Origin of the sequence: Pseudomonas sp. NY15181 (genome assembly GCF_048068055.1) — a bacterium.
Classification (GTDB): Bacteria; Pseudomonadota; Gammaproteobacteria; order Pseudomonadales; family Pseudomonadaceae; genus Pseudomonas.
The window spans coordinates 1-42,314 of record NZ_JBLUPT010000019.1 but is presented as its reverse complement, the minus strand read 5'-3'; the positions used below and the strand labels follow the sequence as shown (position 1 = coordinate 42,314).

The window sequence follows — 42,314 nt, the reverse complement described above, 5'->3', positions numbered from 1 at the left end:
TTCACCTGCCGGACCACCACTCTCAACTTCGAACATCTGTAAGTGCCTGATTTTCAAGCTCTTTCAGCGCTTCGTCGCTGGGAGTGGTGCGCATTATAGGGACTTAAAAAGGCCCGTCAACGGCTTCTTTTAAACTTTCTGCAAAAAACTGTCCGACTGATCAATTTACCGCCACGCCCCGCCCTACCAGGCGGCGCTCCTGGCGCAGCAGATAGGCCCCCACCAGCAAGCCGACCACGCACAGCGCCACGACATAGTAGGCCGGGCCCAGCGGGTCTTCCTTCATAAGGAGCGCAACCACCATGGGCGTCAGGCCGCCGAAGATGGCGTAGGCCAGGTTGTAGGAGAAGGACAGGCCGGTGAAGCGCACGACCGGCGGGAAGGCGTTCACCATGACATAGGGCACCGCGCCGATGACGCCGACGCACAGGCCCGTCACCGCGTACAAGGGGAACAGCCAGTCCGGGTGCGCCTTGAGGCTGGTGTAGAAGATCCAGGAGAAGACGCCGAGCAGTACGCTGCCATATATAAAGGTACGACCGGCGCCCATGCGATCCGCGAGGCACCCGGACAGGATGCAGCCGACGCTGAGGAAGACGATGGCCAGGCTGTTGGCCTTCAAGGCGGTAGCCGCGTCGAAACCGTACACGCTCTGCAGCACCGACGGGGTCATCAGGATCACCACCACGATGCCGGCCGACAGCACCCAGGTCAGCAGCATGGACAGCACCACCGCCGGACGATGTTCGCGTACAACCACACTCAGCGGCACTTCCTCGGCCAGTTGCTTGCGCAGTTGCAGCTCGGCGAATACCGGGGTCTCGTGCAGCCAGCGGCGCAGGTAGACGGAGAACAGTCCGAAGATGCCACCGAGCAGGAACGGAATCCGCCAGGCATAGCCCTGGACCTCTGCGGCGCTGAAGATGCTGTTGATCAGTGTCGCCACCAGCGAACCGATGAGGATGCCGGCGGTCAGACCCGAAGTGAGCGTGCCGCAGGCATAGCCCACGTGACGATGCGGAACGTGCTCGGCGACGAAGACCCAGGCCCCCGGCACTTCACCACCAATGGCGGCGCCCTGGATGACGCGCAGCAACAACAGGGCCAGCGGGGCCCAGATGCCGATCTGCTCGTAGGTGGGCAGCAGGCCCATGATCAGCGTGGGAACCGCCATCAGGAAGATGCTCAGGGTGAACATCTTCTTGCGCCCCAGCAGGTCGCCGAAGTGGGCCATGACCACCCCGCCCAGCGGACGGGCCAGGTAGCCGGCGGCGAACAGGCCGAAGGTCTGCAGTTGGCGCAGCCACTCGGGCATGTCAGCGGGGAAGAACAGCTTGCCGACCACGGTGGCGAAGAAGACGAAGATGATGAAGTCGTAGAACTCCAGGGCGCCGCCCAGGGCAGACAGGGACAGGGTCTTGTAGTCGCTGCGGGTCAACGGACGTGACGCGGGCGCGGCAGGAGCGTTCACAGAAGGCATTGTGATTATTCTCGGCAGGCAAGGCAGATGACGGCGACGTTGAGCCACCGGTGCCGAACCATAGCAAATTGCGCTATGACGACACAGGCATGCGCGAACGAGGCAAAGTCGAATCCCTACGGTCGTCGCAGCGGGCCTTGCTCTATATAATGCAGGCAGGCCGATCAAAAGCTGTCCCAAGGCCTTGCACCGGCAGGTGTCTTGGGAGAGTTTTTCCACAACCTCACCATGAGTACGCCGGGGGCAAGAGGCCCTGAACTATGATCGAGCTCGAACAAGAAGACCCCATTCCGCAGGGTGACTTGGCCCTGCAGATAACCGCCCTGCCGCGCGAGACCAACGGCTTCGGCGACATCTTCGGTGGCTGGCTGGTGGCGCAGATGGATCTCGCCGGTACCGCCATGGCCAGTCGCATCGCCGGTGGCCGCGTCGCCACCGTAGCCATCGACCGCATGGCCTTCCTGGTCCCGGTCGCCGTTGGCGCGCAGCTCTCCTTCTATACGCAATCGCTGGAAGTCGGCCGCAGCTCGATCCGCATGCTGGTCGAGGTGTGGAGTGACGACCCGCTGTCCAGCGAATGGCGCAAGGTCACCGAAGCGGTGTTCGTCTTCGTCGCCATCGATGGCAGCGGTCGTACCCGCCCAGTTCCTCCCCGTCGTGGCTGAAAACTGAAAACGCCGGCTGTGATGCCGGCGTTTTCGTTTCTGCTTTTCGGAATCAGCGCATCGGCTTTCCGCGCACCGGAGCACCGTTGGCCTTGTAGTAGTCGGCGGTGCTGCGGGGCAGCGCTTCACGGCCACGGATCTTATCGGCGATCTTCTCGGCCATCATGATGGTGGTGGCATTGAGGTTGCCGGTGATGATCAGCGGCATGATCGAGGCGTCGACCACGCGCAGCCCCTGCATACCGTGCACGCGGCCCTGGCCGTCGACCACCGCCATGTCGTCCTCGCCCATCTTGCAGGAGCAGGAGGGGTGGAAGGCGGTTTCCGCGTGCTCGCGCACGAACGCATCCAGTTCGGCATCGCTCTGCTTGTCCAGCCCCGGACTGAGCTCGCGGCCACGGAACGGGTCGAGCGCCGGCTGGTTCATGATCTCGCGGGTGACGCGGATGCCGTCGCGGAACTCCTGCCAGTCCTGTTCGGTGGACATGTAGTTGAACAGGATGCTCGGGTGCTTGCGCGGGTCGCGGGAGACCACATTGATGCGGCCGCGGCTGGGGGAGCGCATGGAGCCGACGTGGGCCTGGAAGCCATGTTCCTTCACCGCGTTGCTGCCGTTGTAGTTAATCGCCACCGGCAGGAAGTGGTACTGGATGTTCGGCCACTCGAATTCCGGGCGGGTGCGGATGAAGCCGCCGGCTTCGAACTGGTTGCTCGCGCCCAGGCCGGTGCCGAGGAACATCCATTCCGCGCCGATCTGTGGCTGGTTCCACCATTGCAGCGCCGGGTACAGCGAGACCGGCTGCTTGCAGGCGTACTGCAGGTACATCTCCAGGTGGTCCTGGAGGTTCTGGCCGACGCCGGGCAGGTCGTGCACCACGTCGATGCCCAGGTCGCGCAACAGTGCCGACGGGCCGACACCGGAGCGCTGCAGCAGCTGCGGCGAGGCAATGGCGCCGGAGCACACCAGCACTTCACGGCGAGCGCGGACTTCCTTCAGGGCGTTGTCGTTGCCATGCAGATAGGTCGCACCGATGGCGCGCTTGCCGCTGAACAGGATGCGGTCGGTCAACGCATGGGTGACGATGGTCAGGTTCGGACGCTCACGGGCCTGGTCCAGGTAGCCGCGCGCGGTGCTGGAGCGGCGGCCCTGCGGGGTCACGGTACGGTCCATCGGACCGAAGCCTTCCTGCTGGTAGCCGTTGAGGTCTTCGGTACGCGGGTAGCCCGCCTGCACGCCGGCCTCGACCATGGCGTGGAACAGCGGGTTGTTGCCGGCCTTGGGCGTGGTCACGCTCACCGGGCCGTTGCCGCCGTGGAAGTCGTTCGGCCCGATGTCGCGGGTCTCGGCCTTGCGGAAGTACGGCAGGCAGTCGAGGTAGGTCCAGTCTTCCAGGCCCTTGTCCTTGGCCCAGCCGTCGAAGTCCATGGCGTTGCCGCGGATGTAGCACATGCCGTTGATCAGCGAGGAGCCGCCCAGGCCCTTGCCGCGGCCGCACTCCATGCGGCGGTTGTTCATGTGCGGCTCGGGATCGGTGACATAGGCCCAGTTGTAGCGACGGCCCTGCAGCGGATAGGCCAGCGCGGCCGGCATCTGGGTACGGAAGTCGGCGCGGTAGTCCGGGCCGCCGGCCTCGAGCAAGAGAACGCTGACGTCGGCGTCTTCGGTCAGACGAGTCGCCAGTACGTTACCGGCGGAACCGGCACCGATGATGATGTAGTCGAATTCCTGGGACATGCAGGCCTTCCTCTTTTTCAGGCACGACACCGCCCGCGACGCATGCGCGTCGGTGTCTGCGTATTCGGGATGGCCGGTGGTCAGGGAGTGGGGCCTGCGACCGGCCGTTCAGGGCTCGCTCGCGGCGGTCAGAACACCGAGGCGTAGTCGCCCAGTTCTACCTGCACGGATTTGATGCGAGTGTAGTGAGCCAGGGTGGTCAGACCGTTCTCACGACCGACACCCGATTGCTTGTACCCGCCAACCGGCATCTCGGCCGGCGACTCGCCCCAGGTGTTGATCCAGCAGATGCCGGCTTCCAGGCGGTGGATCGCACGGTGCGCGCGGGCCAGGTCCTGGGTGACGACGCCGGCGGCCAGGCCGTACTCGGTGTCGTTGGCGCGGCGGATGGCCTCGTCTTCGGTGTCGTAGACGAGGATGCTCATGACCGGCCCGAAGATTTCCTCACGGACGATGGTCATGTCGTCGCGGCAGTCGGTGAACACGGTCGGCGCGACGTACGCACCCTTGGCGAACTCGCCCTGGGTGACGCGCTCGCCACCGCACAGCAGGCGGGCCTTCTGTTCCTTGCCGGACTCGATGTAGGAGAGCACGCTCTCCATGTGCGCAAAGCTGGTCAGCGGGCCGAAGTTGGTGTTTTCGTCCTGCGGGCTGCCCAGGCGGATGCGCTTCACGCGCTCGACGACCTTTTCCTCGAAGCGCGCCTGCAGGTTGCGCGGGATGAACACGCGGGTGCCGTTGGTGCACACCTGGCCGGAGCTGAAGAAGTTGGCCATGACGGCGATGTCGGCGGCGCGGTCGAGGTTGGCGTCTTCGAAGATGATCAGCGGCGACTTGCCACCCAGCTCCATGGTGACTTCCTTCAGCGAGGAGCTCGAGGCACTGGCCATGACCTTCTTGCCGGTGGAGGTGCCGCCGGTGAAGGAGATCTTCTCAATCAGCGGGTGCTCGGTCAGCCACTGGCCGACTTCGCGGCCGCTGCCAGTGAGGACGTTGAATACGCCATCGGGCAGGCCGGCCTCGGTGTAGATTTCAGCGAGCTTCAGCGCGGTCAGCGGGGTGACTTCGCTGGGCTTGAAGATCATCGCGTTGCCGGCGGCCAGGGCCGGGGCGGATTTCCACAGGGCGATCTGCACCGGGTAGTTCCAGGCGCCGATACCGGCGACCACGCCCAGCGGCTCGCGGCGGGTGTAGACGAAGCTGGTCTCGCGCAGCGGGATCTGCTCGCCTTCGATGGCCGGAACCAGGCCGGCGTAGTACTCGAGCACGTCGGCGCCGGTAACGATGTCGACGTTGCGGGTCTCGGCCAGCGGCTTGCCGGTGTCGAGGGTTTCCAGTTCGGCCAGTTCATCGTTGCGCTGGCGGAGGATTTCCACGGCGCGGCGCAGGATGCGCGAGCGCTGCATGGCGGTCATCGCCGCCCAGACCTTCTGCCCTGCCACCGCGCTCTGCACGGCGCGCTCGACGTCGTCCTTGGAGGCGCGCTGAACCTGGGCGAGCACTTCACCATTGGCCGGATTGATGGTTTCGAAGGTGGCGCCGCTGGTGGCTTCCACGTAGCGACCGCCGATGTAGAGCTTCTGTACTTCGAATCGAGCCATGGTGTTGGTGTCCTCTCTTATAGGTGTCAGTGCGCAAGGCCGGCGCGGCGGGCTATCCCGTCTGTTTCGCCAGTTGTTGATCGAGGTAGTCGTACGCGATGGACAGTGCCTGCTCGGTGTCGAAGGCATCGCCCGAGAGCGCGCCGCGCAACCACAGTCCATCGATCAGCGCCGCCAGCCCACGGGCCGCCGCACGCGCTTCGGCGATCGGCAACACCCGGCGGAACTCGCAGCACAGGTTTGAATACAACCGGTGGTCGTTGACCCGCTGCAGGCGGCGCAACGACGGCTGGTGCATGCTGGTTGCCCAGAACGCCAGCCAGGTTTTCATCGCCGGCCCGTTGACCTGGCTCGCATCGAAGTTGCCTTCGATGATGGCGCGCAGGTGCGAGCGCGGCTCGTCATCCTTCAGGACCCGGCGGCGTTCGCCGACGGCCTTGTTCAGCGCCAGCATCAGGTGGCGCATGGTTGCTTCCAGGAGTCCGTTCTTGTCCTGGAAGTAGTGGCTGATGATGCCGTTGGAGACCCCCGCCAGGCGGGCGATCAGGGCGATGCTGGCGTCACCCATGCCCACCTGGTCCACCGCCTCGAGGGTGGCGTGGATCAACTGGGAACGGCGAATCGGCTGCATACCGACCTTGGGCATTTCGTCTCTCCTCTTCGCCTGGACGTACCTATGCCGTCCGGCGACTTGTTGGCCAGTCTATTTTGTTTTTATTGAACGTTCAATCAACTAAGAATAAGCTGCGCTCCGTGAATCGCTCCGAGCCTTGCGTGCAAGCGGGCCCGAGCCGTTCATCGCCGCATCTCTGTCCAACCTTCAAGGATCGCAGAATCCAGGCTGGAAGTGTCGTGCGGTGATGCTGTGTCTGTGGTTTGCGGCCCGTCGCCGTGCCTTAGTCGCACTTGTCGCCGGCCGCCATGCGTTCACTGTCATGGGGTCATCCTCCAAATGAGTACTGCTTCGCCAATAAAAACAAACGAGCAGGTACGTCTGAATCCGATCGTGTTCTACGGTTCCACCGTGCTGATCCTGGTTCTGACCGCCGCCCTGATTCTCTTTCCCGACAGCGCCGGTGCGGTCCTGAACCGTACTCAAGCGTGGCTTTCACACAGTTTCGGCTGGTACTACATGCTGGCCATCGGAAGCTATCTGTTCTTCGTCCTCTGGGTCGCGTTCTCACGCTATGGCCAGCTGAAACTCGGCGCCGATCACGAGAAGCCGGACTTCAGCTATGGCGCCTGGGCGGGCATGCTGTTCTCCTCCGGCATCGGCATCTCGCTGCTGTACTTCGCCGCCTCCGAGCCCATCGACCACCTCTACCATCCGCCGGAAGGCGTGGCGGGCACCCCGCAGGCGGCACGCCAGGCGCTGCAGCTGACCTTCCTGCACTGGGGCGTACACGGCTGGGCGATCTACGCGCTGGTCGGCCTGGCCGTCGGCTACTTCGCCTACCGTCACCGCCAGCCGCTGGCCCTGCGTTCGGCGCTGCTGCCGATCCTCGGCGAGCGCTGGGTGAAAGGCGGCGCCGGTCACGCGGTGGACTGCTTCGGCATATTCGTCACCCTGCTGGGCCTGGTGACCAACCTGGGGATTGGCGCGCTGCAGGTGTCCTCGGGCATCGAGTACCTGACCGGGATGGAGCACTCCAAGACCACCCTGCTGATCGTGCTGCTGGTGATGAGCCTGGTGGCCACGCTGGCCGCGGTCTCGGGTATCGAGAAAGGCATCCGCCGGCTGTCCAACCTGAACATCGTGCTGTTCAGCTCGCTGCTGCTGTTCGTGCTGGTCTGCGGCTCCTCCCTGGAGCTGCTCAACGGCTTCGTGCAGAACCTGGGCGACTACCTCAACGGCCTGGTGCTCAAGACCTTCGACCTCTACGTCTACACCGGCGGCGGCGCCGGCAAGAACGAAGAGTGGCTGGGCCTGTGGACCCTGTTCTACTGGGCCTGGTGGATTTCCTGGGCGCCCTTCGTCGGCATGTTCATCGCCCGTATCTCCCGTGGCCGCACCGTGCGTGAACTGGTCATGGGCGTGCTGCTGATCCCGCTGGGCTTCACCCTCGCCTGGCTCTCGGTATTCGGCAACAGCGCGGTGGACCTGGTGATGAACCACGGCGCCGCCGACCTGGGCAAGGCCGCGCTGGAGCAACCGTCGATGTCGATCTACCTGCTGCTGGAGCACTACCCCTTCGCCAAGATCGTGATCGGCATGTCGATCTTCGTCGGCTTCGTGCTGTTCCTTACCCCGGCCGACTCCGGCTCGGTGATGCTGGCCAACCTGTCGCGCCAGGGCGGCGACCTCGACGAAGACGCCCCGCACTGGCTGCGCATCCTCTGGTCGGTGGTGATCACCCTGGTGACCATCGGCCTGCTGTTCGCCGGCAACTTCACGGCCATGCAGACCGTAGTAGTGCTGGCCGGCCTGCCGTTCTCGGCGGTGCTGATCCTGTTCATGTTCGGCCTCTACAAAGCCATGAAGGCGGATTACGAAGCGTTGCACGGCCACGCCACGTCACCCGCCCTGGCACCCGCGGCCTGATCTCCCCGGCGGTGTCGCCCGACGCCGCCAGCCTGCCAAGGCAGGCCCTTTCGCCCGGCCCCGCGCCGGGCTTTTCTTTTCCGGCAATTGATCTGGGACGCTCAAGCACGCCTGCTGGCGAGCGACTATGGTGTCTGCGAAACCTTTCGTGGAGACAGTCATGAGCGACAACCCCCTCTGGCAGGCCCTCGGCCAACACTGGAAATGGATTGCCCTGCGCGGTGTGGCCGCAGTGATATTCGGCGTACTGGCGATCGCCTGGCCGGCCATCGCCCTGGCCGTGCTGGTCCTGGTCTGGGGCGCCTACGCCTTCGTCGACGGGGTGTTCACCCTGCTCGCCGCCGCGCGCATGCGCGAATCGGGCCGGCCGATCTGGCCACTGGTGCTGGTCGGCCTGCTGGGCGTCGGTGCAGGGCTGGTGGCGTTCTTCTGGCCGGCGCTGACGGCGCTCGGCCTGCTGATGCTGATCGCCGTCTGGGCGCTGATCACCGGCGCGCTGCAGATCATCGCGGCGATCCGCCTGCGCAAGGCACTGGCCAACGAATGGTGGCTGGGGCTCTCCGGGGCGCTGTCGGTGCTGTTCGGGGTGATGATGATCGCCAACCCCGGTGCCGGCGCGGTCGCGGTGGCCTGGGTGATCGGCGCCTACGCGGTGTTCTTCGGCGTGATGCTGGTGCTGCTCGCCCTGCGCCTGCGCAAGACCTCGACCTTCAATGCCTGAGCGGGACTGGTGCCTGCTGCGCCTGGACGACAACGGCAACCGCTTCGTCATGCGCCGCCAACTGACCCGCGCCGAGGCCGAGGCCCTGGCGCGGGACTACCAGGCGCGTGGGCACAAGCAGACTTATTGGGCTGAGCGGGAGGGTCCGGCTGATGCCAGGCTTCCGCGTTCGCGGGAGTGACGCAGGTTCGCGAGCAAGCTCGCTCCTACAGGAGCCTTGTGTAGGGCGTATAACCGTTCGCGGTTATACGCCGATTGACCTTCGCCGCCATGCACTCCAGACCTGGTCCTGCCCCCCAAGCCCAACTCCGGAGCAAGAGACGAATCTCTGCGTGACGGCGTACAACCGCGAACGGTTGTACGCCCTACTGCCACACCTTGCGCAACGCCTTCAGCGCCTCGGCAATCCGCGCCTCGGGCACCGCCGCGAAGCCCAGCACCAGGCCGGCGCGCCGGTCCTCCGATTCGACGGATTCCGGCAGCCAGTAGTCGCTCAGCGCATTCACCTCCACACCCACGGCCGCCGCGCGTTGCACCAGCTCGCGTTCGCGCTCGCGGCTGTCGACCCGCACGCACAGGTGCAAACCTGCCTCCACCGTCGGCAGCGGCGCGCAGCCGGAGACCTCCGGCCAGCCGCGCAGTAACGCATCGCGCCGGCTGCGCGCGGCCCGGCGCATGCGGCGGACGTGACGCTGGAAATGCCCTTCGGCGATGAAGTCGGCCATCACCCGCTGGGTACCGACCTCCGAATGCCGCACATCCAGCGCGCGGCGACGGGCGAATGCCTGCGCCAGCGCCGGGGGGACCACGAGGTAGCCCAGGCGCAGCGCCGGGAAAGCGATCTTGCAGAAGGTGCCGACGTAGAGCACCCGGTCATGGCGATCCAGCGCCGCCAGCGGCATCAGCGGCGTACCGCTGTAGCGGTACTCGCCGTCGTAGTCGTCCTCGACTATCCAGCCGCCGACGCGCTCGGCCCATTCCAGCAGCTCCAGGCGCCGCGCCAGGGACAGGGTCACCCCGGTCGGGTACTGGTGAGAGGGCGTGACGTAAACCAGCCGGCAGTCCGGCAATGGCTCCAGTTGCGCCGTGCACAGGCCGTCGGCGTCCACCGGCACGCCATGCAGGCGCGCGCCCGCCGTGGCGAAGGCGTGACCGGCGGCACGGTAGCCCGGGTTCTCGATGGCCGCACCATCCCCCTCAGCCAGCAGCACCTGGGCGCACAGCGCGATGCCCTGCTGGGCGCCGCTGGTGATGATGATTTGCTGGGCGTCGCAATGCAGGCCGCGGGTGCTGCGCAGGTAGGCGGCGACCAGTTCGCGCAGGCGCTGCTCGCCCGCCGGGTCGCCGTAGCCCAGGCAGTCCAGCGGCGGATCGCGCCAGAAGCGCGCCTGCAGCCGCGCCCAGGTATCGAAGGGAAACAGGTCGAAGGCCGGCACGCCGACGCGGAAGGCGCGCGGCGCGCCGGACGGCGGCAGCGGCAGATGGTGCTTCGCGAGGCGCTCCAGCGACGGAGCATCCGGACTGCGCGATTCGCCGCGCGCGGCATCCACCGATGGCTGAACCCGCTCGGCCACATAAGTGCCGTCCCCCGTACGCCCCTCGATATAGCCCTCGGCATAGAGCTGCTCGTAGGCGCGCACCACGGTATTGCGCGAAACGCCCAGCGACGCCGCCAGGTCGCGGCTCGCCGGCAATCGCGAACGCGCCGCCAGGCGGCCGTCGAGGATGCGCTCGCGCAGCGCCTGGAACAGCTGCACACCGAGCGGGCGCGCGGGGTCGAGACGGATGCCGGAAGGATTGAAAGGCAACGGGACACTCATGCGGGGCGGGTTCCGAAGGGTCGACAATGGTTCCTTTGATTTCACCATGAATGGCTCTTTAGCAGAACCAATTCCCGGCCTAGGCTGGAACCACTCCAATCCACACAAGGCCGTCACCATGTCTTCCGCCGTCGAGATCCGTCCGATCACCGCTGATGATCACGCCGCCTGGCTGCCGCTCTGGCAGGGCTATCAGCGCTTCTACAAGACCACCATCGATGAGGCCACCAGCGCCCTGACCTGGCAGCGCTTCCTCGACCCGGCCGAGCCGATGCATGCGGCCCTCGCCTGGCGTGACGGCGAGGCCATCGGCATGGTGCACTTCATCTACCACCGCTCCTGCTGGACCCAGGGCGACTACGTTTACCTGCAGGACCTGTTCGTCGCCGAAGGCCAGCGTGGCGGCGGCATCGGCGCGGCGCTGATCGAGCACGTCTACGCCGACGCTCGCGCCAACGGCGCCTCGCGGGTGCACTGGCTGACCCACGAGACCAATACCGACGCCATGTTCCTCTACGACCGGATCGCCGACCGCTCCGGTTTCGTCCAGTACCGCAAGATCATCTGACTCGGAGCGCCCCATGAACGACCAGCCCCTGCTGAACTGGCGCCCCGCCGCCAGCCCCGAAAAACGCTCCCTGCCCGGCCGCTACGTCAACCTGGTGCCACTGGATGTCGCCGCCCATGGCGACGATCTGTGGGAAGCCCTGCAAGGTCCGGATTCCGACTCGCGGCTCTGGGACTACCTGCCCTACGGCCCCTTCCCCGAGCGCGCGCCGTTCGACGCCTGGCTCGCCGGCAACGCCGCCAGCGCCGATCCGATGTTCTTCTCCGTGATCGACCGCATCAGCGGTCGCGCGGTTGGCCTGCTCAGCTTCCTGCGGATCTTCCCCAAGGATGGCAGCATCGAGATAGGCCACATAGCCTACGGCCAGGTGATGCAGCGTTCCCCCGCCTCCACCGAAGCCGTCTACCTGCTGGCCAAGCTGGCCTTCGAACTGGGCTACCGGCGCCTGGAATGGAAGTGCAATGCGCTCAATGCCCGCTCCATGCGCGCCGCGCAACGCCTGGGTTTCGTCTACGAAGGCACCTTCCGGCAAGCGACGGTGGTGAAGGACCGCAACCGCGACACCGCCTGGTTCTCCATCATCGACAGCGAGTGGCCACGCTGCCAGCAGGCCTTCGAGGCCTGGCTGGGTGCATCCAACTTCGACGACGAAGGACAGCAGCGGACGCACCTGGCGGAACTGCGCCTGCGCTGATCTTTTCATTCTCCGGGAACTGCCCGACGCGCGGAGGATCGGTGATACTGACTCTTTCCCATCGCAGCCCCGGAGACCACCATGAGCAGCGATATCCAGACGCCCCGCGTCGAGCAGGTGCAGGTCGACGAACTGCCCTGCTGGCGCATCCACACCGCCCATGGTGAAGCCCTGATCGCCCAGCAGGGCGCACAGCTGCTGAGTTACCAGCCCCACGAGCAACCGCCGCTGGTGTGGTTGAGCGAAACCGCCGAGTTCCACCACGGCCAGTCCCTGCGCGGCGGCGTTCCGGTGTGCTGGCCCTGGTTCGGCAACCTGGAGCGCAACCCGGTGGGTGTCCGGACCGCGTTCACCGGCGACAGCGCCCCGGCCCACGGCCTGGTGCGCGCCGTGGACTGGCAGCTGGACGACATTGCCGACGAGCTGGGCGAACTGGCCGTGCACTTCAGCATTGACGCCCGCCACGGCCTGCCCGGCTGGCCGCACTCGGCGCGCCTGGAACTGGTGATGCGCTTCGGCGAACGCCTGGCCCTGGAAATGACCACCCACAACCTCGGCGACAAGCCGCTGCCGGTCAGCCAGGCGCTGCACACCTACTTCGCGGTGAGCAACAGCCGCGAGATCAGCATCGACGGCCTGCAGGGCTGCCGCTACATCGAGACCCTGGAGAACTGGGAAGAGCGCCAGCAGCATGGCCTGGTGCGCATCGCCGGGGAAACCGACCGCATCTACCTGGACGTGGAGAAGCCCCTGGTTATCCGCGATCCGCTCTGGGAGCGCGGCATCCACATCCAGGCCAGCGGCTCGCGCTCGGCAGTGGTGTGGAACCCCTGGATCGACAAGGCCGCACGCCTGTCGCAGTTCCCCGACGACGCCTGGCAGAACATGCTGTGCATCGAGACCGCGCGGGTCTGGGACGACGTGATGAGCGTGGCGCCGGGGCGCAGCGAGACGATGAAGGTGGAAATCTGGAGCGAGCCGCTGAAGGGCTAGGCCTGCTCTGCGTAGGAGCGGACTCTGTCCGCGATCCGCCGGCAAGGCCGGCGCCAGATCAGGTTCGCGAGCAAGCTCGCTCCTACGAAAAGCGCACCGGCACAAACCTGTAGGAGCGAGCTTGCTCGCGAACCGCGCCGGCACCCTTCCAATCGCGGACAGAGTCCGCTCCTACAAGAGCCGTGCTGTGCGGCGCTTACAGATCGCTCTCCTCCACCGGCCGCACCTTGGCGTCGTCGATGGCGTAGGCTGCGTCGGCCATTTCGTTGCTGACCTTCTCGATCTTCAGCGTGCCGCTGACCCAGATGGGGCTGTAGATATCGTCGAGCTTGATGCCCTTGGGGTAGCGCACCAGCACGATCTGGTTCGGCGGCGGCGGCGGCACGTGGATGCAGGCGCCCGGATAGGGCACCAGGAAGAATTCGGTGACCCGGCCCTTGGCGTCGTTCTCCAGCGGCACCGGGTAGCCGCCCAGGCGCAGCGCCTTGCCGTTCAGCGCGGCGACGGTCTTGGTCGAATACATCACCTGCGGCAGCTTCTTGTCGGCCTGTTTCAGGCCACCCTTGTTGGTGAAGGTGCCGTTGGCCTCGGGGCCGTTGTGGGTGATTTCCGGCATGTCTTCCAGCGCCTTGCGGTCGCTCGGCGGCATCAGGGACAGCCAGTCGGTTTCGGGAAGTTCGGCGGCACAGGCCAGGGAAGTCAGCAGCACCAGGCTGCAGGCGAGCAATGTACGGCGCATCGTGGACTCGAAAGGCCCGGTCGGGCAAAGGCGGGAATTCTCCCAGCACCCTCCCCCTAGCGGGAGAGCGCTGGAAATCACCGTCAATTCTTCTTGATCAGGCCGTAAATGACCAGCAGTACGATGGCGCCGATCACCGCGCCGATGAAGCCCGCCGCCTGGCCGGCCGCATAGATGCCCAGTGCCTGGCCGCCGTAGGTGGCCAGCAGCGAGCCGCCGATGCCGATCAGGATGGTCATGATCCAGCCCATGCTGTCATCGCCCGGCTTCAGAAAGCGTGCGATGAGTCCGACGATCAGGCCGATGACGATGGTTCCGATTAATCCCATGACAGTCCCTCCTTGTGGGTTGAGCGCACCCGTGTGCGCCTGTCATCGGACAGTGTAGGAAAGGCTGGCGTTCCGTGTTCGAGCCCTGGCCCAGAGCGACCGGCCGTGTTTCGCGGGCCTTACAGCAATACAGAGAACAGGCAGAAAAAAGCCGCGTCAGTGATTGACGCGGCTTCTTTCGACCCCTGATCGGCAGGCCATCAGGCCCTGGCGATCAACGCCTCGACCTCGGCGATGCGCGCCTTGAGGGTCGGGAGGTCGGCGCTGCGCAGGGTGGCGTGGCCGACCTTGCGCCCGGCCTTGAAGGCCTTGCCGTAATGGTGCAGGTGGCAGTCGGCGATGTTCAGCACCTCGGCCACCGGCGGCACTTCGCCGATGAAGTTGAGCATGGCGCTCTCGCCCACCTTGGCGGTGGAGCCCAGCGGCAGGCCGGCAACGGCGCGCAGGTGATTCTCGAACTGGCTGCACTCGGCGCCTTCGATGGTCCAGTGCCCGGAGTTGTGCACGCGCGGGGCGATCTCGTTGGCCTTCAGGCCGCCGTCGACCTCGAAGAACTCGAAGGCCATCACGCCTACGTACTGCAGCTTGTCCAGAACGCGGCCGACGTAGTCCTCGGCCAGCTTCTGCAGCGGATGGTTGGTGCTGGCCACGGAGAGGCGCAGGATGCCGTTCTCGTGGGTGTTGTGCACCAGCGGGTAGAAGCGGGTCTCGCCGTCACGGGCGCGTACCACCACCAGCGAAACTTCGCCGGTGAAGGGCACGAAGCCTTCGAGGATGCAGGGCACGCTGCCCAGTTCGGCGAAGGCACCGGCGACGTCCTCGGGCTTGCGCAGGACCTTCTGGCCCTTGCCGTCGTAGCCCAGGGTGCGGGTCTTCATCACCGCCGGCAGGCCGATGCTGGCCACGGCGGCGTCGAGGTCGGCCTGGGACTGCACGTCGGCGAAGGCCGGAGTGGGAATCCCCAGGTCCTTGAACATGGACTTCTCGAACCAGCGGTCGCGGGCGATGCGCAGCGACTCGGCGTTCGGATAGACCGGCACGAACTGCGAGAGGAAAGCCACGGTCTCGGCCGGCACGCTCTCGAACTCGAAGGTCACCAGGTCGACTTCATCGGCCAGCTGGCGCAGGTGCTCCTGGTCGCTGTAATCGGCGCGGATGTGCTCGCCGAGCGCTTGCGCGCAGGCGTCCGGCGCCGGATCGAGGAAGGCGAAGTTCATGCCCAGCGGAGTACCCGCCAGGGACAACATGCGGCCGAGCTGACCGCCACCGATGACACCGATTTTCATGGTTCGAGCCTGTGCTTGCTGACACTGTTCGGGGGCGCCGCGCGGGCGCCCATTGCTCACGCGTCGCGCGGGTCCGGATTGTCCAGGACCGATTCGGTCTGGAGGGTGCGGAACTGCTTCAGCGCTTCGTGGTACTTCGGGTACTTGCCACCCAGGATGCTGGCGGCCAGCAGTGCTGCGTTGGTCGCGCCGGCCTTGCCGATGGCCAGGGTGGCGACCGGAACGCCCGCCGGCATCTGCACGATGGACAGCAGAGAATCGACGCCCGAGAGCATGGAGGACTGCACCGGCACGCCGAGCACCGGCAGGTGGGTCTTGGCGGCGCACATGCCCGGCAGGTGGGCGGCACCGCCGGCACCGGCGATGATCACTTCGATGCCGCGGCCGTCGGCCTCTTCGGCGTACTGGAACAGCAGGTCCGGGGTGCGGTGGGCGGAAACCACCTTCACTTCGTACGGAATGCCGAGTTTGTCCAGCATGTCCGCGGTGTGGCTCAGGGTGCTCCAGTCGGATTTGGAACCCATGATCACGCCAACCAGTGCGCTCATCGTCGTGCCTCTCTCAAGTGCGCTCTTGTGCGCGTCAGAAACCAACAAGCCACGCTCGTGAAAGGCGTGGCTTGTACGTGGCCAAACCGGCGGGCAGTGCCGGCTTGAAGGCGGCGCAGTATACCGCAAAGGTCACGCCGGAGTGCACCCGGCGTGACCGTCTGTCCCGATTTCGTCGTTTCCCAGTGCTACAGCACCTGACGACTTCGGAAAAGCTTGCCTCAGCTCAAGGCGGCTTCGGCCCACAGGTTCAGACTCGTCTCACATCTCCCTGCCCGGATGGGGCAGCCCCCTCACCCTTCAAGGAGCGAGTGCAATGTCCATGACCCTGCCCACGACCATGAAAGCCGCCGTCGTCCACGCGTTTGGCGAGCCACTGCGGATCGAGGAAGTCAAAGTCCCGCTGCCCGGCCCCGGGCAGATCCTGGTGAAGATCGAGGCGTCCGGCGTCTGCCACACCGACCTGCACGCCGCCGAGGGCGACTGGCCGGTGAAGCCGGCCCTGCCCTTCATCCCCGGCCATGAGGGCGTCGGTTTTGTCGCCGCGGTCGGCGCCGGCGTCACCCGTGTGAAGGAAGGCGACCGCGTCGGCGTGCCCTGGCTGTACACCGCCTGCGGCTGCTGCGAGCACTGCCTGACCGGCTGGGAAACCCTTTGCGAGCACCAGCAGAACACCGGCTATTCGGTGAACGGCGGCTACGCCGAATACGTGCTGGCCGACCCGAACTATGTCGGCATCCTGCCGAAAAACGTCGGCTTCACCGAGATCGCGCCGATCCTCTGCGCGGGCGTCACCGTCTACAAGGGCCTGAAGGAAACCCAGGCGCGCCCCGGCCAGTGGGTGGCGATCTCCGGCATCGGCGGCCTCGGCCACGTCGCCGTGCAGTACGCCAGGGCCATGGGTCTGCACGTGGTGGCGGTGGACGTGGACGACGCCAAGCTGGAACTGGCCAGGCGCCTGGGCGCCAGCCTGACCATCAACGCGAAGAAGGAAGATCCGGTACAGGTGGTGCAGCGCGATATCGGCGGCGCCCACGGCGTGCTGGTCACGGCCGTTTCCAACAGCGCCTTCGGCCAGGGCATCGGCATGGCCCGCCGGGGCGGCACCGTCTCGCTGGTCGGCCTGCCACCGGGCGACTTCCCCACGCCGATCTTCGACGTGGTGCTCAAGGGCCTGCATATCACCGGCTCCATCGTCGGCACCCGCGCGGACCTGCAGGAAGCCCTCGACTTCGCCGGCGAAGGTCTGGTGAAGGCCACCGTCAGCGCCGGCAAGCTGGATGACATCAACGCCATCCTCGACAGGATGCGCGCCGGGCAGATCGAAGGGCGGATCGTGGTGGAGATGTAAGCCCCTGCGCGGGGCGGCTCCCGTCCCGCGCCTCAGCGCTCCGACCTTGTCCGCGATCCGATCGCGAAGACCGTCCCGGCTTCGCCGGGATTTCGCGGAGAAGCTCCGCTCCTACAAGATCAAAGCCCCCTCACCCTAACCCTCTCCCGCAAGAGGGGGAGGGGACCGTTCGGTGCAGGATGAAACCACGACGTCAATCGGCACAATCTGCCCCCTCTCCCTCCGGGAGAGGGTTGGGGTGAGGGCATGCGTTGGCACGGACATCCAAGAAGGCAGTTGCTCCTACGAAAGCATCGAGTGCCGAGGTCAGGAGCGTAGTGCCTCAGAGGTTCTCGTCGGTTCCCAGACCACCTTCCAGCTTGCGCCACAGCAGGCGGATCTGCGCCTTGCGCACCAGGGCGCAGCGGTACAGGCGGATTTCCTGCGGCACGATCCAGTGCGGGCCGCCGCACACCGCCAGCTCGCCGCGCGCCAGCTCCGCTTCCATGCTCAGGCGCGGCACCCAGGCCACGCCCATGCCCTGCAACGCCATGCTCTTGAGGCTGTCGGCCATCGCCGTTTCATAGACGGTGGTGTAGCGCAGGTTGCGCTGGCGCAGCAGCAGGTTCACCCCGCGACCGAGGAAGGCACCGGCGCTGTACGCCAGCAGCGGCACACTCTGGCCGCTGTCCAGGTCGTAGAGCGGTACGCCAGCGGAATTCACCGCGCACACCGGGAGCATCTCGGTGCGCCCCAGGTGCAGCGAGGGGAAGACTTCCGGGTCCATCTGCAACGCGGCATCCGGGTCATAAAAGGCCAGCATCAGGTCGCAGCCGCCTTCACGCAGCAGGTGCACCGCCTCGCCGACGTTGGTCGCCACCAGGCGGCTGGCGATGTTCAGACCCTCCGAGCGCAGGCGGGAAATCCACGCCGGGAAAAAGCCCAGCGCCAGCGAGTGGGCGGCGGCGAACTGCAGCACCTCGCCCTGCCCGCCTTCCAGGTGGTGCAGGTGGCGCACCACCTGGCCGAGCTGCTCGACCACCGCGCGCGCGGTGACCAGGAACAATTGCCCGGCCTCGGTGAGCTCGATGGGCGTGCGCTGGCGGTTCACCAGGGTCAGCCCGAGGGCGTCCTCCAGGCTGCGGATGCGCCGGCTGAACGCCGGCTGGGTAACGAAACGTTTCTCCGCCGCCTGAGAAAAGCTGCGGGTGGCGGCCAGGGTGCTGAAGTCTTCCAGCCATTTGGTTTCGAGGTTCACGTCTTCTCCAGCGCGGCGCCGCGCTTGATCGATTGGTCAGGAGCCGGGCGCGCGTAACACAGCCACACGCTCGCCGTCATCCATTCGTCACAGGGTACATTATGCCGTTTGTGCATGAGGCAGCTTTTAACAGCATTGGCCGACAATCGGCGAAATGCCTAGTCTACCGGGCATCGCGGCACTGGCCGTGTTTCTCTGAGACAATCCCCGTCATGTCCCCTGTTGCATCGTTCCGCATCGAGAAAGACCTCCTCGGCACCCTCGAAGTACCTTCTGAGGCCTACTACGGCATTCAGACCCTGCGTGCTGTGAACAACTTCCGCCTCTCGGGCGTGCCGCTGTCGCACTACCCGAAACTGGTCGTCGGCCTGGCGATGGTCAAGCAGGCGGCAGCCGATGCCAACCACCAGCTCGGCCACCTGTCGACCGAGAAACACGCCGCCATCAGCGAAGCCTGTGCTCGCCTGATCCGTGGCGACTTCCACGACCAGTTCGTGGTGGACATGATCCAGGGTGGCGCCGGCACCTCGACCAACATGAACGCGAACGAAGTCATCGCGAACATCGCGCTCGAAGCCATGGGCCACGCCAAGGGTGAGTACAAGTACCTGCACCCGAACAACGACGTGAACATGGCGCAGTCGACCAACGACGCCTACCCGACCGCCATCCGCCTGGGCCTGCTGCTCGGCCACGACACCCTGCTGGCCAGCCTCGACAGCCTGATCCAGGCCTTCGCCGCCAAGGGCGTCGAGTTCGCCGGCGTACTGAAGATGGGCCGTACCCAGCTGCAGGACGCTGTGCCGATGACCCTCGGCCAGGAATTCAAGGCCTTCGCCACCACCCTGGGCGAAGACCTCGACCGCCTGCGTCGCCTGGCGCCGGAACTGCTGACCGAAGTGAACCTCGGCGGCACCGCCATCGGCACCGGCATCAACGCCGACCCCGGCTACCAGAAGCTGGCCGTCGAGCGCCTGGCAGCCATCAGCGGCCAGCCGGTCGTCCCGGCCGCCGACCTGATCGAAGCCACCTCCGACATGGGCGCCTTCGTGCTGTTCTCCGGCATGCTCAAGCGTACCGCGGTCAAGCTGTCGAAGATCTGCAACGACCTGCGCCTGCTCTCCAGCGGTCCGCGCACCGGCATCAACGAGATCAACCTGCCGGCTCGCCAGCCGGGCAGCTCGATCATGCCGGGCAAGGTCAACCCGGTGATTCCGGAGGCCGTGAACATGTGCGCCTTCGAAATCATGGGCAACGACCTGGCGCTGACCATCGCTGCCGAAGGCGGCCAGCTGCAGCTGAACGTGATGGAGCCGCTGATCGCCTACAAGGTCCTCGACTCGATCCGCCTGCTCCAGCGCGCCATGGACATGCTGCGCGAGCACTGCATCACCGGCATCACCGCCAACGTCGAGCGTTGCCACCAACTGGTGGAGCACAGCATCGGCCTGGTGACCGCGCTGAACCCGTACATCGGCTACGAGAACGCCACCCGCATCGCCAAGATCGCGCTGGAAACCGGCCGCGGCGTCCTGGAACTGGTGCGTGAGGAGAAGCTCCTGGACGAGGCCACCCTGGCCGACATCCTGAAGCCGGAAAACATGATCGCCCCGCGCCTGATTCCGCTGCGCGCCTGATCACCCGCCCGGCGCGAGCCGGGCACGTCTCACCGGTTGAGGGGGAGTACTCCTTCCTCACCTTTCAGGGACTGGTTACCCCCACTCCCTTCTTTTATACCCGGCGCTGCGGGCTCTCTACCCGCCGCGCCACGTCTCACCGGTTGAGGGGCCTCTTGGCCCACTCTCCTTTCGAAGGGACACCGCTTACCCGGTGTCCCTTTTTTTTTGCCTGTGATCTGGCACGCCAACATGCATCGCGGACGGAAAGCTCTGCGCTCGGGTCGGCCCTCACCCTAACCCTCTCCCAGAGGGAGAGGGGACCATTCGCTGCAGGATGAAATCATGGCGTCAGCCGGCACGGCCTGCCCGCTCTCCCTGAGGGAGACGACTGCAGGGATGCAGGAGGCAGGAGGCAGGAGGCAGGGCGACGCAGGATGCCAAAGCCGAGGGCTGGGGTGAGGGGGAAGGCCCAGGCACGAACTTGGCCGGGACAAGATTCTGCGTTTATGCAAAGTGCAGATATCGCAGAAGAAGGCTCCGTTCGCGATCGGAATAGATCGCGGCAGGAGACCCGCCGAGATCAATCCTGCCGCTGCAGGTGATCGAGAATCCGGCGGTTGAGGGCGGCGATACGCTCCACGGCGTCCACCTCGTCGTACTCACGAACCTCGTCGCCGAGCTGGCGGGCGCAGAGGTTGAGCGCGGAGAGCACCATCAGTTCATTGCTGGTGACGTAGGGGAATTTCTTTTTGCTGGCGGCGATTTCCGCCTGCAACAGCGCGGCCGCGTCCTGCAGCCGGCGCTCTTCACCGGCCGGCGCACGGACGCTGTATTCGCGTCCGAGGATGCGCAGGACGCGGACACCATCACCACTCATGCGTGGGCGCGGCTGTCGCTGACGCGGCGGATCAGCGCCTGCAGGCGGGTGGCGGTGGCGTTGTGCTTCTCTTCCTGCTCCATGAGGGACAGTTGCAGGCTGTCGTTTTCCTCACGGGCCTTGAGCAGCTCTTCACGCACGGCGGCGTTGTCCTGGACCAGCACTTCGTTCTGCTGCAGCAGTTCGGCGACCAGCTGTTCAAGTTGTTCGAGGGTGGAATCGAGCATGGGAGCCTCCGCAAAGCCTTTCAAAGGGTGCGGAGGATAAAGAAAGGGGCGCCGCGGGGCCAGCGAAAACGGCAATCTTCGGATAAGCCGTATACTGTCAATTCAATGGCTTACGAGATAATTCTAGTGTAGTTTCAACACGTTGTTACGCCATCGCCCGTTTTGACCGGAAATACCCGAACAAGGTTCGCGCGCGGAGCAACAGGAAACGTAGGGCGTATAACGTTCGACGTTATACGCCGTTTGACCTTGGCCCCAGACCGTTGCGGGGCTGGCTACGGAGCCGCGGCTTCAGGACGCTACGGGCTCAACCATGGCGCCACCGATGAGCGCGGTGTATCGGCGTACAACCGCGAACGGTTGTACGCCCTACGTCGCCGCGAAAGTCAGACGCGAATGACGCCTTCCTCGCGCAGCAGCTTGAAGATCGCCTCGGCACCCGCCTCGGGCGACAGGTCCTTGAGCACCTGGCCGGTGCCGCCGGACGCCTTGGCGGTGGCGGCCTTCATCCGTTCGGCGCCGGTCTTGGCCTTGATCACCTTCAGGCGCTTGGGACGCGGGCGAGCCGGTTGCAGGTTGCCCTCGGCGAGCAGCGGATCGTCCACCACCTCCACTTCGGAAGCTTCCAGGTAACCGCGTCGGGCCGGGCCGAAGGCGCTTTGCCGGGCCACCGGGGCGGCGTTGTCGACGCTGGCGACGAAGGGCAGGCGCACCTTCAGCCGGCGGCGCTGCCCGCGAGGCAGGGCCTGCAGCACCTGGGCGCTGCCGTTCTCCACCTTCTCCACTTCCGCCAGCCCGACCACCAGCGGCCAGCCGAGGCGCTCGGCGAGCAGGAAGGGCAGCATGCCGGAGCCTTCGCCGGTTTCCGCCTGGGTACCGGTGAGCACCAGTTGGGCGTCGCTGTCCGCCAGGTAGGCCGCCAACGGCGGCAAGGCGTCGGCACCTGCGGGCTGCTCCAGTACCGCCAGCTCGTCCAGGCCCATGCCCAGGTAGCTGCGCAGCGCTTCTTCCTCGGCGTTGCCGGCGTGCACCACGCGCAGGCGCTTGCCGGCCAGGCGCAGGCCGAGCTCCACCGCGCGGGCATCCTGTTCGGCGCGGCGCGCGCGGCCGGACGCCGGGTGGGCGCCGATGGAGACCAGGGTGACGATGTTCAGGTCGTTCATAACGCAACCTCGAAGAGCGAGTGGCGCAGCGCGTCACTCACGGGAAGATGGTCCAGGGCGAGAGTCCCCTCACCCCGCCCCTCTCCCATGGGGAGAGGGGGAAGCCCGGTCGACCGCTGGGCATGAATGCCCAGCAGATTCAGGCCGGCACACCAGAAGCCTTTAAGCCGCATCACGCGCCGCTCCGTTGCGATGGGCCTCGGCCAGCGCGATCAGCGCCTTGAGGATCGCCGTGGAATCGCCGATCACCGAGAGATCGGCGCGTTTGATCATGTCGCAGCCCGGGTCCATGTTGATCGCCACCACCTTGTCGCAGGAGCCGATACCCTGCAGGTGCTGGATCGCCCCGGAAATGCCCACGGCGAGATAGACCCGCGCAGTGACCCAGGTACCGGTGGCGCCGACCTGGCGGGCACGCGGCATATGGCCGTCGTCCACCGCCACGCGGGAGGCGCCTTCGGTGGCGCCGAGGGCGACGGCGGCGCGGTGGAACAGGTCCCAGTCCTTGATGCCGTTGCCGCCGGAGAGGATGAACTCCGCCTCGGCCATGGGAATCTGCGCCGGGTCCACGGCCACCGGGCCGAGGTCCTCGATGCGCGGGAGGTTGCGAGCAACATTGCTGTCCAGTTCGACGGCCCGCGCTTCGTGGCGGGTCTCGCTGACCGGCTCGGCGCACTCGGCGGCGGCCAGGATCAGGCGCGGCAGGTCGCGGTGCAGGTCCTGCTGGCCGGCACCGGCGCGACCGACGCAGCGCTCGCCCTCGGCCTGCCAGACGCGGGTCGCCGGGCGCTCGCCCAGGCTTGCGGCCAAACGCCGGCCCAGCTCGCCGCCACCGCTGCGGCTGTCGGGCAGCAGCCAGTGGCGCGGGGCAAACTGGCTGTTGGCCGAGCGCAGCGCCAGCACCCGTTGTTCCGGGGCGTAGCCGTCGTATTCGCTGCCTTCGATCTGCAGCAGGCGGTCGACGCCGGCGGTGTCGAAAGCGGATTCCTTGTGCTCGCCGAAGACCACGGCCAGCACCGCGCCGTCGCTGCCGGCGAGCTTGCGGGCCAGGCCCAGCAGGTCGCGGTCGTGGCTCGAGAGGCGGCCGCCGACCATGTCCGGCACCACGGCGATCAGGAAGGCCGGTTGCTCGATCGTCACCAGCGGCAGTTGCACCACTTCCGGCGCGCTGCTGCGCTTGCCGCCGGTGCCCTGCTGGCCACCGGAGCGGTCGATGCGCTTGATGCCGTTGGGCCCGATGAAACCGACCGCGTGGGGGTTCTTGCGGATCACGCCATTGGGGCCCATCCAGCGGCTTTCGCCTCCCTGAGCGGACTGCATGGCCGCGTGCAGCGGATGCAGGCGGTTGCGGGCGATCCACTCGGCGCGGGGATCGCGGCGGATGATGTCGCTCATGACAGGGCCTCCAGCGTGAGGGGGCTTTTCGTGGGAGCGAGCTTGCTCGCGAACGGGTCAGCACCGAATTTTGGGCGGTTCGCGAGCAAGCTCGCTCCTACAGGTTCGATTCCGCAGGGGCGGGTATTCATCAATGCACCTCCGCCATTTCGTCACGCTTGGCCAGCGACGGCTTTTTTGCCGCCACCTCGGTGGCCTCGATGAGGACCTCGGCAACCAGCTCGGCGATGTCCTTGATCTCTGGGCGCGGGGCGACCACGCCTTCGAGCATCGCGGTGCACTGTGGGCAGCCCACGGCCACCAGTTCCGCGCCGGTTTCCTTGATGTCGACCATGCGCATGTCGGGAATCCGCTGCTTGCCGGGGATGTCGGTGATCGGCGCGCCGCCGCCACCGCCGCAGCAGCGCGAGCGGAAGCCGGAGCGTTCCATTTCCTTGACCTGGATGCCGATGGCCTTGAGCACGTTGCGCGGGGCTTCGTACTCGCCGTTGTAGCGGCCGAGGTAGCACGGGTCGTGGTAGGTCACGCTGTCGGCCTTGCTCTGGCCGAGGTTCAGCGAACCCTTCTGCACCAGCTCGTCGATGAAGGTGGTGTGGTGCAGCACCTGGTAGTTGCCGCCCAGCGCGCCGTACTCGTTCTTCAGCACGTGGAAGCTGTGCGGGTCGCAGCTGACGATGCGCTTGAAGCGGTACTTGGCCAGGGTGGCGATGTTGCGCTTGGCCAGGGTCTGGAAGGTCGCTTCGTCACCCAGGCGACGGGCCACGTCGCCACTGTCGCGCTCTTCCAGGCCGAGCACGGCGAAGTCGACGTTGGCAGCTTTCAGGATCTTCACGAAGGCGCGCAGGGTGCGCTGGTTGCGCATGTCGAAGGCGCCGTCGCCCACCCAGAACAGCACGTCGGCCTGTTGCTTGTCGCTCATCAGCGGCAGGTTCAGGTCCGCCGCCCAGTTCAGCCGGCCGCCGGGAGCGAAGCCGCCGGGGTTGTCGGTGGCGATGAGGTTTTCCAGCACCTCGGCGCCCTTGTTCGGGGTCGCGCCCTTTTCCAGGGTGAGGTGGCGGCGCATGTCGACGATGGCGTCGACGTGCTCGATCATCATCGGGCACTCCTCGACGCAGGCGCGGCAGGTGGTGCAGGACCAGAGGGTCTCGGCATCCACCAGGGCCTTGCCGTCCAGCGCGACGATCGGCTGGTGCGGGCCGCCGCTGTGTTCGCCCAGCGGTTTGCCCGGATAAGGCGAGCCGGCGAAGTTGGCGTCGTTGCCACCGGCCAGGCCGATGACCATGTCCTGGATGAGTTTCTTCGGGTTCAACGGTTGGCCGGCGGCGAAGGCCGGGCACATGGCCTCGCACTTGCCGCACTGCACGCAGGCGTCGAAGCCCAGCAGTTGGTTCCAGGTGAAGTCGGTGGGCTTTTCCACGCCCAGCGGTGCCATGGGGTCGGCCAGGTCCAGCGGCTTCAGGCCGGTGGAGCGGCCGCCGCCGAAGCGCTCGGAACGGCGGTGCCAGGCCAGGTGCAGGGCACCGGCGAAGGCGTGCTTCATCGGGCCGCCCCAGGTCATGCCGAAGAAAAGCTCGGACACGCCCCAGGCCACACCGACCGCGAGGATCGCCGCGAGGAACCAGCCGCCGAAACCTTCGGGCAGGATGCCGGCCACCGGCAGGGTGGCGATGAAGAAGCTCGCCGAGAACATCAGCAGGCTTTTCGGCAGGCGCATCCACGGGCCTTTCGACAGCCGCGACGGCGGGTCGAGGCGGCGCTTGGCGACGAACAACGCACCGCAGAACATCAGTGCGGTGGCCGCCAGCAGGGCGAAGCCGAGGATACGGCTGTGCAGGCCGAAGCCGTGCACGAGGATGGCCAGCAGCGCGGCGAGCACGAAGCCGCCGGCGGTGGCCACGTGGGTCTTGGACATGTACTTGTCGCGCTCGACCACGTGGTGCAGGTCCACCAGGTAGCGGCGCGGCATCTTCAGCAGGCCGCCGATCCAGTCGACCTGGGCGGGCCGGCCACGGCGCCACATCGCGAAGCGCTTCACGGCGCCCAGCACGGCGAGGCCGAGGGCGGCGAAGAGCAGGATGGGGAGGATGATGTTGAGCATTTCTGGTCTCCCTACGGGACCTCAGGCGGCAGCGGGCGAGCCCCCTCGTGGAGAGGGTGAGGGTGTCACCGGTCGCGCCGCGGCGCTGCCTGCTCCACCCTCACCCCCCCCCTCTCCCGCCAGCGGGAAAGGGGGTCGTCCGTACCAGCCGGACATCACGAGGCGTGTCTTAGAAGTCCTTGCACAGACGCAGTGCGTCATAGATCGCGGCGTGGGTGTTGCGCTGGGCCACGCAGTCACCGATGCGGAACAGCAGGTAGCCTTCGCCCGGCTCGGAGAGGCACGGCTGCGGCTTGATCGCGAACAGCGCCTCGACGTCGATCTGGCCCTTGTTGCGCGAGCCCTGCTTGAGCGCGTAGTACAGACTCTCGTCCGGACGCACGCCGTTCTCCACGACGATCTGGTCGACCACCCGCTCTTCTTTCGCGCCGGTGTATTCGTTCTCCAGCACCGCCACCAGCTTGTCGCCCTCGCGGTAGACCTTCTCCAGCATCAGGTCCCCGGTCATGATCACTTCCTTGGGGTACATGCTGCGGTAGTAGGTCGGGAAGGTGGTGCCGCCGATGGCCACGCCCGGCTTGATGTCGTCGGTGACGATCTCGACCTGGGCGCCCTTGTCGGCGAGGAAGTCCGCCACCGACATGCCGCTGAATTCGCAGATGGTGTCGTAGACCAGCACGTTCTTGCCCGGCGCGACCTTGCCGTCGAGGATGTCCCAGCTGCTGACCACCAGCCCTTCCGCGGCGCCCCAGTGTTCGTTCTGCTCGAGGAACGGATGGCCGCCGTTGGCCAGCACCACCACGTCGGGGCGCAGGTCCAGGATGGTGTCGGCGTCCGCGCCGGTGCCCAGGCGCAGGTCGACATTCAGCCGCGCCAGCTCCAGCTGGTACCAGCGAGTGATGCCGGCGATCTGGTCGCGCTGCGGGGCTTTCGAGGCGGTGGTGATCTGCCCACCCAGTTGATCCTTCTTCTCGAACAGGGTCACGTCGTGGCCACGTTCGGCGGCGACGCGCGCCGCTTCCATGCCGGCCGGGCCACCACCGACGACCACGACCTTGCGCTTCACGCCGGTGGTCTTCTCGATGATGTGCGGCACGCCCATGTACTCACGACTGGTGGCGGCGTTCTGGATGCACAGCACGTCCAGCCCTTGGTACTGGCGGTCGATGCAGTAGTTGGCGCCGACGCACTGCTTGATCTGGTCGACCTGGCCCATCTTGATCTTGGCGATCAGGTGCGGGTCGGCGATGTGCGCGCGGGTCATGCCGACCATGTCCACGTAGCCGCCTTCGAGGATGCGCGTGGCCTGGTTCGGGTCCTTGATGTTCTGCGCGTGCAGCACCGGCACGTTGACCACTTCCTTGATACCGGCGGCCAGGTGCAGGAAGGGCTCCGGCGGGTAGGTCATGTTCGGGATGACGTTGGCCAGGGTGTTGTGGGTGTCGCAACCCGAGCCGACCACGCCGATGAAGTCGATCATGCCGGTGTCGCTGTAGTACTTGGCAATCTGCTTCATGTCGTCATGGGTGAGGCCGTCCGGGTGGAACTCGTCACCGCAGATGCGCATGCCGACGCAGAAATCGTCGCCGACTTCCTTGCGCACGGCCTTGAGCACTTCCAGGCCGAACTTCATGCGGCCTTCGAAGGTGCCGCCCCACTCGTCGGTACGCTTGTTGACGCGCGGGCTCCAGAACTGGTCGATCATGTGCTGGTGCACGGCGGACAGCTCGACGCCGTCCAGGCCGCCGGCTTTCGCGCGACGGGCTGCTTGTGCGTAGTTGCCGATCACGCGCCAGATCTCTTCCGGCTCGATGGTCTTGCAGGTGGCGCGGTGCACGGGCTCGCGGATGCCCGACGGCGACATCAGAGTCGGCCAGTTGAAGCCGTCCCAGCGCGAGCGGCGACCCATGTGGGTAATCTGGATCATGATCTTGGCCCCATGCTTGTGCATGGCGTCGGCCAGATTCTGGAAGTGCGGGATGATGCGGTCGGTGGAGAGGTTCACCGAACTCCACCACTCCTGCGGGCTGTCGATGGCGACCACGGAGGAACCGCCGCAGATGGCCAGGCCGATGCCGCCCTTGGCCTTCTCCTCGTAGTACTTCACGTAGCGCTCGGTGGTCATGCCGCCGTCGGTGGCGTACACCTCGGCGTGAGCGGTGGAGAGCACGCGGTTGCGGATGGTCAGTTTGCCGATCTGGATCGGCTGGAACATTGCCTCGAAAGCCATTGCGGCATCCTCACGGGATCAGAGGTTCTTGTTGTGGTGGCGGCCCGCTCGGGCCGCTCTTGCCGGTTCTTGTCAGCGGGCGGGATCAGAGCGGTTTGACGACGAACAGCCCGTCGTCATGGCCTTCCTCGGCGCCGCTGTAGACCTGCTCGGCGACGGTGCGGATCTTGCTGCCGCGCGCCTGGAGGATCTGGTCCATGGCACCGGCGAACCAGCCGGTGAACATGTAGTCGACCTTGCGGTTGACCTTGCCGTACACGTACACGAAGGCGGAGTGCTTCAGGCGGACCTCGGCGGTGCCCTTGTCCAGATCGATCTGCTCGATCTGGAACAGGCCCCAGCCGCGCTGGGACAGGCGCTTCATGTAGTGCTCGAAGACCGCGACGCCTTCGATGCCGTGGCACTCGGCTTCCTTCTCGCACCAGTGCCAGGCGGACTTGTAGCCGGCCTTGTAGAGGATTTGCGCATAGCGCTCGGCGCCCAGCTCTTCCTCGATGCCCATGTGGTTGTTGACGAAGAAGTGCCGCGGCACGTAGAGCATCGGCAGGGCGTCGGTGGTCCAGACGCCGGTTTCGCTGTCGACTTCGATGGGCAGTTCGGGGGCGTGTTTGGCCATGGTGGTAAAGCTCCGATTCTTTTGGCTCCCTCTCCCTTGGGGAGAGGGTTGGGGTGAGGGGTATGACGGGTGAGCGCCGCAGCCCTCACCCCGGCCTCTCCCAGAGGGAGAGGCGGAAAAACGGCTTATTCGCCCCAGACGTCGGCGAGGATCCTTACCCAGTTCTCGCCCATGACCTTGCGCACCACGCGCTCGGGCATGCCGCGCTTGAGCAGGGTCTCGGTGAGGTTGGGGAACTCACCCACGGTGCGGATGCCCAGCGGGTTGACGATCTTGCCGAAGTTGGTCAGGCGGCGGGCGTAACCCTTGTCGTGGGTCAGCCACTCGAAGAAGTCCTGGCCGTGGCCCTGGGTGAAGTCGGTGCCGATGCCGATGGCGTCTTCGCCAACGATGTTCATCACGTACTCGATGGCTTCGGCGTAGTCGTCGATGGTCGAGTCGATGCCCTTGGCGAGGAAGGGCGCGAACATGGTCACGCCGACGAAGCCGCCGTGGTCGGCGATGAACTTCAGCTCCTCGTCGGACTTGTTGCGCGGGTGCTCTTTCAGGCCCGACGGCAGGCAGTGGGAGTAGCAGACCGGCTTCCTGGATTCGAGGATGACTTCCTCGGAGGTCTTGGAACCGACGTGGGACAGGTCGCACATGACGCCGACGCGGTTCATCTCCGCGACGATCTCGCGACCGAAGCCGGAGAGGCCGCCGTCGCGCTCATAGCAGCCGGTGCCGACCAGGTTCTGGGTGTTGTAGCACATCTGCACGATGCCCACGCCCAGCTGCTTGAACACCTCGACGTAGCCGATCTGGTCCTCGAACGCATGGGCGTTCTGGAAGCCGTAGAGGATGCCGGTCTTGCCCAGTTCCTTGGCCTTGCGGATGTCGGCGGTGCTGCGCACCGGGATCACCAGGTCGCTGTTGTCGCGGATCAGCTTGTTGCTGGCGGTGATGTTGTTCACCGTGGCCTGGAAGCCTTCCCACACCGAGACGGTGCAGTTGGCGGCGGTCAGGCCACCCTTGCGCATGTCTTCGAACAGCTCGCGGTTCCACTTGGCGATGATCAGGCCATCGATGACGATGCTGTCGGCGTGAATTTCGGCTGGGCTCATCTTGGTGTCTCTCTAGTCAGGCAAGGCTTGTCAGGCTTGGTACGCCGGGACTTGTGCCGACGCTTTGAGGCAGGATATCCCTGGCACCGGAGGGGACCCGCTTCGAAAACGACCAGGGTCGTACCGAAAGCGTCAACCTCACGACATGGGCGACAGCGTTTGCGTCGCAGCGGGAAAAGCCGGGGGTGAAAGTGTCATTGCGGGGGCGCCGAAAAGCGTGCCAAACCCTGTAGGAGCGAGCTTGCTCGCGAACACGCTTCGGTACGGACTACGACGGGGAAATCGGGGGCACCCTCGCCCTCAAAGGGAGGAATAGGGCGATACGGCGGAACCAAACCCTGAGCAGCGGATGGTTCGCGAGCAAGGACTGGGCGCCCCCCTCGCTCCTACGAAGAGCGAAAAGCGACTTACGCGCTGAAGGTCAGCGCTTGCGCCAGCAGGCAAAGATATTCCACGCCACCAGGCCGGTGACGAAGGCGGAGCTGCTATAGAAGAGCATCGCGTCCACGTGGAATCCTCCGGAATGACGGCGCCCCGCAAGGGGGCGCCGGATGGAACCGTTACTCGCCCGCGACCAGGCGGGCGTGAGCGGACTGCTCGCCCAGGTTGTTGAGCATGCGCTCGCTGTACCAGTCGAGGAAGTTGATCACACCGAACTCGTAGGTCTTGGAGTACGGCCCCGGCTGGTAGGCGGTGGAGTTGATCCCGCGCTGGTTCTCTTCGGCCAGGCGACGGTCCTGGTCGTTGGTGGCATCCCAGACTTCACGCAGGCGAGCCACGTCGTAGTCCTGGCCTTCCACCGCATCCTTGTGCACCAGCCACTTGGTGGTGACCACGGATTCCTGCGCGCTGATCGGCCACACGGTGAAGACGATCATGTGGTCGCCCATGCAGTGGTTCCAGGCATGCGGCAGGTGCAGGATGCGCATGGAGCCCAGGTCCGGGTTCTTGATCCGGCCCATCAGCTTCTTGCAGCCCTGCTTGCCGTCCATGGTCATGGACACGGTGCCATCGAGCAGCGGCATGCGCACGATGCGGTTGCGCAGGCCGAAGCTTTCGTGGGCGTAGGGAATCTTCTCCTCGTCCCAGGCCTTGGTGCAGGCGGCGACCTGGTCCTTGAACGCCTGGCTGGCGCGCGGGTCGGTGACGTCGTCCCACTCCAGCAGGGTCTTCAGCAGCTCAGGGTGCGAACCGTTGCAGTGGTAGCACTCGCGGTTGTTCTCGATCACCAGCTTCCAGTTGGCCGCTTCGCGGATCGTGGTCTGCACCGCGACCTTGGTGTTCTCCATGTCGTACGGCTCCATGTAGTGCTCGAGCGTACGCAGGAAGTCGTCGATGGCCGGCGGGTTCTCGGCCAGGGAGATGAAGATGTAGCCGCCGGCGGTCTTCACGTTCACCGGTTTGAGGCTGTAGTCCTTCATGTCGAAGTCGGCGCCCATCTCGGTGCCGGCGAACAGCAGGCGGCCGTCCAGCTCGTAGGTCCACTGGTGGTAGGGGCAGACCAGCTTGGCGACCTTGCCCTTGTCGCTGACGCACAGGCGCGAGCCACGGTGGCGGCAGACGTTATGGAAGGCGTGGATCTTACCTTCGGCGCCGCGGAGCACGATGATCGGGTTGTCGCCGATCTGCAGGGTCAGGAAGTTGCCCTTGGCCGGGATCTCGCAGGTCATGCCGGCGATCAGCCACTCCTTGTGGAAGATCTCCTGCATGTCGATCTGGAACAGGCGCTCGTCGCTGTAGAAGGGCTGCGGCAGCGAGAAGCTGTGGTCGCGGCTCTGCAGCATCTCGGCGGTGGCCTTGCGGGCCGGTTCCAGCGGATCGCCCAGACTCAGGGTAGTGGTGACGTCCATCGGTAGGTCCTCATGCCGCAGCCTTGGGCTGCCGGCGGAAATTAAGTGGCTGATACGGTGTGCCACGCAGGGCGGTGGCGACAGGTGCCAGGCGCGCCGAGAGCGCCTTTGCCCGTCGTCCTCATACAACCGTGATGGGTTGCTCGGCTGAGGCTGAGTGTGGGGCCGCGCCCCGGAATGACCCTTATCCATGGGCGACACGACCGCATCCGTTTCCGACGCGCAGGCCCGCACGCCAGGCGGCAGGTCGCGATAAGCATGCAAATGTCGCTGGCAGGTAAATGGGCGCGACGGCCCATGTACACAATCGGCTCCATCAGGCATGCCGAAAGGCCCGTGCTTCAGCCGTCGCCCACTGGCGACGCGCACCGGCCCCGGCGCTGCCCCTACAAGGCCGACGACGGCCCGCGTGCGCGGAGAGACAGCATGTCGACGAACAACTTCCTCAATCCGGTGAACACCCAGACCTGGACCAACGGCCGCCACCTGGTGCGCTGCGTCAAGGCCATCCAGGAAACCTGGGACGTGCGCACCTTCTGCTTCGCGGCCGACCAGCCGCTGATGTTCTTCTTCAAGCCCGGCCAGTTCGTCACCCTGGAGCTGGAGATCGACGGTGTGCCGATCATGCGCTCCTACACCATCTCCAGCTCGCCCTCGGTGCCCTACAGCTTCTCCATCACCATCAAGCGCGTGCCGGGCGGCAAGGTCTCCAACTGGCTGCACGACAACCTCAAGGAAGGCGACGTGCTGCCGGTGCACGGCCCGGTGGGCAACTTCAACGCCATCGATTTCCAGGCCGACAAGACGCTCTACCTTTCCGGCGGCGTCGGCATCACTCCGGTGATGTCCATGGCGCGCTGGTTCTTCGACACCAACGGCAACGTCGACATGATCTTCGTGCACAGCGCGCGCACGCCCAAGGACATCATCTACCACCGCGAGCTCGACCACATGGCTTCGCGGATCAACAACTTCAAGCTGCACCTGATCTGCGAGAAGTACGAGATCGGCGAGACCTGGGCCGGCTACCGTGGCTACCTGAACAAGGCGATGCTGCACCTGATCGCCCCGGACTTCCTCGAACGCGAGATCTTCTGCTGCGGCCCCACGCCCTACATGCACGCGGTCAAGCGCCTGCTCGAAGCCGAGGGCTTCGACATGTCGCGCTACCACGAGGAAGCCTTCGGTCCGACCCCGCCGGAAGTCCGCGAGGAAGTGAAGGGGCTCGCCGCCGAAGCCGCCGAGGCGCCGGAAGTCCCGGCCGCCGACCTGCACCAGGTGGACTTCTGCGAAACCGGCAAGAGCATCCGCGTGGCGCCGGGCGAGACCGTCCACGCCGCCGCCGCCAAGCTCGGCCTGCACATTCCCAAGGCCTGCGGCATGGGCATCTGCGGCACTTGCAAGGTAATGAAGCGCTCCGGCGAAGTGGACATGGAGCACAACGGCGGCATCACCGACGAAGACGTGGCCGAAGGCTACATCCTGTCCTGCTGCAGCGTGCCCAAGGGCGACGTGGTGATCGAATACTGAGGGCGCGGCGCAAACGCCAGGCGCTCCCAGTAGTCCCGCCGCGGCAACTCTTCCGCCGGCAACCAGCGTCCGCCGCATGCCTGCAAAGGCTCGGCGGGCGCCTTCAGCAGTGCATCCAGCGCAAGCACGTAGCGCCCCGCCCTACTGGTTCCCACCGGACCTTCGCCACCGCTGCGGAACTGCAGGTCGGCATCGAAGGCCTCGAAGCGCGGCCACTCACCCAGGTCATCGCGATAACGGCGCAGCGTGTGCTCCCGCACATCGAGCAGCAGCAGGCGCCATTGGTCCGCGTCCAGGCCACTCTCCTCGAAACGCCCGACATGCCGGGTCAGCGCCAGGTAGCGGCCGTCGGACGACCAGATCATCGGCGCCGCCAGGTTGGCTACCCCGATACCCGAGGCGGTCAGCAGGTAGCCATTGCGGCTGAAGCCGGCTTTCACGTCCTCGTCCCGGTGAACGCTGTCGTAGTCGAAGCCCAGTCCCCAGGCCGCGTCATCCGCGGCCGGCGCCGGCAGGACGAAGCCGCCGTCGCTCCAGACGCGCGGCGGCGCATCGAGCCAGCGCACCTTGGGTAGACGCCGCCAGGCCTGGCCGTCGAACGCCACCCGTTCCTGCTCGTAGTAGAGCTGCCAGTCGTCCCGCCAGCGGCCGAAGTCGTGCCACGCGTGCGCTGCGGGCAAGGCTTCATCAAAGCGCCGCAGCAGGCCCGGATCGCCCTCTCCCGGCCCGCTGGGCGGCTGGTAGCGGTTGCGCCCGAGCAGGCGCAGCAGATGCACCTGGCCGTCGACGAAGCCTTGCAGGTGGAGATCGGCCAACGGCTCGTCGAGCCACTCCAGGCGTCGCTCCCGGCAGTCGAGGACGGCCAGGCGCTGGGGCAGCGTCGGTGCCTCGGCAAAGGCGACCAGGGCCAGGTAGCGGCCGCAATCGGAAACCCGGTGGTCGATCAGCCACTCGCCTTCCAGCCGCCAGTTGCCGAGCCGCAGCGCGTAGGCGCCCCGCTCCGCCTCGGCGTCGTCGCGCCGCCATTCCCAGGTCGCCCGCTGGCCGTCGGCCAGCGGCGCGCTCTGCAGCAGGCAGCCGGGCCTCCCGCCCGGCCCTTCGAGGGGCAGCAGGATCTCCAGGCGCGGCATGTCCGACTCGACCCAGCACGGCCGGTCATCCGCCCCATGGCCATGCAGCAGGAACAGGCTCGAGTAGCTGTGCGAGCCCAGCGTGCCGTAGCGCTCGTACGACAGGCAGGGTTGGCTGAGCACCAGGCCGAAGCGCGCCCAGCGGTCTTCCAGCGCCAGCAGCTCGGGCGTGCCGGCATGGGGTTCGCGAACCAGTGGGCTCCACGGCGCCCCCAGCGGCTGCACACCCCACTCGCGCCGCCAGAGCCAGTAACGATTGCCCCCCAGCGGTTCGCGCGCCGCCAGGAACGCCAGCGCCTGCCCGTCGTCCCGCCAGGCCATCGGCGGCTGGTGCAAGGGCAGGTAAAGGCCGCTCGCCTCCCCCTCTATCCAAAGCTCGGCCTGGCCGGCGCGCAACGGCGCGAACGGGTCGTCCAGCGCCAGCAGGCTCTCCGGCAGCCAGGGATGGCATTCCAGGCGCGGGCCTCCGGCCGGCGTCGGGAGCACCTGCGGCCGCAGGTCCGTAGCCCAGCGCTGCCACAGGCTGCGCGGCAACCAGAGATCACCGATGGCGACGAAAGGCTCGGCCTCGGCGGCGGCCTTGAGAGACTGCAGGTCGAGGCGCCGGGGAGCGTTCGAGGTCAGGGGGCTGCAGCGGCCAATCACCTCGGTTTCGGTGACACCGTCCAGCTCCCAGAAATCGCTCACCGCACAGCGGTAGAGCAGGCGCTCGCGACGGTCGAAGATCAGCAGCCCCCAGGCACCCCGGCTCGGCATCGGCGAGACGAAATGGCGGCCGTCGCTGGAAAAACGCGCCGAGGGATTACCGTCGGGAATGAAACAGCCGTCGGGCATCAGGTAGTCGCAGAGGACCGGGCCGCCCATGGCGATCTCGCCGCCATCGATCACCCGGATCGGTTCGCCCTCCGGCGTGCAATGCGGTGCTTCGCCACCCCAGGCACTGGCGCCGGGCGGCAGCGGTGCATCCAGCGGCTCGAGCTTCTGGCGTTCCAGGCGCAGGCCGCGCTCGAAGCGGATCTGCACCAGCATGCAGGCGACGATCAGCGCCAGGCCGCCACCGAATCCCGGCCAGAACCCTGGCAATGCCTGGCTCAACGCAAAAGCGCCGCCCAGCATCCAGAAGAACAGCGCCTGTTGCAGCCGGAACGGCACCTTGCCGCGCCAGCGGTCCATCGCCCATTCCGCACCCAGCAGCGCTAACCAGCCCAGGGCTACCAACAGCAACGGCAGCTGCGCAGCAAGGGCGACCAGCACACCGATCCAGGCGATCTCCAGCGCTGCCGTCAGCAGCAGTTGCCCGAGGGACTTTTCCGTCGTCCGCTCATCCATGATCTTTCCCACTCCGTTGGCAAACCCCAAGGGTAATCAACCCCCTGGCCGGTCACCAGCGCTCTCGTCCCGCGAGGTATCACTCACGAACCGCTGGCCGAAGCGGTCTCCGCCCAGCCGCAGGATGCCCACGGGCGACGGAGTGATCGAATTCTGATCACAGCCTGCCCCCATCCACCGCACACGTTACCCACTGACTTATCCACAGGCTTTGGTAGACCTGTCTTCAGGTCGGAGACACCTCCGGCCTGACCGAATGGCCGCCCCGATCCCGTCTGCAACCCGCATGCCACCTGGCTTTGGCAAACCGCGAGGGTGCGCCCGTAACGCGCGCGCAAGCGCGCAACCGGGGCACCTTCCGGGCCCCGGCCGCGACGACTATCCACATTCGCTCAGTCTTCTTCCGGCACCGCCCTGTAGCTGCTGGACAGGCGTTGCTGCACATCCTGCGGCACGGCGCTGTAGTGGCTGGGCAAGAGGTCGTAGAGCCCCTGCCCGGCGGTGATCGACTTGAGCCGGTTGGCGTAGCCCTCCAGCTCCGCCAGCGGCACCTGGCCGCGGATCAGCGCGACGTGGGCCGACAGCGACTCGGTGCCCATCACCTGGCCGCGCCGCCCCGTCAGGTCGGCGGTGATGTCGCCCAGGCGGGCATCCGGAGCGGTCACCTCGATGGTCACCACCGGCTCCAGGACGATCCCGCCGGCGTTGCGCAGCGCATCGAACATCGCCTTGCGTCCGGCGGCCTGGAAGGCGATGTCCTTGGAGTCCACCGAGTGGCTCTTGCCGTCGTAGACGGTGACCTTGACGTCGGCGACCGGGAATCCCGCCAGCGGACCTGCCGCCAGCGCCGAGCGCACGCCCTTCTCCACCGACACCATGAACTGGCCGGGAATCACCCCGCCCTTCACCGCATCGACGAACTCGAAGCCGCCGCCGCGCGGCAGCGGCTCCACGCGCAGGAACACTTCGCCGAACTGCCCGGCGCCGCCGGTCTGCTTCTTGTGCCGGCTGTGCCCCTCGGCCATGCGCGTGGCGGTTTCCCGGTACGGCACGCTGGGCGCGCGGGTCTGCACGTCCAGCTTGTACTGGCCGGCCATGCGCTCCAGCAGGTAGCGCAGGTGCATCTCGCCCATGCCGCGCAGCACGGTTTCCTGGGTGGACGCGTTGTAGTCCAGGCGCACGCAGGGGTCCTCGGCCTGCAGGCGCTGGAGAATCTCCGCCAGGCGCTGCTCGTCGCCCCGGCGGCTGGCCTCGATCGCCAGGCCCTGCATGGGCGTGGGAAAATTCAGCGGCTTGAGGCGGATATGGTCCTCGTCATGGGAGTCGTGCAACACCACGCCGTACTCCAGCTCGTCGACCTTGCTCAAGGCGCCGAAGTCGCCGGGGATCAGGTGCGGCACCTCCTCATGCTTCCTGCCTTGCAGGCGCAGCAGGTGGCCGACCTTGAACGGCTTGCGGCCGTCGCCGGCGAACAACTGCATGTCCCGCTGCACCGTGCCCTGGTGCACGCGGAACACCGCCAGGCGGCCGACGAAGGGGTCGATCACCACCTTGAACACGTGGGCCAGCACATGGCCCTTGGGGTCCGGGGTGGAATGGAAATCCTCCACCGCGCCGCTCTCGTCGGTGCGCACGAACAGCGGCGGGTTGCCCTCGGCGGGGTTGGGCGCCAGCCGCGCCAGCACATTCAGCAGCTCCGCGATCCCCGCGCCGGTACGCGCCGAGACGAAGCACAGGGGAATCAGGTGGCCCTCGCGCAGCGCCCGTTCGAAGGGTTCGTGCAGCGCCTCGGGCGTCACCTCGCCTTCCTCCAGGTAGTGCGCCATCAGCGCCTCGTCGACTTCCACCACCTGGTCCACCAGCGCCTGGTGCGCCTCGCCCACGGAGGAGAAGTCCGCCTTGCCGTCGGGCGCGAAGAAGCAGTCCACCACCCGCGTACCGCCGTCGGCCGGCAGGTTCAGGGGCAGGACTTCCTTGCCGAACGCCTCGCGCAAGTCCGCCAGCAAGCCCGGCAGGTCGACACGCTCGGCATCGATCTTGTTCACCACCAGCATCCGGCAAAGGCCACGCTCGCCGGCCCAGTCCATCATCCGCCGGGTAGTCAGCTCGACGCCGTTCTGCGCATTCACCACCACCAGGGCGGTCTCCACCGCCGCCAGCGCCGGCAGCGCGTGACCGATGAAGTCGGGATAGCCGGGCGTATCGATCAGGCGGACGTGCGCGCCTTCGTGCTCGAAATGCACCAGGGCAGCAGCCAGCGAGTGATGGTAATCGCGCTCCATCGGATCGGAGTCGCAGGCCGTGTCGCCGCGCTCGAGCGAGCCCATGCTGGCGATCGCACCGCTGCCCTGCAGCAACGCCTCCGCGAGCAGGGTCTTGCCGCTGTCGCCATGGCCGACCAGGGCAACCGTGCGGATCTTTTCCACCGAGTAACTGGACATGCTGATCTCCCGCCCCCCAGGGTTCCTGCTTCGCAGTTCATGGATTATAGGCAGTCGCTTCCGACGCCCATGGACGAAAATTGATCAGCCCGGCGCAGCCCAGCAGCCATCGCGGCTGCAGCGATCCATCCACAACCCGCCCACACCTTCCCGGCAGAACGCTGCACAGCCAATGTGGAAAACATCGCGCAAAAATTGCCGAAAGCCAGATTCCATCGGACTTTCAGCGATTGATCAAAAAACGACCTGAAACAACGAGCCCGCGCCCGGCGAGGCGTTCAGCGATCTGGGTACAGGTTGTCCACACCTTCTGCGAGATTCGCCCCACAGCCACTGTGGAAAGTTTCACGCAGACCGCGGCGATAGGGAAAAGTACCTGTGGATCAGTCAGTTGCACCTGCCGCTGATCATTATTCGAGCAAGGCCGTGCAAGCCTCGGCGGACGCGGCGCCAAGGATGTTTTCCACAGGCGGCTCACAGGAGGGTCAACACAATCCGGGGATAGCGCTGGAAACTTCGTGCACAGAATATCCGGGGAAATCGATACACAGGCCCGCAAGTAACTGAAAAGGCGTGACTGATCAAAAAATAACCTAGCTCGGTGAAGGCCCGGCGCATCAGCCTTGCAGACGCCCGCCAACAGATTTTCCACAGGTTGGCCATGCCTGCCTCCACAGCGACTGTGGAGATCTTCACAGCCCACTCGAATCCCTCTGAAAGCCGCGTAGCATAAGCGTTGCGCAAAAAATCCAGATAACTTTGCGGCGTTCACGAAGGCGCCACGCAACGGTAACCTTCCACTAGGTTGTCCACAGCTTTATCACAAGGCTGCCCCCAGTTTTTCGGTGAAATGCCGAAACAATGCGCCAGGGGCCTTCATGGCGGTGCAGGGCTATGCTGGTTTTCCCCCAGACAAAGGAGCCAGTCCGATGATCCTGACCACCACGCCCAGCATCGAGGGCAAGACCATCCAGGAATACCGCGGCATCGTGGTCGGCGAGGCGATCCTTGGCGCCAACGTGTTCCGCGACCTGTTCGCCGGCCTGCGCGACATCATCGGCGGCCGCTCCGGCGCCTACGAGAAGGAACTGGGCCGCGCGCGGGAGATCGCCTTCGAGGAGCTGAAGGAGCGTGCCCAGGAGCTGGGCGCCAACGCGGTGGTCGGCATCGACCTGGATTACGAGGTGGTGGGGCAGAACGGCAGCATGCTGATGGTCAGCGTGAGCGGGACGGCGGTGCGGGTATGACGGTCGTCGAATCGTAGGGCGTACAACCGTTCGCGGTTGTACGCCGATACGCCCGACTCATCGACAACGCCAAGGGTCGGCGGGGTCAACGGCCCTCGATTAACCCCGAGCAAACAGGCGACCAAGGCCAATCGGCGTATAACACGGAGCGTTATACGCCCTACGCTTCCGATGAGTTCGTGCCGGCTGACAGCATGGTCGCCCCCCTTCACCGAACGGTCCCCTCTCCCCCTGGGAGAGGGTGAGGGGCTTTTGCGCACACTTGATCAAACTTTGATCGAATCGTTGCAGGGCACGCCGTCCGTGACCTGCAGCCATTCATCCACAGGAAGGGGACAAGTTGCGCGAGCAACCGTCCCCAGCGCCTGGGGACAACTCAGGCGCCCATGACTTTCCGGATGTCGGCAGCCAGAGCCTCGACGCGGGCGATGTCGGTGTCCCAGGAGCACATGAAGCGCGCACCGCCGGCGCCGATGAAGGTATAGAAGCGCCAGCCGAGCTGACGCAGGGCCTCCAACGCCGGCTCGGACATCTGCAGGAAGACGCCGTTGGCCTCCACCGGGAACATCAGGCTGACGCCCGGCACATCCGCCACGCGCTCGGCGAGCAGGCGCGCGCACTGGTTGGCGTGGTTGGCATAGTGCAGCCAGGCGTCGTCCTGCAGCACGCCCACCCAGGGCGCGGCGAGGAAGCGCATCTTCGAGGCCAGCTGGCCGGCCTGCTTGCAGCGGTAGTCGAAGCCTTCGGCCAGCTCGCGGTTGAAGAACAGGATGGCCTCGCCCACCGCCATGCCGTTCTTGGTGCCGCCGAAGCACAGCACCTCGACGCCGGACTTCCAGGTCAGCTCCGCCGGGGTTGCGCCCAGCGACGCGCAGGCGTTGGAGAAGCGCGCGCCGTCCATGTGCAGGTGCAGCCCCAGCTCGCGGCAGGTGGCGCTGAGCGCCTGCAGCTCGTCCGGGCGGTAGACGGTGCCGACCTCGGTGGCCTGGGTGATGGTGACCACGCGGGCCTTGGGATAGTGGATGTCCTGACGCTTGAGGGCGATCTCGCGGATCGCCTCGGAAGTCAGCTTGCCCTCGGCGTTGGTGCGCGCCAGCAGCAGCTTGGAGCCGTTGGAGAAGAACTCCGGCGCGCCGCACTCGTCGGTCTCGACGTGGGCGGTCTCGGCGCAGATCACGCTGTGATAGCTCTGGCACAACGACGCCAGGGCCAGGGAGTTGGCCGCCGTGCCGTTGAAGGCGAAGAAGACTTCGCAGTCGGTCTCGAACAGCTCGCGGAAGTGATCGGAGGCGCGGGCGGTCCACTGGTCCTCGCCATAGGCGCGCTCGTGGCCGCGATTGGCCTCGGCCATGGCGGCCCAGGCTTCGGGGCAGATGCCGGAATAGTTGTCGCTGGCGAACTGTTGGGTGTTGTCGGTCATGGGGCGGCCTCGAAAAACGTTGTACGTCTGACAGCAGCGTAGCAACGGATAGTCGCTCGCCGCCGGAGGGGGCGCGGGGCCTCTCTAAAGGAGAGGCCGTGCGGTGGATCAGGGCAGCTTGGTCAGCGCCATCTGCTCGGAGATGGGCACGAACAGCTCGCGCAAGGACTGAGCGGTGCCGCCGTTGGGCTTGTCCGGCGAGGTCATGTTGAGCACGTAGCGGCCCTTGATCAGGCCGGTCAGGCTGGATTCGCCAGTCTTGTCGTCCGGCGCCGGCACGCTGATGGCCAGGGGGTCGCCCATGCGGGTGCTGTCGATCACCGGCAGGTACTGCTCGCCACCGAACTGCGCGGCGGTGCCGTTCTGCAGCGCGGCCTGGCGCGCCTGGTTGAGCAGCGAGACGTTCTTGGCGGTGGTGTCGCGCAGCTTGGCCTGGGCGGCCAGGTAGCGCTTGGCGGCCTCGCCCTGCTGGTCGGCGCCCGGCGCCGGCATGCCGGTGTCGGTGAGGGTCACGACCAGGCGCTGGGAGCCGTCGGTCTTGCCGTAGACGATGGTGGCGTCGTCGTAGCCGCACTCACGGGAGAGGTAGGGGTAGCCGTAGACGGCCTTGGCCGGCGGCAGCGCCTTTTCCAGCGCATGGCCGGTGCAGCTGTCGCCCGCCGGCGCGGCGGCGGCGGTGCTGGCGGCTTCGGGGGCCTGGGCCTTGGCGGGTTTGCTGTCGTCACCACAGCCCTGCAGGGTCGCGGCGACCAGCAGGGCGGAAAGCAGAGTCAGGGAACGGTTCATGGCGTCCTCGCATTTCGGAGAGCCGCAGTTTAGTCACTTGTCCTGACGGTTCCTATCGGCAGCTTCATTGCGAAGGTTTGCAAACCCAACGCCCTAGCGCTTCGTCATAACCGGCAACCATCAACGCCAGCCCTCCGTCGCGTGATTCCAGGCAGAAGGTCTTCATGAAGGTCGCACGGGCACCGTCGCCCACACTGTCATGCCCGCCCACGGTGACACGGTACATGCCGGGCGTCAGCGGTCGGGCCAGCGTCTTTTCCTTGAAGCCGGGAATCGGCTGGCCATAGGCGAAGCAGGTATCGCTGCGCAGCGGTACGCCCTGGGCAGGCTCGGCGCTGCCCGTTGCCCAGAGGGATTCGTAGGGCTCGCGGGACACCTCGATGTAGTGCACCGCCACCTGCCGCTCATCGACCTTCAGCGTGCGGTTGAAGAACAGGCCGGGCGACTTGAAGGCCTCGCCGCCGAAGCACAGGGTCGCGCCGCGCATCCAGACCGTCGCGTCGCCGTCGAACAGCCGGGACATGCCCCAGGCCGACACCTGGGGCAGCAGCAGGGCAAGGCCCAGCGACACAGGTAGATAGAAGCGCTTCATCCCCAAGGCTCCGCAGGTGGCGCCGTCCTGGCGCGGGCATGTCGCATTCTGACCCGCTACCGCGGGCAATTCCACGCGCCGGGTCGCTTCTGCGCCATCCACGCCATGTCGCAAACGCACCTACCCGTGGCGTACATAGGCATCTGGGTCCGCAGGGCCAGTCATACCATCGCAGACAAGAGGGCCACCCGGCCCTGCACCAGCCATTGGCGCGCGTCCCGCGCCGCAGGGAGACCCAGCGATGTTCAGCAAGCACGACCAGATCCAGGGCTATGACGACGAACTGCTCGCGGCGATGGACGCCGAGGAGGCCCGCCAGGAGGACCACCTCGAGCTGATCGCCTCGGAGAAC

The 42,314-nt window shown here is 66.2% G+C and carries 36 protein-coding genes; 12 read left to right on the top strand and 24 right to left on the bottom strand.

Annotated elements, in window-relative coordinates; genetic code table 11:
- Window positions 1–160: 160 nt before the first annotated feature.
- Window positions 161–1,480 (bottom strand): MFS transporter, encoded by a 1,320-nt coding sequence (locus ACNFBT_RS26885; RefSeq protein WP_416753837.1) that lies wholly within the window; start codon window positions 1,478–1,480, stop codon window positions 161–163.
- 260 nt (window positions 1,481–1,740) lie between these two features.
- Here ACNFBT_RS26885 and ACNFBT_RS26880 point away from each other — a divergent pair, with 260 nt between their 5' ends.
- On the top strand, window positions 1,741–2,145 hold the full coding sequence (locus ACNFBT_RS26880) for an acyl-CoA thioesterase (protein WP_015479588.1): 405 nt from the start codon (window positions 1,741–1,743) through the stop codon (window positions 2,143–2,145).
- A 52-nt stretch (window positions 2,146–2,197) separates the two neighbouring features.
- Here ACNFBT_RS26880 and betA read toward each other — a convergent pair whose 3' ends face one another.
- The 3 genes from betA to betI form a co-directional block, all read right to left on the bottom strand.
- Window positions 2,198–3,880: a choline dehydrogenase gene (gene betA, locus ACNFBT_RS26875; RefSeq protein WP_416753836.1), complete on the bottom strand. Its 1,683-nt coding sequence runs from the start codon at window positions 3,878–3,880 to the stop codon at window positions 2,198–2,200.
- Window positions 3,881–4,008: 128 nt separating this feature from the next.
- Window positions 4,009–5,481 (bottom strand): betaine-aldehyde dehydrogenase, encoded by a 1,473-nt coding sequence (gene betB / locus ACNFBT_RS26870; protein ID WP_416753834.1) that lies wholly within the window; start codon window positions 5,479–5,481, stop codon window positions 4,009–4,011.
- Between the two features lie 52 nt (window positions 5,482–5,533).
- The gene (betI, locus tag ACNFBT_RS26865) at window positions 5,534–6,127 is read right to left on the bottom strand and encodes a transcriptional regulator BetI (RefSeq protein ID WP_416753832.1); all 594 of its coding nucleotides are present in this window, start codon (window positions 6,125–6,127) and stop codon (window positions 5,534–5,536) included.
- A gap of 360 nt (window positions 6,128–6,487) precedes the next feature.
- Here betI and ACNFBT_RS26860 point away from each other — a divergent pair, with 360 nt between their 5' ends.
- The 3 genes from ACNFBT_RS26860 to ACNFBT_RS26850 all read left to right on the top strand — a co-directional run bounded on the left by ACNFBT_RS26860 (window position 6,488) and on the right by ACNFBT_RS26850 (window position 8,925).
- Window positions 6,488–8,023 carry a BCCT family transporter gene (locus ACNFBT_RS26860; protein ID WP_416753830.1) on the top strand — a complete coding sequence of 512 codons (1,536 nt, stop codon included), beginning with the start codon at window positions 6,488–6,490 and terminating at the stop codon, window positions 8,021–8,023.
- Between the two features lie 160 nt (window positions 8,024–8,183).
- Window positions 8,184–8,744 (top strand): HdeD family acid-resistance protein, encoded by a 561-nt coding sequence (locus tag ACNFBT_RS26855; protein WP_416753828.1) that lies wholly within the window; start codon window positions 8,184–8,186, stop codon window positions 8,742–8,744.
- Window positions 8,737–8,925, top strand: a complete 189-nt coding sequence (locus ACNFBT_RS26850; protein ID WP_416753827.1) for a hypothetical protein — start codon at window positions 8,737–8,739, stop codon at window positions 8,923–8,925. The genes ACNFBT_RS26855 and ACNFBT_RS26850 overlap by 8 nt, the downstream gene beginning before the upstream one ends.
- A gap of 184 nt (window positions 8,926–9,109) precedes the next feature.
- Here ACNFBT_RS26850 and ACNFBT_RS26845 read toward each other — a convergent pair whose 3' ends face one another.
- Window positions 9,110–10,564: a PLP-dependent aminotransferase family protein gene (locus ACNFBT_RS26845; RefSeq protein WP_416753825.1), complete on the bottom strand. Its 1,455-nt coding sequence runs from the start codon at window positions 10,562–10,564 to the stop codon at window positions 9,110–9,112.
- Between the two features lie 118 nt (window positions 10,565–10,682).
- Here ACNFBT_RS26845 and ACNFBT_RS26840 point away from each other — a divergent pair, with 118 nt between their 5' ends.
- From ACNFBT_RS26840 to ACNFBT_RS26830, 3 genes are all read left to right on the top strand, one after another.
- The gene (locus ACNFBT_RS26840) at window positions 10,683–11,132 is read left to right on the top strand and encodes a GNAT family N-acetyltransferase (protein WP_416753823.1); all 450 of its coding nucleotides are present in this window, start codon (window positions 10,683–10,685) and stop codon (window positions 11,130–11,132) included.
- Between the two features lie 13 nt (window positions 11,133–11,145).
- Window positions 11,146–11,826 carry a GNAT family N-acetyltransferase gene (locus ACNFBT_RS26835; RefSeq protein WP_416753822.1) on the top strand — a complete coding sequence of 227 codons (681 nt, stop codon included), beginning with the start codon at window positions 11,146–11,148 and terminating at the stop codon, window positions 11,824–11,826.
- A gap of 81 nt (window positions 11,827–11,907) precedes the next feature.
- The gene (locus ACNFBT_RS26830) at window positions 11,908–12,819 is read left to right on the top strand and encodes a D-hexose-6-phosphate mutarotase (RefSeq protein ID WP_416753821.1); all 912 of its coding nucleotides are present in this window, start codon (window positions 11,908–11,910) and stop codon (window positions 12,817–12,819) included.
- 196 nt (window positions 12,820–13,015) lie between these two features.
- On the opposite strand, the gene ACNFBT_RS26825 is transcribed toward ACNFBT_RS26830, so the two are convergent.
- The 4 genes from ACNFBT_RS26825 to purE all read right to left on the bottom strand — a co-directional run bounded on the left by ACNFBT_RS26825 (window position 13,016) and on the right by purE (window position 15,721).
- Window positions 13,016–13,558 (bottom strand): DUF3299 domain-containing protein, encoded by a 543-nt coding sequence (locus ACNFBT_RS26825; RefSeq protein ID WP_416753820.1) that lies wholly within the window; start codon window positions 13,556–13,558, stop codon window positions 13,016–13,018.
- Between the two features lie 83 nt (window positions 13,559–13,641).
- Entirely contained in the window at window positions 13,642–13,887 is a 246-nt protein-coding gene (locus tag ACNFBT_RS26820; RefSeq protein ID WP_017521572.1) for a GlsB/YeaQ/YmgE family stress response membrane protein, read from the bottom strand.
- A 200-nt stretch (window positions 13,888–14,087) separates the two neighbouring features.
- A complete protein-coding gene (locus tag ACNFBT_RS26815; protein ID WP_416753818.1) occupies window positions 14,088–15,173 on the bottom strand; it encodes a 5-(carboxyamino)imidazole ribonucleotide synthase in 1,086 nt (361 codons plus the stop codon).
- A 56-nt stretch (window positions 15,174–15,229) separates the two neighbouring features.
- On the bottom strand, window positions 15,230–15,721 hold the full coding sequence (gene purE, locus ACNFBT_RS26810) for a 5-(carboxyamino)imidazole ribonucleotide mutase (protein WP_416753817.1): 492 nt from the start codon (window positions 15,719–15,721) through the stop codon (window positions 15,230–15,232).
- Between the two features lie 322 nt (window positions 15,722–16,043).
- Between purE and adhP the strand changes: the two genes are divergently transcribed.
- Window positions 16,044–17,072, top strand: a complete 1,029-nt coding sequence (gene adhP, locus ACNFBT_RS26805) for an alcohol dehydrogenase AdhP (protein ID WP_416753838.1) — start codon at window positions 16,044–16,046, stop codon at window positions 17,070–17,072.
- 322 nt (window positions 17,073–17,394) lie between these two features.
- On the opposite strand, the gene ACNFBT_RS26800 is transcribed toward adhP, so the two are convergent.
- Window positions 17,395–18,309: a LysR substrate-binding domain-containing protein gene (locus ACNFBT_RS26800; protein ID WP_416753815.1), complete on the bottom strand. Its 915-nt coding sequence runs from the start codon at window positions 18,307–18,309 to the stop codon at window positions 17,395–17,397.
- Between the two features lie 212 nt (window positions 18,310–18,521).
- Between ACNFBT_RS26800 and aspA the strand changes: the two genes are divergently transcribed.
- Entirely contained in the window at window positions 18,522–19,946 is a 1,425-nt protein-coding gene (gene aspA, locus ACNFBT_RS26795; RefSeq protein WP_416753813.1) for an aspartate ammonia-lyase, read from the top strand.
- 562 nt (window positions 19,947–20,508) lie between these two features.
- On the opposite strand, the gene ACNFBT_RS26790 is transcribed toward aspA, so the two are convergent.
- The 9 genes from ACNFBT_RS26790 to gbcA all read right to left on the bottom strand — a co-directional run bounded on the left by ACNFBT_RS26790 (window position 20,509) and on the right by gbcA (window position 31,487).
- Window positions 20,509–20,805, bottom strand: a complete 297-nt coding sequence (locus ACNFBT_RS26790) for a cell division protein ZapA (protein ID WP_416753811.1) — start codon at window positions 20,803–20,805, stop codon at window positions 20,509–20,511.
- Window positions 20,802–21,032: a hypothetical protein gene (locus tag ACNFBT_RS26785; RefSeq protein ID WP_138213642.1), complete on the bottom strand. Its 231-nt coding sequence runs from the start codon at window positions 21,030–21,032 to the stop codon at window positions 20,802–20,804. The genes ACNFBT_RS26790 and ACNFBT_RS26785 overlap by 4 nt, the downstream gene beginning before the upstream one ends.
- Window positions 21,033–21,418: 386 nt before the next feature.
- Window positions 21,419–22,195 (bottom strand): electron transfer flavoprotein subunit beta, encoded by a 777-nt coding sequence (locus ACNFBT_RS26780; protein WP_416753809.1) that lies wholly within the window; start codon window positions 22,193–22,195, stop codon window positions 21,419–21,421.
- A 162-nt stretch (window positions 22,196–22,357) separates the two neighbouring features.
- Complete coding sequence (locus tag ACNFBT_RS26775) at window positions 22,358–23,590, bottom strand: electron transfer flavoprotein subunit alpha/FixB family protein (RefSeq protein WP_416753808.1); 1,233 nt, start codon at window positions 23,588–23,590, stop codon at window positions 22,358–22,360.
- A 130-nt stretch (window positions 23,591–23,720) separates the two neighbouring features.
- A complete protein-coding gene (gene dgcB / locus ACNFBT_RS26770; protein WP_416753807.1) occupies window positions 23,721–25,688 on the bottom strand; it encodes a dimethylglycine demethylation protein DgcB in 1,968 nt (655 codons plus the stop codon).
- 169 nt (window positions 25,689–25,857) lie between these two features.
- The gene (gene dgcA, locus ACNFBT_RS26765; RefSeq protein WP_416753806.1) at window positions 25,858–27,918 is read right to left on the bottom strand and encodes a dimethylglycine demethylation protein DgcA; all 2,061 of its coding nucleotides are present in this window, start codon (window positions 27,916–27,918) and stop codon (window positions 25,858–25,860) included.
- Window positions 27,919–28,003: 85 nt separating this feature from the next.
- A complete protein-coding gene (locus ACNFBT_RS26760; RefSeq protein ID WP_416753805.1) occupies window positions 28,004–28,534 on the bottom strand; it encodes a DUF5943 domain-containing protein in 531 nt (176 codons plus the stop codon).
- A gap of 125 nt (window positions 28,535–28,659) precedes the next feature.
- The gene (locus tag ACNFBT_RS26755; protein WP_416753804.1) at window positions 28,660–29,637 is read right to left on the bottom strand and encodes a dipeptidase; all 978 of its coding nucleotides are present in this window, start codon (window positions 29,635–29,637) and stop codon (window positions 28,660–28,662) included.
- Window positions 29,638–30,197: 560 nt separating this feature from the next.
- A complete protein-coding gene (gene gbcA, locus ACNFBT_RS26750) occupies window positions 30,198–31,487 on the bottom strand; it encodes a glycine-betaine demethylase subunit GbcA (protein WP_416753803.1) in 1,290 nt (429 codons plus the stop codon).
- A 426-nt stretch (window positions 31,488–31,913) separates the two neighbouring features.
- On the opposite strand from gbcA, the gene gbcB reads away from it, so the two are divergent.
- Window positions 31,914–33,017, top strand: coding sequence for a glycine-betaine demethylase subunit GbcB (gene gbcB, locus ACNFBT_RS26745; protein WP_416753802.1), 1,104 nt, complete (start codon window positions 31,914–31,916; stop codon window positions 33,015–33,017).
- Here gbcB and ACNFBT_RS26740 read toward each other — a convergent pair.
- Both ACNFBT_RS26740 and fusA read right to left on the bottom strand, forming a co-directional pair.
- Window positions 32,963–35,476 (bottom strand): ferredoxin, encoded by a 2,514-nt coding sequence (locus tag ACNFBT_RS26740; protein WP_416753801.1) that lies wholly within the window; start codon window positions 35,474–35,476, stop codon window positions 32,963–32,965. The genes gbcB and ACNFBT_RS26740 overlap by 55 nt on opposite strands.
- 392 nt (window positions 35,477–35,868) lie before the next feature.
- Window positions 35,869–37,917: an elongation factor G gene (fusA, locus tag ACNFBT_RS26735; RefSeq protein ID WP_416753799.1), complete on the bottom strand. Its 2,049-nt coding sequence runs from the start codon at window positions 37,915–37,917 to the stop codon at window positions 35,869–35,871.
- A 929-nt stretch (window positions 37,918–38,846) separates the two neighbouring features.
- Here fusA and ACNFBT_RS26730 point away from each other — a divergent pair.
- A complete protein-coding gene (locus ACNFBT_RS26730) occupies window positions 38,847–39,164 on the top strand; it encodes a heavy metal-binding domain-containing protein (RefSeq protein WP_416753797.1) in 318 nt (105 codons plus the stop codon).
- Window positions 39,165–39,540: 376 nt separating this feature from the next.
- Here ACNFBT_RS26730 and ACNFBT_RS26725 read toward each other — a convergent pair whose 3' ends face one another.
- The 3 genes from ACNFBT_RS26725 to ACNFBT_RS26715 all read right to left on the bottom strand — a co-directional run bounded on the left by ACNFBT_RS26725 (window position 39,541) and on the right by ACNFBT_RS26715 (window position 41,962).
- Window positions 39,541–40,584: a low specificity L-threonine aldolase gene (locus ACNFBT_RS26725; protein WP_416753796.1), complete on the bottom strand. Its 1,044-nt coding sequence runs from the start codon at window positions 40,582–40,584 to the stop codon at window positions 39,541–39,543.
- Window positions 40,585–40,692: 108 nt separating this feature from the next.
- A complete protein-coding gene (locus ACNFBT_RS26720) occupies window positions 40,693–41,370 on the bottom strand; it encodes a hypothetical protein (RefSeq protein ID WP_416753794.1) in 678 nt (225 codons plus the stop codon).
- Window positions 41,371–41,434: 64 nt separating this feature from the next.
- Entirely contained in the window at window positions 41,435–41,962 is a 528-nt protein-coding gene (locus ACNFBT_RS26715; protein WP_416753793.1) for a hypothetical protein, read from the bottom strand.
- Between the two features lie 241 nt (window positions 41,963–42,203).
- On the opposite strand from ACNFBT_RS26715, the gene ACNFBT_RS26710 reads away from it, so the two are divergent.
- Window positions 42,204–42,314, top strand: a 111-nt coding sequence (locus tag ACNFBT_RS26710; RefSeq protein ID WP_416753362.1) for a hypothetical protein, incomplete at its 3' end; no start/stop codon positions are given.

Excerpts from the sequence above, each read along its gene's own strand:
- ACNFBT_RS26785 (WP_138213642.1), bottom strand. The coding sequence starts at position 21,032 with ATGCTCGATTCCACCCTCGAACAACTTGAACAGCTGGTCGCCGAACTG.
- aspA (WP_416753813.1), top strand. The coding sequence starts at position 18,522 with ATGTCCCCTGTTGCATCGTTCCGCATCGAGAAAGACCTCCTCGGCACC.
- ACNFBT_RS26830 (WP_416753821.1), top strand. The coding sequence starts at position 11,908 with ATGAGCAGCGATATCCAGACGCCCCGCGTCGAGCAGGTGCAGGTCGAC.
- ACNFBT_RS26820 (WP_017521572.1), bottom strand. The coding sequence starts at position 13,887 with ATGGGATTAATCGGAACCATCGTCATCGGCCTGATCGTCGGACTCATC.
- gbcB (WP_416753802.1), top strand. The coding sequence starts at position 31,914 with ATGTCGACGAACAACTTCCTCAATCCGGTGAACACCCAGACCTGGACC.
- ACNFBT_RS26835 (WP_416753822.1), top strand. The coding sequence starts at position 11,146 with ATGAACGACCAGCCCCTGCTGAACTGGCGCCCCGCCGCCAGCCCCGAA.
- betB (WP_416753834.1), bottom strand. The coding sequence starts at position 5,481 with ATGGCTCGATTCGAAGTACAGAAGCTCTACATCGGCGGTCGCTACGTG.
- dgcB (WP_416753807.1), bottom strand. The coding sequence starts at position 25,688 with ATGCTCAACATCATCCTCCCCATCCTGCTCTTCGCCGCCCTCGGCCTC.
- ACNFBT_RS26855 (WP_416753828.1), top strand. The coding sequence starts at position 8,184 with ATGAGCGACAACCCCCTCTGGCAGGCCCTCGGCCAACACTGGAAATGG.
- ACNFBT_RS26850 (WP_416753827.1), top strand. The coding sequence starts at position 8,737 with ATGCCTGAGCGGGACTGGTGCCTGCTGCGCCTGGACGACAACGGCAAC.
- ACNFBT_RS26730 (WP_416753797.1), top strand. The coding sequence starts at position 38,847 with ATGATCCTGACCACCACGCCCAGCATCGAGGGCAAGACCATCCAGGAA.
- ACNFBT_RS26845 (WP_416753825.1), bottom strand. The coding sequence starts at position 10,564 with ATGAGTGTCCCGTTGCCTTTCAATCCTTCCGGCATCCGTCTCGACCCC.
- ACNFBT_RS26840 (WP_416753823.1), top strand. The coding sequence starts at position 10,683 with ATGTCTTCCGCCGTCGAGATCCGTCCGATCACCGCTGATGATCACGCC.
- ACNFBT_RS26825 (WP_416753820.1), bottom strand. The coding sequence starts at position 13,558 with ATGCGCCGTACATTGCTCGCCTGCAGCCTGGTGCTGCTGACTTCCCTG.
- betI (WP_416753832.1), bottom strand. The coding sequence starts at position 6,127 with ATGCCCAAGGTCGGTATGCAGCCGATTCGCCGTTCCCAGTTGATCCAC.
- ACNFBT_RS26880 (WP_015479588.1), top strand. The coding sequence starts at position 1,741 with ATGATCGAGCTCGAACAAGAAGACCCCATTCCGCAGGGTGACTTGGCC.
- ACNFBT_RS26760 (WP_416753805.1), bottom strand. The coding sequence starts at position 28,534 with ATGGCCAAACACGCCCCCGAACTGCCCATCGAAGTCGACAGCGAAACC.
- ACNFBT_RS26815 (WP_416753818.1), bottom strand. The coding sequence starts at position 15,173 with ATGAAAATCGGTGTCATCGGTGGCGGTCAGCTCGGCCGCATGTTGTCC.
- purE (WP_416753817.1), bottom strand. The coding sequence starts at position 15,721 with ATGAGCGCACTGGTTGGCGTGATCATGGGTTCCAAATCCGACTGGAGC.
- ACNFBT_RS26775 (WP_416753808.1), bottom strand. The coding sequence starts at position 23,590 with ATGAGCGACATCATCCGCCGCGATCCCCGCGCCGAGTGGATCGCCCGC.
- ACNFBT_RS26780 (WP_416753809.1), bottom strand. The coding sequence starts at position 22,195 with ATGAACGACCTGAACATCGTCACCCTGGTCTCCATCGGCGCCCACCCG.
- dgcA (WP_416753806.1), bottom strand. The coding sequence starts at position 27,918 with ATGGCTTTCGAGGCAATGTTCCAGCCGATCCAGATCGGCAAACTGACC.
- ACNFBT_RS26790 (WP_416753811.1), bottom strand. The coding sequence starts at position 20,805 with ATGAGTGGTGATGGTGTCCGCGTCCTGCGCATCCTCGGACGCGAATAC.
- ACNFBT_RS26715 (WP_416753793.1), bottom strand. The coding sequence starts at position 41,962 with ATGAAGCGCTTCTATCTACCTGTGTCGCTGGGCCTTGCCCTGCTGCTG.
- gbcA (WP_416753803.1), bottom strand. The coding sequence starts at position 31,487 with ATGGACGTCACCACTACCCTGAGTCTGGGCGATCCGCTGGAACCGGCC.
- betA (WP_416753836.1), bottom strand. The coding sequence starts at position 3,880 with ATGTCCCAGGAATTCGACTACATCATCATCGGTGCCGGTTCCGCCGGT.
- ACNFBT_RS26725 (WP_416753796.1), bottom strand. The coding sequence starts at position 40,584 with ATGACCGACAACACCCAACAGTTCGCCAGCGACAACTATTCCGGCATC.
- ACNFBT_RS26720 (WP_416753794.1), bottom strand. The coding sequence starts at position 41,370 with ATGAACCGTTCCCTGACTCTGCTTTCCGCCCTGCTGGTCGCCGCGACC.
- adhP (WP_416753838.1), top strand. The coding sequence starts at position 16,044 with ATGACCCTGCCCACGACCATGAAAGCCGCCGTCGTCCACGCGTTTGGC.
- ACNFBT_RS26755 (WP_416753804.1), bottom strand. The coding sequence starts at position 29,637 with ATGAGCCCAGCCGAAATTCACGCCGACAGCATCGTCATCGATGGCCTG.
- ACNFBT_RS26740 (WP_416753801.1), bottom strand. The coding sequence starts at position 35,476 with ATGGATGAGCGGACGACGGAAAAGTCCCTCGGGCAACTGCTGCTGACG.
- fusA (WP_416753799.1), bottom strand. The coding sequence starts at position 37,917 with ATGTCCAGTTACTCGGTGGAAAAGATCCGCACGGTTGCCCTGGTCGGC.
- ACNFBT_RS26885 (WP_416753837.1), bottom strand. The coding sequence starts at position 1,480 with ATGCCTTCTGTGAACGCTCCTGCCGCGCCCGCGTCACGTCCGTTGACC.